General features: G+C 72.1%; 47 protein-coding genes (2 of these 47 cut by a window edge). 29 read left to right on the top strand and 18 right to left on the bottom strand.

The window, feature by feature from the left end; translation table 11 throughout:
- Both FY030_RS16615 and FY030_RS15425 read left to right on the top strand, forming a co-directional pair.
- Positions 1–1,291, top strand: the 3' portion of a protein-coding gene (locus tag FY030_RS16615) for an AMP-binding protein (protein ID WP_238348461.1). Its footprint begins 407 nt before the window's first position; 1,291 of the gene's 1,698 nt are visible here — the last part of the coding sequence; its start codon lies off the left edge, out of view; the stop codon is at positions 1,289–1,291.
- On the top strand, positions 1,288–1,695 hold the full coding sequence (locus tag FY030_RS15425) for an acyl-CoA thioesterase (protein WP_158062405.1): 408 nt from the start codon (positions 1,288–1,290) through the stop codon (positions 1,693–1,695). Before FY030_RS16615 ends, FY030_RS15425 begins: the two co-directional genes overlap by 4 nt.
- 27 nt (positions 1,696–1,722) lie before the next feature.
- Here FY030_RS15425 and FY030_RS15420 read toward each other — a convergent pair whose 3' ends face one another.
- Complete coding sequence (locus FY030_RS15420) at positions 1,723–2,562, bottom strand: DsbA family oxidoreductase (RefSeq protein ID WP_158062404.1); 840 nt, start codon at positions 2,560–2,562, stop codon at positions 1,723–1,725.
- Positions 2,563–2,582: 20 nt separating this feature from the next.
- Positions 2,583–3,350, bottom strand: coding sequence for an SDR family NAD(P)-dependent oxidoreductase (locus FY030_RS15415; RefSeq protein WP_158062403.1), 768 nt, complete (start codon positions 3,348–3,350; stop codon positions 2,583–2,585).
- Positions 3,351–3,435: 85 nt separating this feature from the next.
- On the opposite strand from FY030_RS15415, the gene FY030_RS15410 reads away from it, so the two are divergent.
- From FY030_RS15410 to FY030_RS15395, 4 genes are read left to right on the top strand one after another with little or no spacing between them, the layout of a single operon-like run.
- Positions 3,436–5,814 (top strand): bifunctional salicylyl-CoA 5-hydroxylase/oxidoreductase, encoded by a 2,379-nt coding sequence (locus FY030_RS15410; RefSeq protein WP_158062402.1) that lies wholly within the window; start codon positions 3,436–3,438, stop codon positions 5,812–5,814.
- Positions 5,811–8,036 (top strand): acetate--CoA ligase family protein, encoded by a 2,226-nt coding sequence (locus tag FY030_RS15405; protein ID WP_158062401.1) that lies wholly within the window; start codon positions 5,811–5,813, stop codon positions 8,034–8,036. The genes FY030_RS15410 and FY030_RS15405 overlap by 4 nt, the downstream gene beginning before the upstream one ends.
- A 4-nt stretch (positions 8,037–8,040) precedes the next feature.
- A complete protein-coding gene (locus tag FY030_RS15400) occupies positions 8,041–9,594 on the top strand; it encodes an AMP-binding protein (RefSeq protein ID WP_158062400.1) in 1,554 nt (517 codons plus the stop codon).
- Positions 9,591–11,126 (top strand): acyl-CoA mutase large subunit family protein, encoded by a 1,536-nt coding sequence (locus FY030_RS15395; protein WP_202879719.1) that lies wholly within the window; start codon positions 9,591–9,593, stop codon positions 11,124–11,126. Before FY030_RS15400 ends, FY030_RS15395 begins: the two co-directional genes overlap by 4 nt.
- Before the next feature lie 190 nt (positions 11,127–11,316).
- Here the strand turns inward: FY030_RS15395 and FY030_RS15390 are convergent, their stop codons facing one another.
- Together FY030_RS15390 and FY030_RS16470 are read right to left on the bottom strand one after the other, a co-directional pair.
- Entirely contained in the window at positions 11,317–12,513 is a 1,197-nt protein-coding gene (locus tag FY030_RS15390; protein WP_158062399.1) for a thiolase family protein, read from the bottom strand.
- 55 nt (positions 12,514–12,568) lie between these two features.
- On the bottom strand, positions 12,569–12,727 hold the full coding sequence (locus tag FY030_RS16470; protein WP_192498646.1) for a hypothetical protein: 159 nt from the start codon (positions 12,725–12,727) through the stop codon (positions 12,569–12,571).
- A gap of 126 nt (positions 12,728–12,853) precedes the next feature.
- On the opposite strand from FY030_RS16470, the gene FY030_RS15385 reads away from it, so the two are divergent.
- Positions 12,854–13,762, top strand: a complete 909-nt coding sequence (locus FY030_RS15385) for a LysR family transcriptional regulator (protein WP_192498645.1) — start codon at positions 12,854–12,856, stop codon at positions 13,760–13,762.
- Positions 13,763–13,798: 36 nt separating this feature from the next.
- Here FY030_RS15385 and FY030_RS15380 read toward each other — a convergent pair whose 3' ends face one another.
- From FY030_RS15380 to FY030_RS15370, 3 genes are all read right to left on the bottom strand, one after another.
- The gene (locus FY030_RS15380) at positions 13,799–14,854 is read right to left on the bottom strand and encodes a saccharopine dehydrogenase (protein WP_158062397.1); all 1,056 of its coding nucleotides are present in this window, start codon (positions 14,852–14,854) and stop codon (positions 13,799–13,801) included.
- Positions 14,855–14,939: 85 nt separating this feature from the next.
- Positions 14,940–15,395 carry a DUF3072 domain-containing protein gene (locus tag FY030_RS17230; protein ID WP_158062396.1) on the bottom strand — a complete coding sequence of 152 codons (456 nt, stop codon included), beginning with the start codon at positions 15,393–15,395 and terminating at the stop codon, positions 14,940–14,942.
- A gap of 91 nt (positions 15,396–15,486) precedes the next feature.
- A complete protein-coding gene (locus tag FY030_RS15370) occupies positions 15,487–16,644 on the bottom strand; it encodes a MalY/PatB family protein (RefSeq protein WP_158062395.1) in 1,158 nt (385 codons plus the stop codon).
- 78 nt (positions 16,645–16,722) lie between these two features.
- On the opposite strand from FY030_RS15370, the gene FY030_RS15365 reads away from it, so the two are divergent.
- Positions 16,723–17,295, top strand: coding sequence for a LiaF domain-containing protein (locus tag FY030_RS15365; RefSeq protein WP_158062394.1), 573 nt, complete (start codon positions 16,723–16,725; stop codon positions 17,293–17,295).
- Positions 17,296–17,404: 109 nt separating this feature from the next.
- Here FY030_RS15365 and FY030_RS15360 read toward each other — a convergent pair whose 3' ends face one another.
- Positions 17,405–18,409 carry an aldo/keto reductase family protein gene (locus FY030_RS15360; RefSeq protein WP_158062393.1) on the bottom strand — a complete coding sequence of 335 codons (1,005 nt, stop codon included), beginning with the start codon at positions 18,407–18,409 and terminating at the stop codon, positions 17,405–17,407.
- A 104-nt stretch (positions 18,410–18,513) separates the two neighbouring features.
- On the opposite strand from FY030_RS15360, the gene FY030_RS15355 reads away from it, so the two are divergent.
- From FY030_RS15355 to FY030_RS15320, 8 genes are all read left to right on the top strand, one after another.
- Positions 18,514–19,035, top strand: coding sequence for a LiaF domain-containing protein (locus FY030_RS15355; RefSeq protein WP_192498644.1), 522 nt, complete (start codon positions 18,514–18,516; stop codon positions 19,033–19,035).
- A 127-nt stretch (positions 19,036–19,162) separates the two neighbouring features.
- Complete coding sequence (locus FY030_RS15350; protein WP_158062391.1) at positions 19,163–21,382, top strand: catalase; 2,220 nt, start codon at positions 19,163–19,165, stop codon at positions 21,380–21,382.
- A gap of 97 nt (positions 21,383–21,479) precedes the next feature.
- The gene (locus tag FY030_RS15345; RefSeq protein WP_158062390.1) at positions 21,480–22,337 is read left to right on the top strand and encodes an SDR family oxidoreductase; all 858 of its coding nucleotides are present in this window, start codon (positions 21,480–21,482) and stop codon (positions 22,335–22,337) included.
- A gap of 66 nt (positions 22,338–22,403) precedes the next feature.
- A complete protein-coding gene (locus FY030_RS15340; protein WP_238348460.1) occupies positions 22,404–23,126 on the top strand; it encodes a DUF5701 family protein in 723 nt (240 codons plus the stop codon).
- Positions 23,123–23,923, top strand: a complete 801-nt coding sequence (locus FY030_RS15335; protein ID WP_158062389.1) for a PIG-L deacetylase family protein — start codon at positions 23,123–23,125, stop codon at positions 23,921–23,923. Before FY030_RS15340 ends, FY030_RS15335 begins: the two co-directional genes overlap by 4 nt.
- A gap of 423 nt (positions 23,924–24,346) precedes the next feature.
- Positions 24,347–26,440: an MDR family MFS transporter gene (locus FY030_RS15330; protein WP_158062388.1), complete on the top strand. Its 2,094-nt coding sequence runs from the start codon at positions 24,347–24,349 to the stop codon at positions 26,438–26,440.
- Between the two features lie 79 nt (positions 26,441–26,519).
- Complete coding sequence (locus FY030_RS15325; RefSeq protein WP_158062387.1) at positions 26,520–27,728, top strand: histidine kinase; 1,209 nt, start codon at positions 26,520–26,522, stop codon at positions 27,726–27,728.
- 33 nt (positions 27,729–27,761) lie between these two features.
- Positions 27,762–28,535: a LytR/AlgR family response regulator transcription factor gene (locus tag FY030_RS15320; RefSeq protein ID WP_158062386.1), complete on the top strand. Its 774-nt coding sequence runs from the start codon at positions 27,762–27,764 to the stop codon at positions 28,533–28,535.
- A gap of 36 nt (positions 28,536–28,571) precedes the next feature.
- Here the strand turns inward: FY030_RS15320 and FY030_RS15315 are convergent, their stop codons facing one another.
- From FY030_RS15315 to FY030_RS15300, 4 genes are read right to left on the bottom strand one after another with little or no spacing between them, the layout of a single operon-like run.
- Complete coding sequence (locus FY030_RS15315; protein ID WP_158062385.1) at positions 28,572–28,877, bottom strand: hypothetical protein; 306 nt, start codon at positions 28,875–28,877, stop codon at positions 28,572–28,574.
- Entirely contained in the window at positions 28,874–30,169 is a 1,296-nt protein-coding gene (locus tag FY030_RS15310) for a hypothetical protein (protein WP_158062384.1), read from the bottom strand. Before FY030_RS15310 ends, FY030_RS15315 begins: the two co-directional genes overlap by 4 nt.
- Positions 30,150–30,500: a hypothetical protein gene (locus tag FY030_RS15305; protein ID WP_158062383.1), complete on the bottom strand. Its 351-nt coding sequence runs from the start codon at positions 30,498–30,500 to the stop codon at positions 30,150–30,152. The genes FY030_RS15310 and FY030_RS15305 overlap by 20 nt, the downstream gene beginning before the upstream one ends.
- A complete protein-coding gene (locus tag FY030_RS15300) occupies positions 30,500–31,537 on the bottom strand; it encodes a hypothetical protein (protein WP_158062382.1) in 1,038 nt (345 codons plus the stop codon). The genes FY030_RS15305 and FY030_RS15300 overlap by 1 nt, the downstream gene beginning before the upstream one ends.
- A gap of 95 nt (positions 31,538–31,632) precedes the next feature.
- Here FY030_RS15300 and FY030_RS15295 point away from each other — a divergent pair, with 95 nt between their 5' ends.
- The 6 genes from FY030_RS15295 (at position 31,633) to FY030_RS15270 (ending at position 41,267) form a co-directional block, all read left to right on the top strand.
- Entirely contained in the window at positions 31,633–32,019 is a 387-nt protein-coding gene (locus FY030_RS15295; protein ID WP_158062381.1) for a hypothetical protein, read from the top strand.
- Position 32,020: 1 nt separating this feature from the next.
- Positions 32,021–33,526, top strand: a complete 1,506-nt coding sequence (locus FY030_RS15290; protein ID WP_158062380.1) for a sodium/solute symporter — start codon at positions 32,021–32,023, stop codon at positions 33,524–33,526.
- Between the two features lie 25 nt (positions 33,527–33,551).
- Positions 33,552–33,806 carry a hypothetical protein gene (locus FY030_RS15285; RefSeq protein ID WP_158062379.1) on the top strand — a complete coding sequence of 85 codons (255 nt, stop codon included), beginning with the start codon at positions 33,552–33,554 and terminating at the stop codon, positions 33,804–33,806.
- Positions 33,807–33,974: 168 nt separating this feature from the next.
- The gene (acs, locus tag FY030_RS15280) at positions 33,975–35,957 is read left to right on the top strand and encodes an acetate--CoA ligase (protein WP_158062378.1); all 1,983 of its coding nucleotides are present in this window, start codon (positions 33,975–33,977) and stop codon (positions 35,955–35,957) included.
- A gap of 115 nt (positions 35,958–36,072) precedes the next feature.
- Positions 36,073–39,972, top strand: coding sequence for a Pls/PosA family non-ribosomal peptide synthetase (locus FY030_RS15275; RefSeq protein ID WP_158062377.1), 3,900 nt, complete (start codon positions 36,073–36,075; stop codon positions 39,970–39,972).
- Complete coding sequence (locus FY030_RS15270) at positions 39,969–41,267, top strand: M1 family metallopeptidase (RefSeq protein WP_158062376.1); 1,299 nt, start codon at positions 39,969–39,971, stop codon at positions 41,265–41,267. Before FY030_RS15275 ends, FY030_RS15270 begins: the two co-directional genes overlap by 4 nt.
- Positions 41,268–41,363: 96 nt before the next feature.
- On the opposite strand, the gene FY030_RS15265 is transcribed toward FY030_RS15270, so the two are convergent.
- Together FY030_RS15265 and FY030_RS15260 are read right to left on the bottom strand one after the other, a co-directional pair.
- The gene (locus tag FY030_RS15265) at positions 41,364–41,789 is read right to left on the bottom strand and encodes a 4'-phosphopantetheinyl transferase family protein (RefSeq protein ID WP_192498643.1); all 426 of its coding nucleotides are present in this window, start codon (positions 41,787–41,789) and stop codon (positions 41,364–41,366) included.
- Positions 41,790–41,893: 104 nt separating this feature from the next.
- Positions 41,894–42,334 carry a pyridoxamine 5'-phosphate oxidase family protein gene (locus tag FY030_RS15260; protein WP_158062374.1) on the bottom strand — a complete coding sequence of 147 codons (441 nt, stop codon included), beginning with the start codon at positions 42,332–42,334 and terminating at the stop codon, positions 41,894–41,896.
- 169 nt (positions 42,335–42,503) lie between these two features.
- Here FY030_RS15260 and fdh point away from each other — a divergent pair, with 169 nt between their 5' ends.
- From fdh to FY030_RS15240, 4 genes are read left to right on the top strand one after another with little or no spacing between them, the layout of a single operon-like run.
- A complete protein-coding gene (fdh, locus tag FY030_RS15255) occupies positions 42,504–45,956 on the top strand; it encodes a formate dehydrogenase (protein ID WP_158062373.1) in 3,453 nt (1,150 codons plus the stop codon).
- On the top strand, positions 45,956–47,035 hold the full coding sequence (locus FY030_RS15250) for a 4Fe-4S dicluster domain-containing protein (RefSeq protein WP_158062372.1): 1,080 nt from the start codon (positions 45,956–45,958) through the stop codon (positions 47,033–47,035). Before fdh ends, FY030_RS15250 begins: the two co-directional genes overlap by 1 nt.
- Positions 47,032–48,174 carry an NrfD/PsrC family molybdoenzyme membrane anchor subunit gene (nrfD, locus tag FY030_RS15245; RefSeq protein ID WP_158062371.1) on the top strand — a complete coding sequence of 381 codons (1,143 nt, stop codon included), beginning with the start codon at positions 47,032–47,034 and terminating at the stop codon, positions 48,172–48,174. Before FY030_RS15250 ends, nrfD begins: the two co-directional genes overlap by 4 nt.
- A 54-nt stretch (positions 48,175–48,228) precedes the next feature.
- The gene (locus FY030_RS15240; protein ID WP_158062370.1) at positions 48,229–49,563 is read left to right on the top strand and encodes an L-lactate MFS transporter; all 1,335 of its coding nucleotides are present in this window, start codon (positions 48,229–48,231) and stop codon (positions 49,561–49,563) included.
- A gap of 51 nt (positions 49,564–49,614) precedes the next feature.
- Here the strand turns inward: FY030_RS15240 and selD are convergent, their stop codons facing one another.
- Positions 49,615–50,619, bottom strand: coding sequence for a selenide, water dikinase SelD (gene selD, locus FY030_RS15235; protein WP_158062369.1), 1,005 nt, complete (start codon positions 50,617–50,619; stop codon positions 49,615–49,617).
- 99 nt (positions 50,620–50,718) lie between these two features.
- Here selD and selA point away from each other — a divergent pair, with 99 nt between their 5' ends.
- Both selA and FY030_RS15225 read left to right on the top strand, forming a co-directional pair.
- Positions 50,719–52,182, top strand: a complete 1,464-nt coding sequence (gene selA / locus FY030_RS15230; protein WP_158062368.1) for an L-seryl-tRNA(Sec) selenium transferase — start codon at positions 50,719–50,721, stop codon at positions 52,180–52,182.
- The gene (locus FY030_RS15225; RefSeq protein WP_158062367.1) at positions 52,179–54,044 is read left to right on the top strand and encodes a SelB domain-containing protein; all 1,866 of its coding nucleotides are present in this window, start codon (positions 52,179–52,181) and stop codon (positions 54,042–54,044) included. The genes selA and FY030_RS15225 overlap by 4 nt, the downstream gene beginning before the upstream one ends.
- 51 nt (positions 54,045–54,095) lie before the next feature.
- Here the strand turns inward: FY030_RS15225 and FY030_RS15220 are convergent, their stop codons facing one another.
- From FY030_RS15220 to FY030_RS15210, 3 genes are all read right to left on the bottom strand, one after another.
- Positions 54,096–54,455 (bottom strand): DUF202 domain-containing protein, encoded by a 360-nt coding sequence (locus FY030_RS15220; protein ID WP_158062366.1) that lies wholly within the window; start codon positions 54,453–54,455, stop codon positions 54,096–54,098.
- Complete coding sequence (locus tag FY030_RS15215; protein WP_158062877.1) at positions 54,452–54,838, bottom strand: YidH family protein; 387 nt, start codon at positions 54,836–54,838, stop codon at positions 54,452–54,454. The genes FY030_RS15220 and FY030_RS15215 overlap by 4 nt, the downstream gene beginning before the upstream one ends.
- Positions 54,839–54,977: 139 nt before the next feature.
- Positions 54,978–56,228, bottom strand: a complete 1,251-nt coding sequence (locus FY030_RS15210; protein ID WP_238348459.1) for a multidrug effflux MFS transporter — start codon at positions 56,226–56,228, stop codon at positions 54,978–54,980.
- A gap of 112 nt (positions 56,229–56,340) precedes the next feature.
- Between FY030_RS15210 and FY030_RS15205 the strand changes: the two genes are divergently transcribed.
- Positions 56,341–57,671 carry the 5' portion of an alpha-amylase family glycosyl hydrolase gene (locus tag FY030_RS15205; protein WP_238348458.1) on the top strand. 409 nt of this gene lie beyond the right edge of the window, so 1,331 of the gene's 1,740 nt are visible here — the first part of the coding sequence; the start codon lies at positions 56,341–56,343; the stop codon falls past the right edge of the window.

Raw genomic sequence — 57,671 nt, 5'->3', positions numbered from 1 at the left:
GACCTACGGCGGGTCGGAGCGGCGAGGAGAGCGCGAGGATACGAGCGAGGGACGAGCGAGGCCCGCAGCGCCGAGGAGCGCGACCGAGGACACGGAGCGGCGAGGAGAGCGCGAGGATACGAGCGAGGGCCTGGAGGACATCCTGGCCATGGCGCAGGACAAGCCGGCCACCTTCGAGGATGTTGCGACCGCCGCCGACGACGTCTCGATGTTGGCCTTCACCTCCGGCACGACCGGCCGCCCCAAGGCCACGATGCACTTTCACCGCGACATCCTGGCCAACGCCGACACCTTCTCCCGCTACGTGCTCAAACCGCAGCCGGCCGACGTCTTCATCGGCACACCGCCCATCGCCTTCACCTTCGGTCTGGGCGGGCTGGTCATCTTCCCGCTGCGGGTCGGGGCCAGCACGATCATGGTCGAGAAGGCGACCCCGGAGCAGCTGGTCGACCTGATCCAGGAGCTGGGGGCCACCGTCTGCTTCACCGCGCCCACGGCATACAAGGCGATGTTGGCCAAGGGCAGGGCGCCGGCGCTGACCGGCCTGCGCCGCGCGGTCTCGGCGGGGGAGCACCTGCCGCGCGCGACGTGGGAGGAGTTCCACGAGGCCACGGGGCTCAAGCTCATCGACGGCATCGGCTCGACCGAGATGCTGCACATCTTCATCGGCTCCTCCGACGACGAGATCCGGCCCGGCTCGACCGGGCGGCCGGTGCCCGGTTACCAGGCCAAGATCGTCGACAAGGCCGGGCGGGATGCCCCCGACGGCGTGGCTGGACGGCTCGCGGTCAAGGGCCCGACCGGGTGCCGCTACCTCGCCGACGAGCGGCAGAGCGTCTACGTCCAGGACGGCTGGAACATCACCGGCGACACCTTCATCCGGGACGAGGACGGCTATTTCTGGTATCAGGCCCGCTCGGACGACATGATCATCAGCTCGGGCTACAACATCTCCGGCACCGAGGTGGAGGAGGCGCTGATCTCCCACCCGGAGGTGATGGAGTGCGCCGTGGTCGCCGCCCCCGACGAGGAGCGGGGGTATGTCGTCAAGGCCTACGTCGTGCCGCGCGGCGGCCTTGGGCAGCTGGGTGGGGAGGACGGCGAGGCGACGCTGCGTAAGGCCCTGCAGGACCACGTGAAGGGCATCATCGCGCCGTACAAGTACCCGCGCAAGATTGAGTTCCTCGATGCGCTGCCGCGGACCTCGACCGGGAAGGTGCAGCGGTTCGTGCTGCGCACGGAGGCGGCGGCAGCCACGGGCTCGCCGTCGCCGGGGGCGGTCCCCTCGTGACCCAGGTCGTCGTCACCCGCACCGTCGACTGGGTCGACACCGACGCGGCCGGCCACTACCACCACTCGGCGGTCATCCGGTGGGTGGAGGCCGCCGAGAACGCCCTGCACGAGGAGCTGGGTCTGCTGGACCTCTTCGGCACCGCACCCCGGGTCCGGTACGAGGTGGACTACCTGGACCGGCTGTGGTTCCGGGAGCAGGTGGGCACGACGCTGTGGGTCGAGAAGGTCGGGACCTCCTCGCTGGCCTACGCCTTCGAGGTCGTGGGCCCGCGCGGCGCGGCGGCCCGGGGCCGGATGATCTGCGTCAACGTCGGTGCCGTGGACTCGGCGGGGTCCGCAGGCGGCGCATGCCCCTGGCCGCCCGAGGTCCGCGAACGGCTGGAGAGCCACGCGGACGGGTAGCCGCGGGCGCCCATCAGGGCCCCGCCGTCAGCGGCAGCCGCAGGTCCCTGAGCCGCAGCCGCCCACCGCGGCCGGTTCCGGCTCGCGCGCGGACTCGGCGGGTGCGCCGCCGCCGCAGCCGCAGGCCCCTGAGCCGCAGCCGCCCTGCGCGGCCGGCTCCGGCGCCACCTGCTCGGCGGGTGCGCCACCGCCGCAGCCGCAGTTGCCGCCGCAGCCGCCGCCGGCGGTGTTGCCCTGGTCCGCCCAGGCGTAGCGCAGCGCGCCGACCATCGTCTCGACCGGCTGGACGCCAGTGACGCCGAACTTCTGGTCGAGCACGAACGTTGGCACGGCGGAGATCCCGATCCGGGTCGCCAGGTCGATGTCTGCGCGGACCTCAGCGCCGAAGGAGTCCTGCGCCAGCACGCCGCGGACATCCTCGGGGTCCAGCCCGGCGTCCGCGGCCAGCTCGACGAGGACGTCCTGGTCGCCGATCGAGCGGCCCTCGGTGAACCAGGCCTGCATGATGCGGCTGGTCACGGCCTCCTCTAGGCCCTGGAAGCGGGCGAGGTGGATGACCCGGTGGGCGTCGTAGGAGTTGCCGCCGACCGTCTGCTCCCACCGGTAGTCCAGCCCCACCTCCGCAGCGTCCGCGGCCAGCTGCTCCTGGGTGGCGACCATCTGGTCGCGGTCGACGCCGTACTTCTCCGCGAGGCGCTGGACATTGCTGCCCTCGAGCGTGGCCGGGGCGTCCGGGTCCAACTGGTAGCTGTGCCAGATCACCGAGACCTGGTCGGCGTGCTCGAACTCCGTCAGGGCAAGCGCGAGATGGCGCCGCCCCAGGTGGCAGAACGGGCAGAGCAGGTCGGACCACACATCGATACGCACCCCACCAGCGTACGTGGCGGTCAGAGCGGCATGAACCGCCCGCCGTTGACGTCGAGCACGACCCCGGTGATGTATGACGCCCCCGGTCCGGCCAGGAAGAGCACCGGGTCGACGATCTCGCGCAGCTCGGGGAAACGACCCAGCGGAATGGCGCCGAGCACCTCGTCGCGCTCGGCGGCGGGCATCTCGTCATACATCTGCTGCAGCCGGCCGGTGAGGAAGAGCCCTGGTGCAACGGCGTTGACCCGTTGCCCCCGGCCGCCCACCTCCCTGGCCAGCCGACGGGTCAGGCCCAGCACGGCGGCCTTGGACGCGGCATACGGGACGCCGGTCACCGGAGACGGCTGGCGGCCGCCGATCGAGGAGACGGTGACGACGGCGCCGTCGTCGGGCATCCGGGCCAGCGCCGCCTGCGCGCAGTAGAAGGTGCCCTTGACGTTGACGTCCACCACCAGGTCGACGTGCTCCTCCTCGATCTCATCCAGTCCCTTGGGGGTGCCCAGCGACCCGCCGGCCAGGGTGACCAGCACGTCCAGCCCGCCCAGGTCGGCGACGACGGCGTCCATCACCCGCACCACCGCCGAGCGGTCGCTGACGTCGAGCTCGTACCCCTCTGCGGGCACGCCATACCGCTTTGAGACCTCGCTCGCCACCTGCTCGGTGCCGCGCACGTCCAGGACGGCGACCGAGGCGCCCTGCTCGGCAAAGCCCTCGCACACGGCGCGCCCGATGCCCCCCGTACCGCCGGTGACGACCACGACCTTGCCGGCGAACGACCCGACCTCCATGGCAATTATCCTGTCTTGTTGACGACCGTTTCGAATCCAACATAGTCTGGCCAGGCTGGTACCGACAACGACGAAGGAGTCCCGGATGCGCATCGCGATCATCGGTGGGGGTCCGGGCGGGCTGTACTTCGCCGCGCTGACCAAGGCGCTGGACCCGTCCCACGAGATCACGGTGTGGGAGCGGAACGCTCCCGACGACACCTTCGGCTTCGGCGTCGTCTTTTCCGACGAGACCCTCGGCGGCATCGAGCACGCCGACCGCGCGGTCTACGAGGCGATGGAAGCGGAGTTCGCGCGCTGGGACGACATCGACGTCCACCTGGACGGGCAGGTCTGGACCTCCGGCGGTCACGGCTTCGCGGCGATGACCCGCAAGCGGCTGCTGGAGATCCTGCAGGCCCGCTGCCGGGAGCTGGGCATCACCCTGCACTTCCGCTCCCAGGCCCCCGACGTGGACGAGCTGGCTGCCGACTACGACCTGGTGCTGGCCGCCGACGGGCTCAACTCCGGCGTCCGGCACCGCTACCAGGACACCTTCCGGCCCACCCTGGACGCCCGCACCTGCAAGTACATGTGGCTCGGGACCACCAAGGTCTTCGACGCCTTCAAGTTCTACGTCTTGCGCACCCAGTGGGGGGTGATGCAGGTCCACGGCTACCCCTACGACGCGACCGGCTCCACCTTCATCCTGGAGATGCGCGAGGACGTATGGCGCGCGGCCGGGTTCGACCACGCCGAAGACCGGGCCTGGGTGCCGGGGGAGAGCGACGAGGAGTCGATCGCCCGGGTCCAGGAGCTGTGCGCCGACATCTTCGAGGGCCACGAGGTGATGGCCAACAACTCCCGCTGGATCACCTTCACCACGATCCGCAACGAGACCTGGCGGGCCGGGGAGCGCGGCAACATCGTCATCCTCGGCGACGCGGCGCATACCGCCCACTTCTCGATCGGCTCGGGCACCAAGCTGGCGATGGAGGACGCCCTGGCCCTGGCCGCCTGCCTGCACGAGCACGACGACCTCGACGCGGCACTCAGTGCCTACGAGGAGGAGCGCAAGCCGGTCGTGGAGTCGACCCAGCGCGCCGCCCAGGCCTCCCTGGAGTGGTTCGAGAACCTGGACCAGTACATGGACCAGGAGCCCGAGCAGTTCGCCTTCAACATCATGACCCGCAGCCGGCGGGTCACCCACGACAACCTCAAGGTCCGCGACCCGGAGTTCGTGCGGCAGATCGACGACTGGTTCGCCCGCACCACCCCGGGCGGACGGCCGGACACCCCGCCGATGTTCCAGCCCTTCCGGCTGGGCGGGCTGGAGCTGACCAACCGGATCGTGGTCTCCCCGATGGACATGTACGTCTCACCCGGCGACGGGATGCCGACCGACTTCCACCTGGTCCACCTGGGCGGCAAGGCGATGGGCGGCGCCGGGCTGGTGATGACCGAGATGGTGTGCACCTCCCCGGAAGGGCGGATCACCCCAGGCTGCACCGGCATCTGGACCGACGAGCAGGCCGCCGCATGGCGGCGCATCGTGGACGAGGTGCACCGGCTGAGCAGCGCCAAGATCGGTCTGCAGGTCGGGCACTCCGGTCGCAAGGGCTCGACCAAGCTCATGTGGGAGGGCATGGACCAGCCGCTGGAGGAGGGCAACTGGGAGGTGGTCGCGCCCTCGCCGCTGCCCTACCGCCCTGGCGGCAGCCAGGTGCCGCGCGAGCTGACCAGTGAGGACCTGGAGGCGATCAAAGAGGAGCACGTCGATGCTGCCCGACGCGGCGCGGAAGCCGGTTTCGACCTGCTAGAGCTGCACTGCGCCCACGGCTACCTCCTCTCCTCCTTCATCTCCCCGGTGACCAACCAGCGCACGGATGAGTACGGAGGCGGCGGTGGTGCTGGGCTGGCCGGGCGGCTGCGCTACCCGCTGGAGGTCTTCACCGCGATGCGCGAGGTCTGGCCCGCGGAGCGGCCGATGACCGTGCGGATCTCGGCGACCGACTGGGTCGAGGGCGGCATCGGCGTCGAGGACGCGGTGCAGATCGCCCAGGCGTTCAAGGACGCCGGCGCGGACGCCATCGACGTCTCCTCCGGCCAGGTCACCCCCGACGAGCAGCCCGCATTCGGCCGCTCCTACCAGACCCCGTTCGCCGACGCGATCCGCAACCGGGTCGGGATCCCGACGATCGCCGTGGGGATCATCTCCTCCTGGGACGATGTGAACTCGATCGTCCTCGCCGGCCGCGCCGACCTGTGCGCGGTCGGCCGCGCCCACCTCTACAACCCGAACTGGACCCTGCACGCCGCGGTCGAGCAGGACTATGACGGTCCGGGCGCGGTGTGGCCGCTGCCGTGGCGCGCGGGTCGCCGCAAGCCGCAGACCGGGCGCTCCGATGGTCCCAAGCCGCGCCTGCAGCTGGTCCGTGAGGGCGAGACCGGGAGCCGACACGCTCGGTGGAGGCCCGGGGTATGACGTCCGAGCAGGCGTCCGCCTCCCCCCTTCCCGCCCGACCGGACGCGCGCCCTGCAGCCCTGCGCCCCCTCTGGGTCGCCCGCGGCATCGCTGTGGTCGGTGCCAGCGACCGGGCCGGGGCCGTCGGTCGGCTGCCAGTCCAGTTCCTGCAGCGCTACGGCTACACCGGCGGCATCTACCCGGTCCGTCCGGACGGGGCACCGGTTGCCGGGCTCACCTCATATCCCTCGGTCGAGGAGGCGGCCCGGGCAGGCGAGGTGGACGTGGCGATGGTAATGGTGGCCGCCGACAAGGTGGTCGCGGCGGTGCAGGACTGTGCGGCCGCGGGCGTCGGCGTGGTCATCGTCTGCTCCAGCGGCTTCGCCGAGACCGGTCCGGCCGGCGCGGCCCTGCAGGACGAGCTGGTCCGGGTCGCCGGCGAGCTCGGCGTGCGGGTATTGGGCCCCAACTGCATCGGGACCGTCGGCACCGCGACCGGGCAGGTGAGCTCCTTCTCCCCGCTCTTCTCCGGTGCCTCGACCCAGTTGGTCCCAGGCGGGATCGGCTTCGTCAGCCAGAGCGGGGCTCTGGGCTATGGCGCGGTCTCGCTCGCCTTCGAGCGTGGGTTGGGGCTGGGGTGGGTCGTCAACACCGGCAACGAGGCCGACATCGGCGCCACGGAGGTGATGGCCGCGCTCGCCGAGGAGCAGCAACCTCGCTGCACCGGCCTGCTCGGGTATGCCGAGTCGCTGGGCGACCTCAGCTCGCTCGCCCGGGTGACGGCCTCCGGGGTGCCGGTGGCGATGCTCAAGGCCGGCCGCTCCGACGCCGGGGCGCGCGCCGCGGCGTCGCACACCGGGGCGCTGGCGACCGGTGACAAGGTCGTGGACGCGGCGCTGCGCCGGGCCGGGGTGGTGCGCGTGGACGATGTCGAGGAGCTGCTCGACGTCGGGGACGTGATGGTGCTGGTGCCGCTGGTGCAGGACCGACAGGTGGGTTCCGACGGTGTGCCGGGGCGTGCGCCGGGTGCGCCGCTGCGGCAGCCCGGTGGGGCCCGCCTGCGCCGGATCGCGGTGGTCACCACCTCGGGGGGCTCGGGGATCCTGGCGGCCGACGCGATCGAGGCCCGAGGGCTGGAGCTGGCCGCGCTCGCCGACGACACGCTCGCCGACCTGGACCAGATCGTGCCGGCGTACGGCTCCACGGCCAACCCGGTCGACGTCACCGCCTCGGTGATGAGCAACCCGGACCTGTTCGACCAGGCGTTGACCACGATCGCCCAGGACCCAGGCGTGGACGCGATCGTGGCCTGCTTCTGCGTGCTCACCGGCTCCGACGTCGACGCCGTCGTCCAAGCCCTGGCCCGGGTCCGGGAGCGCACCGGCGTGCCCGTCGTGGTGACCCGCACCGGTGCCGACCACCTCGCCCCCGACGCCGCGGCCACGATGCGTGCGGCCGGTCTGCCGGTCTACCCCACACCGGCCCGCGCCGTGCGGGCGGTGGCGGCCCTGGCGCAGTTCGTGCAGGCAGGGTCCCGCGCGGGGGGCAACGACCGGGACCAGCCCGCCGGGCACGCCCCACCCGACCTCTGGGCGCACACCGACGAGAGCTCGCTCAAGCAGGCGCTGGCTGGCGCGGGACTGCCGGTACCCGTCGGCCGCCTCGTCAGCGACCGCGACGACGCCCTGGCGGCCGTCGAGCAGGCTGGTGGCCAGGCGGTCTTCAAGGCCGTCGTCCCCGGCCTGCTGCACAAGTCGGAGGCCGGCGGCGTCGTGCTCGACGTCACGTCGGAGCGCGCGGCCGAGGTCTATGACCGGCTCGGGGCCCTGCGGGGGCCGGACGGGAGCGCCGGGCAGGTGCTCGTGGAGGAGATGGTGCCACCCGGTGTCGAGGTCCTGGTCGGCAGCGCCGACACCCCGCTCGGCCGGATCCTCACCGTGGGTGTCGGCGGGGTGCTCACCGAGGTCGTCGCCGACGTCGCGTTGCGGCTGCTGCCCATCGACCGGCAGGATGTCGAGGAGATGGTGGATGAGACCCGCCTGCGCCTGCTCTTGGCTGGCGCCCGGGGTCGACCGCCGGCCGACCGCGCGGCCCTGGTGGACACCATCGCCGCGCTCGCCGACCTGGCCGCGACGCTCCCGGCGGGCGCCGAGCTGGATCTCAACCCCATCACCGTGCTCGCCGAGGGCGACGGGGTGCGCATCCTCGACGCCGCCCTGGCCCTGGCCGACGAGGAGGACTGAAGACATGGACGTCGGCACGATGCTCACCCGCGCCGGTCGCCGGTTCGGCGACCGCGTGGCGGTCGAGGGGTCGACCGCTGCCGACCGCCGCAGCTTTGCCGAGCTGGCCGACCGGGTCACCCGCATCGCGAGCGGCCTGAGGGCGCTCGGCCTGGAGCCTGGTGATCGGGTGCTGGACCTGCAGAGCAACAGCACGGCATACCTGGAGACGGACCTGGCGATCCGCGCGGCCGGGCTGGTCCGGGTGGCGCTCAACTACCGCCTGCACCCCTCGGACTGGCAGCGGATCGCGACCGACTGCACCGCCCGCGGCCTGATCTACCACGAGCGGTTCGCCGACGACATCGCCCCGGTCCGTGAGCAGGTGCCGCACGTCGTGGTCGTCGGCGAGGGACCCGAGACCGACCTGGAGGCCTTAGCGACGGGGGCCACCGCCGGTCCGCTGTCGGTGCGCGACCCGGGGGACCTGTGCGGCCTGCACTACTCCTCCGGCACGACCGGCCATCCCAAGGGCGCCCAGCGCACGCACCGCAACTGGTTCGCGTCCGTGGTGAACATGACCCACGACGTGCTCGACGGCCCGCCCGGTCCGGACGACTGCTACGTGCACGCCGGGCCGGTCACCCATACCTCCGGCCTGTTCGTGCTGCCCTTCTTCGTCGCCGGTGCCCGGCAGATCGTGCTGCCGACCTGGGACCCGCAGACCTTCCTGGAGGCGGTCGGGGAGCGGGGCGCGACCCACACCGCGCTCGTGCCCACCATGGTCGCGCGGCTGCTCTCCCACGGCACGACCCGCGAGGACCTGGCCGGGCTGAAGATGCTCGGTTACGCGGGTGCCCCGATGCCGCCGGAGCAGATGCGCCGCGCGCACGAGCGGCTCACGCCGCACCTGGTGCAGTACTACGGGCTCGTCGAGGCGATCCCCCCGGTGACTGTGCTCGACGCCACCGACCACGCCCGCGGCCTGGCCGACCAGCCCGAGCTGCTCACCAGCGCCGGGCGCCCGGCCCTCGGGGTCGAGCTCGCGGTCGTGGACGAGGACGGCCGGCCCGTCCCCGACGGGGAGGTCGGTGAGGTGATCACCCGCGGCGACCACGTCATGGCCGGCTACTACAACGCCGAGCAGCGGACCGACCTGTCCAAGGCGGTCGTCGACGGGTGGCTGCACACCGGTGACCTCGGCCGCCTCTCCGGGGACGGTCATCTGTGGCTCATCGACCGTAAGGGCGACATGATCATCTCCGGCGGCTACAACATCTACCCGCGCGAGGTCGAGGAGGTCATCGCCGAGGTGCCCGAGGTCGGCGAGGTCGCGGTGGTGGGGGTCGCCGACGCCGACTGGGGGCAGCGAGTCGTCGCGCTCGTTACCGCGCGGGCCGGCGCGGAAGTCGATCCTGAGCGGGTGCGCGAGCACTGCGCCACGCGGATGGCGTCCTACAAGAAGCCCAAGGAGGTGCGGGTGGTGAGCGAGTTCCCCCTCAACTCCACCGGCAAGATCGCCAAGAAGGTGCTGCGCGCCGACCTGGAACAAGAGCAGGAGCAGGAGGGTATGCCGTGAGCTGGGAGGACCCGCAGCTGCGGGTCGACTACGCGCCGGAGGGTGCCGAGCGCCCGGGCCAGTACCCCTACTCCCGCGGGGTCAGCGCTGAGCCCAAGGTCTGGATCATGGGCCAGTACGCCGGCTTCGGGACCGCCAAGGAGTCCAACGTCCGCTTCCGCGCCCTGCTCGAGGCGGGGGTCACCGGTTTCTCGGTGGCGATGGACCTGCCCAGCCAGATGGGCATCGACTCCGATGACCCGCGCGCCGCGGGCGAGGTCGGCCGGGTCGGGGTGGCGATCGACTCACTGGCCGACATCGAGGTGCTGATGGACGGCATACCCCTGGAGGAGCTGTCCCAGGTCCGCACCACCGCGAACTCGATCGGCTACCTGTGGGCCGCGCTCTTCGTCGCGCTGGCCGAGAAGCGGGGCGTGCACCCGGACCAGTTCGGGATGTTCATCCAGAACGACGTGCTCAAGGAGTTCATCGCCCGCGGCACCCAGATCTTCCCGCCGGAGGCCTCGCTGCGGTTGTCCGTCGACACCATCGAGTACGTCAGCCGGGAGGCGCCGAGCTGGGTCCCGCTGGCGATGAGCGGCTACCACATCCGCGAGTCCGGGGCCTCGGCCACGCAGGAGATCGCCTTCACCTTCGCCAATGCGCGCGCCTACCTCGATGAGTGCGTGCGGCGCGGGGTCGACGTCGACCAGGTGGCCCCGACGCTGTTCACCTTCCTGGCGATCACCACCGATGTGCTGCCCGAGGTCGCCAAGTTCCGTGCCGCCCGCCGGGTGTGGGCTCGGCTGATGCGGGAGAGGTATGGCGCGCGGGACCCGCGCTCGGAGCAGCTGCGGATCTTCGCCTTCACCGCGGGCTCGACGCTCACCGCGCAGCAGCCGCTCAACAACGTCGTCCGTACCTCCGTGGAGGCCACCGTCGCGGCGCTGGCCGGCGTGCAGACCCTGCACGTCTCGGCCTACGACGAGGCGCTCGGGGTGCCGACCGAGCACGCCGCGACGCTCGCGCTGCGCACCCAGCAGGTGGTCGCCTTCGAGACCGGGCTCACCACCACCCTCGATCCGCTCGCCGGCGCGTATGCCGTGGAGACGCTCACCGACGAGCTCGAGGCCTCGATCTGGTCGCTGATGGAGGACATCGAGGAGCGCGGCGGGGCGCTGGAGGCGATCGGCTCGGGCCGGTTCGCGCGAGACCTGGCGGAGGCGGCCTACCGGCACTCCCAGCAGGTGGAGACGGGGGAGCGGACCGTGGTCGGGGTGAACAAGTTCCCCGCGCCGACCGAGCCGCTGGAGGTCTTCACCATCGACCCCGGCACCGAGCAGGCCCAGGCCGAGTCGGTGCGACGCCTGCGGCACACCCGCGACCAGACGGCCGTGGACTCGGCGCTGGCCCAGCTGGCGCAGGACGTCCGCGAGGGTCGCTCGGTGATGCCGGCCACGATCGAGGCGGTCAAGGCCTACGCCACCCTCGGCGAGGTCGTCGAGGTCCTCCGCGACGAGCTGGGTACCTGGCGCCCCTCCGCCGAGTTCTGACCGAACACGCCACAAGGCCTCACAGAGCACGCGAAAGGGCCCATCAGGGCAGCTGGTCGGGCGCGCGTGGACCGACCCGGGTCGCGACCACGATCTTCGTGCTCGACCCTGGCGCGTAGCCAACCGTGATCGGTGGACTTCGCGCGTTCTTTGGGGACTTTTCCCGTGTTCTGTCGGGGAGGGGGCAGGGTCAGGGGCGGGGGACCTCGATCATCAGCGCCGTGCCCTGGCCGACGCCGATGCAGGCTGCTGCGACGCCGATGCCGCCACCGCGCCGGCGCAGCTCTCTAGCCAGGTCGACGACCACGCGGGGGGCGCTCGCCCCCAGCGGGTGACCGATCGCGATCGCGCCGCCGTTGACGTTGACGTGGGACTCGAGGGCGTCACGGCCCAGCTCGGGCAGGTCGTGCAGCGTGGAGAGCACCATCGCGGCGAAAGCCTCGTTGATCTCCCACAGGTCGACGTCGCCGAAGCCCTTGCCGGTCCGCTCCAGCAGCTGCCGGATGGCCGGCACCGGGGCGACCGCGAACTGCTCCGGGGACACCGCAACCGTGCGGGAGGCCACGATCCGGGCGATCGGCTCCAGCCCCAGCTCCTGCGCCATCGCCGCCGTGCCGACCAGGGCCGCCATCGCGCCGTCGTTGACCGGGGAGGAGTTGCCGGCGGTCACCGTGCCGTCCCGGGTGAAGGCCGGCCGCAGCGCGCCCAAGGTCTCCATGGAGGCCGCCGGCCGCAGCGACTCGTCGCGCTCCACCCCCTCCAGCGGCTCCACGAAGCCCTTGTGCGCAGCGGCCTCGTAGGCGGCGTGCACCCGCTGGTGGGAGCGGACGGCATACTCATCCATCTCCTCGCGTCCGATGCCCCGCTCGGTGGCGACGGCCTGCGCGCTGGCCCCCAGCGAGGTGGTCCACTCCGCCGGGAAAGCGGGGTTGACCATCCGCCAGCCGACCGTCGTCTGGTGCAGCTCCACGGCACGGGGCAGCGCCTCGTCGGGCTTGGGCAGCACATAGGGAGCGCGGCTCATCCCCTCGACCCCGCCGGCCACCACCAGGTCCGCGTCCCCCACGGCGATCGAGCGGGCGGCCTGGACCAGGGCCTCCGAGCCCGAGGCGCACAGCCGGTTGGTCGTCGCTCCCGGCACGGTCACCGGCAGGCCGGCCAGCAGGGCCGCCATCCGGGCCACGTTGCGGTTCTCCTCGCCTGCGCCGTTGGTGTTGCCGTAGTAGACGTCTTCGACCCGCGCCGGGTCCAGCCCCGGGTGACGCTCCAGCAACGAGCGCAGGGGCACTGCGGCCAGGTCGTCGGTGCGCACGTGCGACAGGCCGCCGCGCAGCTTGCCGAACGGGGTGCGGACAGCGTCGAGCAGGAAGACCTCTTCACCGAGCATGAGTCCATCATGCCGGGTGCCGCCCACAGACGTGGACGGTGTCGCTCTGCCCGCCTCAGCGCAGGTGGTCCACCGGCCGCAGGTTGTTGGCACCGAAGTCGGTGAGCACCTTGAGCCCGCGCAGCACGGTCCCCTGCTCGCAGGTGTAGCCCGAGGCGTGCTGGCCGAGGACGGATAGACCCAGGACGGCGGTGACGGCCATCGCGAAGAACATGAGAAATCCCTTCAGATCGTGGATCGGCCCAGCCACAGTGTCACCGGGCCCGAGAACCCCAGCATCTGCGAAAAAACCGTGCAGCACAAGTGAATATGTTTAGGGTATATGTGTAAGGATTGCTACATGTTTAACCCTGAGCACCTGCGCACCCTGCGGACGGTCGTCGAGGAGGGGACGCTGGTGGCAGCGGCGGACCTCATGGGGCTGACGCCCTCAGCCGTCAGCCAGCAGCTGGCCCGGCTCCAGCAGGAGGCCGGGCAGGCGGTCCTGGTGCGGCGTGGGCGCAACCTGGCGCCCACCGACGCGGCCGCCGTGCTGGTGCGGATGGCCGAGGAGGTCCAGCGGCTCGATGAGTCAGCCCGGGCTGAGCTGGAACGCCTGACGAAGGACGTCTCCGGCCCCCTGGTGGTGGGGGCCTTCGCGACGGCGGTGCGGGCGCTGCTCCCCGCCGCGCTGACCGACCTGAGGCGGGCGCATCCGCACCTCGCGCCGACGATCCGGGAGGCAGAGCCCGAGCTGAGCCTGGACCTGGTCCGCGGGGGGCAGCTGGACCTCGCCGTCGTCCACGACTGGACCGACTACCGGCTGACCCTCCCGGCCGGACTGAGCACCCACGACATCGGCCAGGACGTCGTGGACCTCGTGGCCCCGGTCGGGATGAGCCTGCCCCGACGCCGGGACGGGCGGGTGGACCTGCACGAGCTGGACGGCCAGACCTGGATCGACGACACGCCAGGCGTCTACAGCGACTGGTTGCTGGGCACCCTGCGCGAGGCGGGGCTGAGCTATCGGATCGGGGCCACCGTGGACACCTACCCCGGCAAGCTGGCGTTGGCAGGAGCCGGGTTTGGTGTCACCCTCGTCCCCCGGCTGGGTCGAGATCTCGTCCCGGACTCGGTGGTGGTGCTCCCCCTGCACGATCCCCCCACCCGGCGGGTCTTCCTGGCCCACCGGCAGGCCGCCGAGCGCCGCCCCGCGGTGGAGGCCGCTGTGCGGGCGATCCGCCGGGCCTGGGCCGACCTGGAGACCTAGAGCCCCATCCCGGCCAGGTCGACACCCGGCCGCGGCTCAGCGCAGGTGCCGTCGGAACCACTCCAGGCTGGCCGCCCACGGGCCCTGCCGGTCGGCCAGGTCGGGCAGCAGCGGGGTGAGCTCGGCCGAGAACGACTCCGAGGACTCGCGCGGCAGCAGCGAGGGCAGGTTGTCGATGGCGATGACCTCCAGCGGGTTGCCGACCGACCCGAAGGCCCGGACCGGCTCCTCCCAGGTGGTGATCGCGGTGTTGAACGGCAGCAGGTTGGCCTCGGAGGTGACGTCACAGGTCACGTCGGCGACCGTCCGCAGCCGGCGCGGGACGTCGACATCGGCCGTCGCGAGGAAGGGCTCCCGCGGCCGGTCGCTGGCGACGCAGTTGACCATGATGTCGTGCGCCAGCAGCGCGTTCTTGTCGATGACCTCGGTGTCGGCCCGGTCCCAGCGGGTGAGGGCGCAGCCGGCCACCGCCAACGCCGCCATCGCGCCGGTGCCCGACCGGCCCTGGGACCCAATGACCAGCGCCCGTTCCGGCTCGGCCGTGGCACCTGCCGGGGCGCCCGAGGCCAGCGCGGGCCCCTGCTGCAGCATCGCGTCCAGCTCCTCGCGGGACATCGGCGAGACCCCGCCGGTCAGCAGACCGCGGTGCCGCAGCACGGCCAGTGCGGCGCCGACATACCCGGCCCAGAAGCCGAAGGCGACGACCCGCTTGCCGTCCACGGTGAGGTACTCCACGTCCAGCAGCTCCCCGCCCCCGCGGCGGAACCGGTCGAGCACCCGATCGGCGCCCTCCTGGCCCTTGTAGGCGTGGGCGAAGAAGACATGCGTGTGTGCGAGGTCGTCCGGGTCCTCCGGCAGCTCTTTGATGCCGACGACCACGGCCCCCTCTGGCGCGTCCACCCACGAGCCGCGCGGCGCCACCGCGCACCCGGCCTCGACATACTCCGCCAGCGAGATCACCCGGGTCGGGGACTCCTCGACGGTGACGGTGAAGCCGTCCTCGATCAGCCGGCGCGCGTCGGCCGGGACGATCGGCACGCGCTGCTCGGTCGGGCGGGCCTCGGCACGGATCCACAGGTGGGGGCGGGTCATGGACACAGGGTATGAGGTGTCCCGCCCCGCGGCGCGACCGTGCGCCAGATGCAAGGGCCGCGTCTGCCCTACCGCGGAGGACGCCTCAGGACTGGCGAGGCTCTATCCCTGTCCGGTCCTGCAGGCGGTCGATGTGCTCCGAGGCCTGTGCCTTCGTCAGGCCCTCGGCCGGGATCTGCTCGCCGGCGCTGCTGGCGAGCCGGTCGAGGTAGGACTTCTGGGCCTCGGTCGCCGGGTCGTCTCCGGTCACCCACTCCTCGGGGTCACGCTGGAGCTGGCCCGGGTCATCCTGTGGCGTGGAGGAACCGAGCACCTCGGAGGCCTGGGCGTTATTGGCGGCCGCCCTCGGCAGCGGCTCCGGGGCCGGATCGGCGCCCGGCTCCGGCCCCGGACCTGGCTGGGGCACTGACCCCGGCAGCGGCTCCTGCGGGGGGTCGGCGACGGGTTGCGACGGGGCCGGGGTGTCGGGGCCGGGGTTGCCGGTCGGGTCGCTCTCCGGCACGTCGAGCGGCGGCTGCGTAGGGTCGGTCGGGAATGTCATGTCGCCACGCTAGACCCGGGGTCCGACACGGGCGACCCGATCCGTGACGGGCGCCGTCGGGCGGTCGCGGTGTCCCCCCGGGTGCGGTACGTCACCCCGAGTGGAGGGCCGCCGCCATCCGCCGCACCGCCTCGGTCATCAGCTCCTGGCTGGTGCCGATGTTGAGCCGGGCGAACCCGGCACCGCCGATCCCGAAGGCCGGCCCGGGCGAGAGCGCCACCTTGCCCCGTTCGAGGAAGGTCGCCGCCGGGTTGTCGCCCAGGCCCAGGTCGCGGCAGTCCAACCAGGCCAGGTATGAGGCGTGCCCGGGGGTGTACCGCACGGCCGGCAGATGCTCGGCGAGCAGGTCGACCAGCTGGTGGGTGCGCTGCTCGACCTCAGCCCGGACAGTCCCCAACCACTCCCGGCTGTCGGTGTAGGCGGCGACCGCTGCGTACTGCCCCAGGATCGAGGAAGACCAGTCCAGATCCTCGCGCAGACCGGGCCAGCGGCCCGGGGTGGCCGTGATCCCGATCGCGGTCTTCAGGCCCGCGATGTTCCACGCCTTGGACGGGGAGTGCAGCGCGATCCCGACCCGCCGGGCCGCCTCCGAGACGGTGAGGAACGGGCGGAACGGCGTGGGGCTGCCGGGGTGCACCAGGGGGGCGTGGATCTCATCGGAGATCACCAGCGCGTCGTGCGCCGCGGCCAGGTCGGCGACCGCCGCCAGCTCCTCCTGCGTGTAGACATGCCCGAGCGGGTTGTGCGGGGTGCAGAGCAGCACCACGCGCGCACCCGAGGCAAGGGCGTGCTCCATACCCGCCAGGTCCAGGCGCCCACCGGAGGCGACGTCGAGCAGCGGCACCTCCAGCGGCTCCACCCCGACGGACTGCAGCCAGGGGTAGAAGGACAGGTAGACCGGCGGGTTGATGATCACCCGGTCACCCGGCGACGTCACCGCGCGGAGCACCTCGATCGCGGCCTGGCCCACGTCGGCGAACAGCCGCATCGTGCCCCCACCCTCGGCCGGGTCCCAGCCCCAGGTGTCCCGGGCGAATCCGGTGAAGGCGCTGATCACAGGGGCCGGGTCTCCGGCATATCCGAAGTCCGAACGCTCCACCGCCAGGTGCAGGGCGTCGGTGATCGCGGGCGCCGTGCGCACATCCATCTCGGCGGTCCAGGCGGGCAGCACGTCGGCCGGCACCCGGCTCCACTTGGCGGACCGGTGCTCGCGCAGCTGTTCCAGGGTCAGGTCGAAGGGGGAGGCCATGCCGCCCACCTTGCCCCATGCCCGCGAACGTGGGAAAGGCTGGTGTCCCGCTCACGCTGCACAGGCTAGGTTTGGGGTATGTCGCAGCGACCGGGTGAGCAGGGGCGTCCGTGGGAGGGCCCGAGCGAGGTGCCGTACACGTGGGGGGAGCCGGCGCCACCGCCGCTCCCCACTCCACAGGGCGCACAGCCCCCGGCGGAGGTGGTCCCCGGCCAGGTGGCGCCCCTGCCGCAGTACGGCTCGGCCAACCTGCCTGCCCGCCGCGAGAGCGAGGAGATCTGGTCGGTCTTCGGCGACGTCGTCCGCAAGGGACGCTGGAGCGCCAGCCGCCGCAGCTCCTTCTACCAGCTCTTCGGTGACGTCAAGCTCGACCTGCGCGAGGTCCTGCAACCCGGGGAGACCCTCGAGGTGACCAGCTGGTCGATGTTCGGGGACGTGCGGATCGCGGTGCCGCCGGGCACCGACGTCGAGGTCAACGGCGGCACCGTCTTCGGCGACGTCCGCGCCGAGACCACCCCCCAGGGCCAGGCGCCGCGCACCGGCGCCCGGCTGGTGGTGCACGTCAACTCGGTCTTCGGCGAGGTCCGGGTGCGCGAGATCGCCGCTGGCGCGCAGCCGCCCAGGGGGTGGCGCTGGCTGCGGGTGCGCTGAGCGCGGCCCGGCCGCGACATCGTGGTCGTCAGGAGGACCACGATGTCGCGGCGGAACCGCCCGGTGTGCTGCGGCAGTGGGCTGAGCCCGACGCCGTCAGGCCACGCGGTCAGGCCACGCGCTGCTGCGGCGCCCGCTCGGCCGTCTTGCCCGGGTCGCGCACGGCGGCGTCGCCGAGCACCTCGTCGATCTTGGCCATCAGGTCGGCGTCGAGCTTCACCCCGGCCGCCTTGACGTTGTCCTCGACCTGCTCGGGCCGGGAGGCGCCGATCAGCGCGGCGGCGACGTTCGGGTTCTGCAGGACCCAGGCGACTGCCAGCTGCGGCATGGTCAGCCCGGCCTCCTGCGCCAGCGGCTTCAGCTCCTGCACGGCCGTCAGCACGTCATCGGACATGAAGCCCTGCATGCCCTTGCCCATGGCCTCGTCGGCGGCGCGGCCCTCGGTGGGCTGCTGGCCGGGGAGGTACTTGCCGGACAGTACGCCCTGGGCCATCGGGCTCCAGACGATCTGGGAGATGCCCAGCTCCTCGCAGGTCGGGACGACCTCGGGCTCGATGACCCGCCACAGCATGGAGTACTGCGGCTGGGAGGAGATGAGCTGGAAGCCGAGCTGCTTGCTGAGCGCGTGCCCCTCGCGGATCTGGTCGGCGGTCCACTCGCTGACGCCGATGTAGAGCGCCTTGCCGGCCCGCACGATGTCGGCGAAGGCCTGCATCGTCTCCTCCAGCGGCGTCTCGGTGTCGTAGCGGTGGGCCTGGTAGAGGTCGACGTAGTCGGTCTGCAGCCGCCGCAGGCTGCCGTCGATGGACTCCATGATGTGCTTGCGGGAGAGCCCGGTGTCGTTCTTGCCGCCCGGCCCGGTCGGCCAGTAGACCTTGGTGAAGATCTCCAGGCTCTCTCGGCGCTCGCCCTTCAGCGCCTCGCCGAGCACGGACTCGGCCTTGGTGTTGGCGTAGACGTCCGCGGTGTCGAAGGTGCTGATCCCCGCGTCCAGCGCGGCCCGCACGCACCGGTGCGCCACCTCGTTCTCCACCTGGCTGCCGTGGGTGAGCCAGTTGCCGTAGGTGATTTCACTGATCTTCAGGCCGCTGCGGCCCAGGTATCGAAACTCCATACCGGTCACAGTAGGTGCCGAAACGGCCCGGAACCGCATCGGAAGAAGCGCGGGACGTGGGTTGCCCCCGGGGTATGGCTCGGAGTGTCGGTAGCGTGGGCGGTATGACGCAGCGCCCGCAGGACGACCAGCCGCCCCCGCTGCCCCGGCCGGACGGTGTGAGCGGTGGCATCCCCGAGGTCATCCCGTCCTACCAGCCCCCTGCGAGGGCGGGGGCCGGTGGCGCCGTCCGCGAGCCCCAGGACCGGATCGACACCTACTTCGGGCAGGTCGACCGGATCGGGCGCTTCCCGCTCGCCCGGGAGACCCGGGTCAACGCCGGGATGAGCACCGTGCGGCTGGACCTGCGCGAGGTGATCGCGCCCGGCGAGACGATCGAGATCCGGCTCGCCATGTGGATGAGCAACCTGCGCCTCGTCGTCCCGCCGGGCACCGAGGTCGCCCTGCAGGTCAACGCCAGCATGGGTGGTGCACGTCTGGAGGTGGACGCCAAGGCCCAGGGCGCCCCACCCACCGGCACCCGGGTGGTGATCTCCGGCTGGTCCACGATGAGCGACGTCCGAGTGCGCGCCTTCGCGCTCGGCACCAAGCCGCGCTCCGGGTGGCGCTGGACCCGCCCGAAGTAGGCCAGGTCGTCCTCCCCGGGCGGCAGGTGCCGGTCCCATGTCGTTCCGGGGTGACGTGGTCGGCGTGGCCGCCTAGCGTCGGAGATGCGGGCGTCCCCGCGTCCCGCCCGCGAAAGGGATCGATGCCATGGCCACCGACCGGACCACCCCCGCCACCGACCAGCCCGAGGCCCGTCCGCCGGCCGTCGAGGACGGCGGCCCCCACCTGCCGGATTACCCGCAGGGCCCTCCCGTTCCCCGGCCGCCCACCCCGAGCGTCGCGGGCGCCCACGCGGACAACCCGCTCTACACCGCCAGCACCGAGCCCGGGCGCGGCGGCGAGCTGCATCAGCTGCCGGGCGACGGCGTGCCCCGCATGACCACAGCGCACGGCCAGCCGATCTCGGACAACCAGAACTCGCTCACGGCCGGCGAGCGCGGCCCGGTGCTTCTGGAGGACCACGTCCTGCGCGAGAAGCTCTTCCACTTCGACCATGAGCGCATCCCCGAGCGGGTGGTGCACGCCCGCGGATATGGCGCCCACGGCACGTTCACCGCCGCCGAGGACCTCTCCGACCTCACCCGGGCCTCGCTCTTCGGCCGGGCCGGCAAGCAGACCCCCGTCTTCGTCCGGTTCTCTACCGTGGTCGGCAACAAGGGCTCCTTCGACCTGGCCCGGGACGTCCGCGGCTTCGCGACCAAGTTCTACACCGACGAGGGCAACTGGGACCTCGTCGCCAACAACATCCCCGTCTTCTTCATCCAGGACCCGATCAAGTTCCCCGACCTGGTCCACGCGGTCAAGGAGGAGCAGGACCGCGGCTGGCCGCAGGCGGCCTCCGCACACGACACCTTCTGGGACTTCGTCTCGCTGATGCCGGAGTCGACGCACATGCTGCTGTGGCAGATGTCGGACCGGGCGATCCCGCGCTCCTACCGGTTCATGCAGGGTTTCGGCGTGCACACCTTCCGCTTCGTCTCGGCCGAGGGCAGGAGCACCTTCGTCAAGTTCCACTGGGTGCCCCGGCAGGGGTTGCAGTCGGTGGTCTGGAACGAGGCGATGAAGATCAACGGCGCCGACCCGGACTTCCACCGCCGGGACCTGTGGACCGCCATCCAGAACGGCGACTACCCGGAGTGGGACCTCGGCGTGCAGCTCTTCGACGAGGAGTTCGCCGACTCCTTCGAGTTCGACGTGCTCGACCCGACCAAGATCATCCCGGAGGAGCAGGTGCCGCTACGGGTCATCGGCACCCTTCGCCTGGACCGGGTGGTGGACAACATGTTTGCCGAGACCGAGCAGGTGGCGTTCATGACACAGAACGTCGTGCCAGGGATCGACTTCACCAACGACCCGCTGCTGCAGGGCCGCAACTTCTCCTACCTCGACACCCAGCTCAAGCGGCTGGGCTCGACCAACTTCGCCCAGCTGCCGGTCAACGCTCCACGCTGCCCGGTCATGCACTTCCAGCGGGACGGGCACATGCAGATGGGTCGGCAGGCCGGCCGCGCCAACTACGAGCCCAACTCCTTCGCCGGCCCCGCGGCCGGACCACGCGCTGACCACGAGGCGGGCTTCCGCACGGTGGCCAGGGAGGAGTCCGGTCCCACCCGCCGCCTGCGGCCGGAGTCGTTCGCCGACCACTACTCCCAGGCCGGGCAGTTCTACCGCTCCCAGACCCGTCCCGAGCAGGAGCACATCTGGATGGCGTTCATCTTCGAGCTGTCCAAGTGTGAGATCCCCCAGATTCGGCAACGGATGGTGGCCAACCTTCGCAACGTCGACGAGGAGCTGGCGCAGAAGGTGGCCGACGGGCTGGGCATGGACCTGCCGGGCGCCACCGAACCGGCCGTGCCACCGCGGCCCGACCTGCCCCCTTCGCCGGCGCTGAGCTTCGCCGCCCGACCCCCGCAGGACTTCGGTGGCCGAAAGCTTGGCATCCTCGTCTCCGACGGCACCGACGCTGCCCTGCTGGAGCGGGTCAGGGCCGCGGTCGAGGCGGTCGGCGGCATGGTGGAGACGATCGGGCTGCACGTCGGCGGTGTCGTCCTCGCCGGCGAGCAGACCCGAACCCCCGTCGACCACAAGATCGACGCGGGCCCCTCGGTCCTGTTCGACGCCGTCGCGCTCCTCGCCGACGGCGCTGGCGCGGTCGAGCTGGCCGGCCACCCCAACGTCAAGGACTTCGTCGCCGACGCCTTTACCCACTACAAGCACATCGGGTATGTCGCCGGTTCCCGTCCGCTGCTGGACCGGGGCGGCATCACCGACCAGCTCGACGAGGCCTGCCATGACCTCGGCTCCGTCTCACCCGGCGACTTCGTCGCCGCGCTCGCGGGGCTGCGCAACTGGGACCGCGACGTCTGACCCCGAGGACGCCTCGTCTGCGGCGATCGGACGGGTCGTCTGCACAGCGGCGCGCCGCCGCCATGTCACATTCCATCCCTCACTATCTAGGAGAACCATGACCCAGGAGAACCTGACCGACATCCCCGCCCAGGAGCAGGAGTGGCCCGGGACCGAGGCGAAGCTGGACCCCACCCCCGACCACGGGACCTCGTGGACGGGCCGCGACCGCCTCACCGGCAAGCGCGTGCTCATCACCGGTGGCGACTCGGGCATCGGGCGGGCCGTCGCCCTCACCTTCGCCCACGAGGGCGCGAGCGTGGCGATCGCGCACCTGCCGCAGGAGAGTGAGGACGCGGAGGAGACCCGGCGCCTCGTCGAGGACGCAGGCGGCACCTGCCATCTCTTCCCGGGCGACCTGCGCTCCTACGACGCCAACCGCGACCTGGCCCGCCAGGTCGTCGAGGCGCTCGGCGGGCTCGACGTGCTCGTCCCGAACGCCGCCTACCAGATGACCCACGACGAGCTGGAGGAGTTCCCGCCCGAGCAGGTCGAGCGCACCTTCGCCACCAACGTCTTCTCGCCGTTCTGGCTGGTGCGGGAGCTGGCCGGGGCGCTCACCGAGGGTGGGTCGATCATCATCACCACTTCGGTGCAGGCCTACGCGCCCTCGGACCACCTGCTCGACTACGCCGCCTCCAAGGCCGCGCTGACGAACCTCACCGTCAACCTTGCTGCCGAGCTGGGCCCGCGCGGGATCCGGGTCAACGCCGTCGCGCCGGGACCGATCTGGACCCCCCTCATCCCGGCCACGATGTCCGCGGACAAGGTGGAGGGCTTCGGCTCCGACACCCCGCTGGGCCGTGCGGGTCATCCGGTCGAGGTCGCGGCCGCCTACGTCTTCCTCGCCTCGGACGAGGCCAGCTACGTCTCGGGCACTGTCCTGGGCGTGACGGGCGGCAAGCCGGTCTTCTAGGCGCAGCGGAATGTCCGGGTCCTCCAGAGCGTTCCCCTCGATCCCCGTGAGCGCCCTGGAGGATCCGTGAGCCCACAGCCCGCACCGACCCAGCCCGACCTGACCAGCCAGCCCGATGAGGCCGGTCTGCCCGACGTGACCAGTCAGCGCAACGAGCTTGGCCTGCCCGACGTCGGCGCGACCGGTCTACCCGATCTAACCGAGCAGCGCCGCACCCTGACCCACCTCGGGTTGGACCTGCCGCCCCTGCCCGAGGGGCTGGTCGGGGACCTGCTCGTCGTCCACCCCCGCCTCGTCCCTGCGGCCGAGCTGGCTGCCCTGCTGCGCCTGGGCGAGAAGCGGGGCTTCGTGGTCGAGGACCTGAGCGACCTGGCTGAGTTCGGCCCCGCGCCGGGCACCACGGTGCCGGACAGCGACCTGTATGCCGTGCACGACCCGGACCGCGGCGACCGGTTCGCCAACCGGAGCCCGGACGAGGTCGACCCCGAGCTGCGCGCCGCCGGACGTGAGCTGATGACCCTCACGGAGGGGATCTGCTGGGCGCTGCTGCAGCCGTCGATCATCGAGCGCAACCACTGCTTCATGACCACCGGTTCGCGCAAGCCGGGGCGCAGGGCCGGAACCCTGGACACCAGGGTCCCCGCGCTGTGGATCAGCAACGGCACCGGTCGCGACGGCAAGGAGTGCCGCGGCGCGCCCAAGGTCGGCTGGTGCTGGGCCGGCAATCGGCATACCTGGCTCGGCATCGCCTCGGTAGGGGACCGGTCGGCCCCTACTCTTGCCCCGTGAGCACAATCGTCTTTTTGCACGCCCATCCTGACGATGAGGCCTCCGGGACCGCGGGCACGATGCGGCTGGCGGCCGACGCCGGGCACCGGGTGGTCTGCGTCTACGCCACCAACGGCGAGTACGGCACGGTGCCCGGCGACCTCGTCGATGGGGAGACGGTGGTCCAACGCCGCCGCCGGGAGGCCGAGGCGTCGAACGCCCTGCTCGGCACCGCCCGCGTGGAGTGGCTGGGGTATGCCGACTCCGGCATGACCGGGTGGGCGCAGAACGGCGACCACGGGTCGTTTCACAACGCCGACCTCGACGAGGCTGCCGGCCGGCTGGCTGCCGTCCTCGACGAAGAGGACGCCGACGTCGTGGTCGGCTACGACTGGCACGGGGGCTACGGCCACCCCGACCACGTCAAGGTCCACCACGTCGTCCGCCGGGCGGTCCAGCTCGCCGCCCGGCGCCCGCGTCACCTGGAGACGACGATGAACCGCGACCACATGCGCCGGCTCTACATCCAGGCCCGGGACGCCGGGCTGGTCGGCCCGGACGAGGGTGCCGACTGGGACCCGGACCAGCCGGCCGACGACGGCAACCCCCTGGGCATGCCCGAGGCGGAGCTGCACTGGCACGTCGACGTGCGCCCGGTGCTGGCCACCAAGCGGGCAGCCCTCGCCGCGCACGCCTCGCAGGAGGACGTCGACTGGATGCTGGGCATGCCCGAGGAGCAGTACGCGATGGCCTTCGGCGACGAGTGGTACCTGGAGCCCGGACGGCCCGACGGGATGGTCAGCGCGCTCCCGTTCTAGCCTCCGACAGCGAGGTAGATCAGTGTCGCGATGACGACACCGTTCTACCTCGGACGCGCAGGGGGAGGGTCGTCCCCGGGTCGCAACCAGGGTGGAACCCGCTGCGACCGGGGTCGCAGCTGCCGAGCCCGACGTCACGTCCGACGGGTGATGTGCCGGGCGGTTCCCCCCGCCGAAGGTAGGAACATGACCTTCCACCAGCTGTTCCTCCACGTTCTCGTCTCCGCCGGCATCCTGCTCATGACGCTCCTGGCCACCGTGCCGCTCTGGCTGCGCCACGACGCCAGCTGAGCACCCACCGGCCGAGCACCCACCGGCCGAGCACCCACCGGCTGAGCACCCGCCGGCCCTCGACCTGCCCGCCGTATGATGTGCGCGCCTCGCGGCACGCCGCCGTCCGAGGCTGCAGGGGAGGAGCTGGATATGAGTGAGAGCGCGACCTACAGCCTGTCGCCGGCGCAGCGACGGGTGTTCGTCGGTCTCATGCTGGGCATGTTCGTGGCCTCGATCAGCCAGGGCATCGTTGGCCCGGCGATCCCGCGGATCGTCGCCGAGCTCGGCGGGATGGAGCACTACAGCTGGGTGGCGAGCGCGGCCTTCCTCGCCTCGGCGATCATCGTGCCGATCGTCGGCAAGCTCTCCGACATGTTCGGCCGCCGCGCGTTCTACCTCGCCGGCCTGGTCGTCTTCCTCCTCGGTTCGCTGATCTCCGGCCTGGCGCCGAACTTCTGGACCCTGGTCGCCGGCCGGGCCGTGCAGGGCCTGGGCATGGGCACCCTGATGCCGTTGTCCCAGACGATCATCGGTGACCTCATCCCGGCGCGGCAACGGGGCAAGTACCAAGGCCTGATGGGTGCAGTCTTCGGCGTCACCTCGGTCGCCGGACCGATCGCCGGTGGCCTGATCACCGACTTCTGGGGCTGGCGGTGGCTCTTCTTCTCCACGATCCCGCTCGGCCTGGCCGCCATCTTCGTCATCGCCCGCTTCCTGCAGCTCGACCACGTCCCCACCCGCGGCCGCGTGGACGTGCTCGGGATCCTCACGCTCACCCCGGCCCTGATGGCCATCCTGCTCGCGACCTCCTGGGGCGGCACGACCTACCCCTGGGGCTCCTGGGTGATCCTGGGCTTGTATGCGGCCGGGGCGGTCTTCCTCGGCCTCTTCGTCGCGGTGGAGCTGCGGGCCGAGAACCCGCTGCTGCCGCTGCGCCTCTTCCGCAACGACGTCTTCACTACCGCCAACGTGGCCGCGTTCGCGCTGGCGATGGTGATGTTCGGGATGATCATCTACGTGCCGGTGTTCGCCCAGGGCGTGCTCGGCGTCAGCGCGACCGAGTCCGGGCTGATCCTGGTGCCGATGATGCTGGGGCTGATCCTCGTCGGCATCGTCACCGGCTTCCTGGTCACCAAGACCGGTCGCTACAAGGAGTTCATGCTGCTCGGCACGGTCGTCGTCGCCGTCGGGTTGTGGCTGCTCACCCGCCTCGGCGTCGACTCCTCGGGGTGGGAGCTGGCCGCAGCTCTCGCGGTGCTCGGCGCCGGGCTCGGCCTGGGCATGCAGCAGTACACCCTGGTGGTGCAGAACGCCGTGGGGCGCTCGGACCTGGGAGTGGCGACCGCGACCCTGCAGTTCTTCCGCAACGTCGGCAACACGGTGGGGATCGCGCTGTTCGGTGCGGTGATGACGGCCGGTATGTCGGGGGCCATCGCCTCCCACCTGCCGGCGAACCTGGTGGACGAGGTGGGGGACCTCGACGAAATCGACGCCGGTGCGGCGATCGACCCGGCCGCGACGGCCGGGCTGCCGCCGGAGGCCGTGACCGCCATCCGCGCCGGGCTGGCCGACCAGCTGCACGACGTCTTCCTGCTCGGGCTCCCGCTGGTCCTGGTCGTCTTCCTCGCCACGTTGGCGATCCGCGCCATCCCGCTGCGGGACAGCGTGCAGACGGCCGACGAGGCCCAGCGCGGCTACCTCGACACGATGGCGCAGAGCGCCCCGTCCGAGAACTACACCCCCGGCCTGCGCCACCACGACGTCGGCGCCCGCACGCGGGAGCGGGTCCTCGGCATCCAGCTGGGCATGCTGGCCCGGGAGGCCGCGCGCGGCGACCGGCCCCTGCTGACCCGGGCGGTGGCCGAGCTCGGCGACGGCGACCTGAACCGCGGGCGCCGGCTGCTGGAGCGGGCTGCCCTGATGATGTCGACCGACGACGAGCAGGAGGCCGCCGCCGCGGAGAAGTATGCGGTGGAGCTGGGCCGGCGCGCCCTCACTGAGGGTGGTCTGCTCAGCGAGGCGCTGCGGCAGGACCTGGCCGTGCGGGCGGCCGAACGAGCCCGCGAGGAGGTGCTCACCACGATCGAGCCGTCGGTGCAGGAGCGGCACTCCGCGGTCGACCTCACGCAGGTGCGCCAGGCCGCCTCCGAGCTGTCCGCCGCGCTGCTCGTCGACATCGGGCCGGGGTCCGTAAAGCTGGACGAGCCCGGGCCGGAGCCCACCAAGGGGGCGGACCCCATTTAGGTGGTCCCCATCTAGGCGGTTCCCTGCGAGGCATGCTGTTGGACCCTCGTGCCGGAGGGGCCTCGGTACCCTCCATCCCATGCAGACCGCCTTCCACCTCCCGACCGGCATCGTGGTCACGGCGGTCTTTCTCCTCCTGCACGCCGCACTGTGGCTGCGCCGGCGCCAGGCGCGACGGGGCTTCCTGTCCGAGCACGAGCTCATCACCTACGAGACGTTGCGGACCGGCAGCCAGGCAGGGCGGTTCCTGCGGGCGGGGTTCACCCCGGACAACGCCGGCCGGGCAGCGCGCCACCTGCGGCTCATGCTCGGTGGCAGCGCCCTAGCGATCTGTGACACCCAGGACGTGCTGGTCTGGGCCGGCCAGGGCGAGCACCACCGCGACCAGGTCATGGGGCACGCCGCCCCGGTGCTCGGCACCGGGGACGTCTCGGTGCTGAGCCGCGCCGACCTGCCCTGCGAGCAGCCCGACTGCGAGGTCCGGGCCGGCGTGGTGGCCCCGCTCGTGGTGGAGGACCGGGTGATCGGGGTGCTGACCGCATACTCCTCCCGCCCGTCGGCCGGCCTGGCCCGGGCAACGGAGGCGCTGGCCACCTGGATGGGGGGTCAGCTGGAGCTCGGCGAGCTGGACCGCGAGCGCACGCGCGCCGTGGAGGCCGAGCTGCGCAGCCTGCGCGCACAGATCAGCCCGCACTTCATCTACAACAGCCTCGGCGCGATCGCCAGCTTCGTGCGCACCGACCCCGACCGGGCGCGCGAGCTGCTGCTGGAGTTCGCCGACTTCACCCGCTACAGCCTGCGGCGCGGTGGCACCTTCACCCCGCTGGCCGACGAGCTGCGCAACGTCGAGCGCTACCTCGTGCTGGAGCAGGCCCGGTTCGGGGAGCGGCTGCAGGTCCGGCTGCTGGTGGCACCGGAGGTGCTCCCGGTCGTCGTGCCCTACCTCGTCGTCCAGCCGCTGGTCGAGAACGCCGTGCGCCACGGCCTGGCCGACAAGGTAGGCGTGGGGCACGTGACCATCACCGCCACCGACCAGGGGGACGCCGCGGAGATCACCGTCGAGGACGACGGGGTCGGCTCCGACCCCGAGACGGTGCGGCGCGCCCTCGAGGGGGAAGAGGAGTCGCACAAGAGGACCGAGTCCCTCGGGATGGGCAACGTCGACGCCCGGCTGCGGCAGGTCTACGGCGACGACTACGGGCTGGTCGTCGAGACGGCGCCCGACCTGGGCACCAAGGTCAGCTTCCGGGTGCCCAAGTACGCCCCGGGCGTCCACCCTTCGGCCTGACGGGGGACCGGTGGGCGGCCCTACGATGACCCCATGCGTGCCCTGGTCGTCGACGACGAACCGCCGGCCCTGTCCGAGCTGACCTGGCTGCTGGAGCGGGACGGCCGTTTCGAGAGCGTGCTCGCGGTCGGATCGGGCACCGACGCGCTGCGCGTCCTGGAGTCTGGCGGCATCGACGTCGTCTTCTCCGACATCTCCATGCCCGGCCTGGACGGCATGGAGCTGGCTCGGGTGATCGCCCGCTTCGCCGACCGCCCCCAGGTCGTCTTCGTCACCGCCCACGACGAGCACGCGGTCGACGCCTTCGCCATCCAGGCCACCGACTACGTGATGAAGCCGGTCTCCTCGGCCCGGCTCGCCCAGGCGATCGACCGGGTCGTGGAGGGTATGCAGCGCGCTGCGGGGGGCGGGGGCGGCGCGCCCCCGCAGCCCGACCCCCAGCCCGTGGCGGCGGAGCAGGCTCCCGCCGACGAACGGATCGCCGTCGAGCTGGGCGGGGTCACCCGCTTCGTGCAGCGCTCGTCGATCCGCTACGTGCAGGCGCAGGGCGACTACGCCCGGCTGTTCACCGCCCACGGCTCGCACCTGGTGCGGATCCCGCTGTCCACGCTCGAGGACCGGTGGTCGGACGCCGGCTTCTTCCGCATCCACCGCTCCACCCTGGTCTCCCTGGCCCACGTCGCCAAGGTCCGCCAGAGCCAGGGCAAGCTCAGCCTGGTGCTGGCACCCGACGGACCCGAGCTGCCGGTCGCCCGCCGTCACGCACGTGAGGTCCGGGAGCGGGTGCTGGGCGCCGGCGGACGGTGAGGAAGCCCAGAGGAAGCGCAGAGGACGCGCTGGCGCTCAGGGCACGCTCTGGGCCGCCTCCTGCTCATCGGCGAGCTCCTCGAGTTCGGTGGCCTTGACGCGGCAGCGGCTCGCGTAACCCAGGATGTCGGTCCGCAGGTTGCGCACGTCGGTGCGGACGCCCCGGACGCCGTCGTAGAAGTCGGTCGCGGCCGGGCCCCACCAGACCCCGTCCGACCGGTGCGGGTAGTGGCGGAGCAAGGAGTCCAGGTCGTCGTCCAGGAGCCACGCCTTGGTGCTGATCGTGGTGGCGACCTCGCGCAGCATCTGGGCGCGGGCACGCTTCTGCTCCGGGGTGGTCACAGCAGGCTCGCCCCCACCAGGGTGGTGAAGAGCGGCTCGGAGGGGAAGGCCTGCAGGTCGACGACGCCGTCCTGCTCCTCCGGCTCCGCCAGTCGGAAGTGCCCGTGGCGCCCGGCATGCACCCCGGCGACGGCGTGGCCGGTGTCCGTGGTCAGCACCCAGGTGAACCACGGCTCGGCCCAGGCCGAGCGCAGGTGGTCGTCGGCGTCCGGGGGCGGCGGCACGCGGTCGTCCTCGGCCCGTTCGGTCACCAGGTCTCGGGGGAGCCGCGGGGGGCTGGTCGCCATCGGCCAGGCGGGGCCGACCTGCAGCCAGGCGGCGAGCTCCTCCGGCAGGTGCATGAGCGGGATCCACTGCAGCGTCCCGGTCGTCGCCGACTCCAGCGCGTCCCGGCCACGAGCCGGGCCGCCGGCCCAGCGCGAGGGCGGGTCGGTGGCCCAGACCAGGGCCGTGTCGCCGAGCCGGGCCGCCTCGAAGGTCCCGGGCACGCCCGCGGCGGCGGACTCCACCCGGATGCGTCGGTCGGCGCCCGCGAGGGCGGCGTGGGTGGTGCGGCCATCCTCGGTCAACCGCCCCGAGGCGTCCACGAGGCCGGCCTGCTGCAGCTCCTCGACGGCGGAGCGGTCCTTCACCCGGGGGCCGCGCAGGCCGCGGCCTGCTTCCGCGAAGGCCGCGAAGGCGGCCCGCGACAGCGGCAGCCCGTCAGGCGCCCACGGCTGGGCCTGCTGCAGCCGGCCCAGGTCCTCCAGCGTCTCCCCGCGCCCGGACCAGAAGTCGTCGGTGCGTGGCTCGTCAGCCGGTTCCGCGGCCGGCACTGGGGGTGCGCTGTGCTCCGGGACGGTGCCCTCGACCCGGAGCGTGTCCACCGCCTGCATCATCAGCGGCATGACGCGCAGGTAGCGATCGGCGTCCACCGTGGCCGTGACCGAGAGCGGGCGACCTCCCTCGAGCCGGACCCAGGTCATCGCAGCGACGAGGGCCGTGCCGGCCGGGTAGGTGACCAGCAGCCTGCGTCCCCCCTCGTCGTGCCACAGGTCCCAGGACACGATGCGATGCCCCGCCTCCAGCGCCAGGAAGGTGGCGGCGGTCCGGGTGGCCACGGCGCGAATGGTGCCGGTGGTGGGGGCGCCGAGTCCCACGACGATGTTCGGCCGCACACCCCAGTCCTCGCGCCAGTCGGCCGGGGCCAGCGCGAGCAGCACGGCGCCCTCGGCGTCCGGCTCCTGCGGGATCTGCACCCAGCCAGGCGGCGGCTCCAGGTGGACGGTGAGGTCAGCGGGCGCGGACGTCATACAGGTCCTTCCGGGAGGTGGCGTCCCGCAGCCACCGGGGCTGCAGGAACCCGGGCAGCCAGACCACGGCGAGCACGCCGGCGGCGAAGGGCAGCATCGACAGCGGCAGCAGCACCGTGGCCAGCCAGCCCGGGACGAGGGGGCTGAGCGTGGTGAGCAGGCCCGCCAGGCCCAGGTAGAGGGGGGCGAGGTGAAGCGTGGGGCTGGGCCAGGCGCGCAGCACCACCTGACGGGTGCGGCCGGACCACGCGACCAGCCCGAGGACGAGCAGCACCGCGCTCACGAGGAGCAGCGGCAGCGACGGCGTGAAGAGCGACTCCGGTGGCGTCATCAGCCGAACAACCCGTCCCAGATCTTCTTGGCACCGTCGGCGACCGCGCTGCCCGCCTGCTTCAGGCCCTGCCCGACGGCCTTGCCGGCCTTGGAGCCGACGAAGGCGCCGATGGCGCCACCGATGAGAGCGCCGCCCAGGGTGCCCACGACCGGGATCGGGACGAAGCTGCCGAGGACGGCCCCGTAGTGCGCGCCGACCAGGCCCCCGGCGACCGCCCCGCCGCCCTCGGTGGCCAGCGCGTAGGAGGTGGAACCGACGCGCTGGGCGGTGCTGTACTCCGGGTGGTAACGCTGGTCGTGCTCCCACTGCGAGGCGCCCACGTCCCAGAGCGTGAGCCCGACGCCCGCGACGCCCAGGACGCGCCCCCCGGTGCGCGCCCACGTGGGTGGTCGTCCCACGCTTGTCCCGGTGGTGAACTGACGCCCCGGGGCGTAGGTGGCCTCGTCGATGGTCTGGTGGATCCGCGGCAGGCGCGGGTCGGCGTCGCTGAGCGAGGGCACATAGAGCCCGCTGGCCCGCCGCACGTAGGGCCGTCCCTGGTGGACGGTGTCGGAGGTGGTGAACAGCCGGTCCAGCTCGGCCAGTGCCTGGCGACCGGTATGAGTGTCCGAGCTGGGCACGTACAGCATGAAGTTGCGGTAGCGCTCCATCAGCGCCTGCGCGGTGCCCAGCGGGATCGCCCCGAACTCGTCGCTGCGGGCGATCCGCTCGATGTTCTCGGTCACGGTCTGGTCACCGTGGGGCAGCAGGTTGCCGAAGTCCGGGAGCCAGTAGCCCAGCGACCGGAGCTCCTCGATCGGGCGCTCGTGGTCGACGTAGTGGACCGCGTGCTCGCGGGCGGCCCCGGCCAGCAGGGCCAGCGTCTCGGCCATCGTGCCGGTCCGGGACCGAGCCTCGGGTGCGCCTTCGACCCACTGGTCCACCCGCTCGATCTGGCCGGTGATGTCACCGCCGATGGCGTCGATCGTCGTGGCGACGCCCAGCGTCGCCCCAGACATGGCGATGACGCCGTCCGGGTCGATCCGCACCCCCATGCTGTCCTCCCCTGTCGCTGGGCGGCCATGAAGTATACCGGGGGTCCTTCGGACGGAGGCGTCAGACCTGCTCCCGGTGGCGTTACCTTGTGCCCATGACCGACCCTGCCCCACGGCATACCCAGCGCGTCCGGGTGACGTCCTCGCGGCGGGGCGCGACCACCGCGCGGCGGCACACCCGGCAGGCAGCCCTGGTGCAGCAGACGGGGGTCGGCGAGCTCTACCTCCAGGGCCTGCTCCGCGCTCAGCTGCGCCTGGCCCTCACGGTCCTGGGCGTGCTGGCCGCGGTCCTGCTCGGGCTGCCGCTCCTCTTCGCACTCATCCCGGCGACCCGCAGCCTGCAGGTCGCCGGGCTGCCGCTGCCCTGGGTGGTGCTCGGGGTGCTGGTCTACCCGGCCATGGTCATTCTCGCGGCCTGGTTCGACCGGCACGCCGGCCGGCTCGAGCGCCGGTTCACCGAGGTCATGGAGCGGGAGGGCTGAGGTGGGTCAGACGCTCGCCGGCGGGTCGGTCCTGGTCGTCTGCCTGATCACCCTGGGGCTGAGCATCTTCGCCCTGCGGCTCTCCCGCCGCACCTCCGACTTCTACGTCGCGGGCCGCGTGGTCTCCCCGGCCCGTAACGCGGCGGCCATCGGCGGCGAGTACCTCTCGGCCGCCAGCTTCCTCGGCGTCGCGGGGCTCATCTACGACACCGGGGTCGACGCGCTCTGGTACCCCGTCGGCTACACGGTCGGGTATGTCGTGCTGCTCGCCCTGGTGGCGGCACCGCTACGCCGCTCCGGTGCCTACACCCTGCCCGACTTCGCCGAGGCCAGGCTGGAGTCCCGCGTCGTGCGCCACCTGTGCTCGGTGCTGGCGGTCCTCATCGGCTGGCTCTACCTGATCCCCCAGTTCCAGGGCGCCGGCTTCACCCTCGGCCTGGTCAGCGGGGCCCCGCTGTGGCTGGGGTCCTCCGTGGTGCTCGTCGTAGTGGTCCTCTCCGTGGCGGCGGGCGGGATGCGCTCGATCACCCTGGTGCAGGCGGTGCAGTACTGGGTCAAACTCACCGCCCTGGCCGTGCCTGCCGGCATCATCCTGGCCGTCTGGTGGGTCACCCAGGGGCCGGCCCCGCAGGTCGACGCGGCGTGGACGCTGCCCCTCACCGGGTCGGCGCCCGAGACCCATTCGATGTACCGCACCTTTTCCCTGATCGTGGCCCTGGCCCTGGGCACGACGGGACTTCCGCACGTCGTCGTCCGCTACTACACTAACCCCGACGGTGCCGCGGCCCGTCGCACCACCGTGCGGCTCCTGGTCCTGCTCGGGATGTTCTACGTCGTCACAATCGTCTACGGCGTGCTGGGGCGGGCCTACCTGCCCGTCCTGGGTCCGGGGGTCCGTGCCGACACGGTCGTCCTCCGGCTGCCGGCCGAGGTGCTCCCCGGGCTCGGCTCCGAAATCCTGGTCGCGGCTCTGGCCGGAGGTGCCTTCGCGGCCTTCCTCTCCACCTCCTCCGGACTGGCCGTCGCGGTGACCGGCGTGCTGAACCAGGACGTGGTCCGACCCCTGTCCCGGCTGGTCAGGGCCGAGCATTCCGAGGTCACCGGCTTCCGCCTGGCCACCATCGGGGCCGTGCTCGTCCCGTGGGGTGTGTCCAGCGTCTTCCCCGAGGTGCCGCTCGCGGCCTTCGTCACCCTCGCCTTCGTCATCGCCGCCTCCACCTTCTTCCCCCTGCTGGCCCTAGGGGTCTGGTGGTCGAGGCTGTCCGTGCAGGGCGCGGCCGCCGGGCTCGTCACCGGAGCCGTGGCCGCGACCGGGGCGATGGCGATCACCTTCGGCCTCGGCCCCGAGGGCTGGGCCGGCGCCCTCTTCGAGCACCCCGCCGCGTGGACCGTCCCGCTGGCTGTCCTGGTGGCCGTCGGCGTCTCCCGGGCCACGCCGCACGGCATACCCCGCAGCGCCCGGCGCACCCTGGTGCGCCTGCACACCCCGGAGGGCGTGACCGGCTAACGGGGCCCGGCCCGCACCCATCGGTATGGCCGGCCCCGCCGCGGTCCAGTTCCTCTACGCCACCGGCATCATGCTCCTGATCAGCCTGGCGGTCTTCATCGCCATCTCGCTGCGCACCGAGGCCCCCGACCCCGAGGACATCCAGGACGTCGTCTTCGACAAGGGGAACTGGCGCAAGGAGTCCGAGGAGCTGAAGGGGAAGGCCTGGTACGCCAACTACCGCGTCCTGGCCCTGGGCCTGGCGATCCTGACGGTGGGCGTCGTCATCCCCTTCATCTGAGGCCTGGCTTTCGTCCTCGGCCCTCGACCGCCCATCGCAGGCCCGTGACCGTTCGGCGCAGACGTCGACCACTGACCGCCATAGACCCCGCGCCAGCCCGCCCCTGCGGTGCACCACGGCTGAGATCCACGGCATACTCGACACCGACCCCAGCCACGAGGAGGCACGATGTCCAACGAGGGACTGTCCAACCTGCTTCACGAGGAGCGCACCTTCGAGCCGAGCGAGGAGTTCCGCGCCCAGGCCAACGCCGGTCAGGAGCTGTTCGACCGGGCCGCGGAGGACCGCGAGGGATTCTGGGCCGAGCAGGCGCGCAGGTACGTCCAGTGGGAGACCGACTTCGAGCAGGTCCTGGACTGGTCCGAGGCGCCCTTCGCCAAGTGGTTCCTCGGCGGGCGGCTCAACGCCTGCGTCAACGCCGTCGACCGGCACGTCGAGGTCGGTCACGGTGACCGGGTCGCCATCCACTGGGTCGGGGAGCCGGAGGGGGAGACCCGCGACATTACCTACGCCGAGCTGCACCAGATGGTGCAGCGGGCGGCCAACGCGCTCGCGGACCTGGGGGTGGGCGAGGGCGACACGGTGGCGATCTACCTGCCGATGATCCCCGAGGCCGCGATCGCGATGCTGGCCTGTGCCCGGCTCGGCGCTCCGCACTCCGTGGTCTTCGGCGGCTTCTCCGCCGAGGCCCTGCACAGCCGGATCGACGACGCCGGCGCCAAGGTGGTCATCACCGCCGACGGCGGCTACCGCCGCGGTAAGCCCTCGGCCCTCAAGCCGGCGGTCGACGCCGCGCTGGCCCATGACGAGAACCCGGTCCAGAAGGTGCTCGTCGTGCAGCGCACCGGGCAGGACGTGGACTGGACCAACGGCCGTGACCTGTGGTGGCACGAGGCTCTCGAGGCCGCTGCGGAGACGCACGAGGCGCAGGCCTTCGACGCCGAGCACCCGCTGTTCATCCTCTACACCTCCGGGACCACCGGGAAGCCCAAGGGCATCTTCCACGCCACCGGCGGCTACCTGGTGCAGACCGCCTATACCAGCCATGTCGTCCACGACCTCCACCCCGACTCCGACGTCTACTGGTGCACCGCCGACATCGGCTGGGTGACCGGCCACTCCTACATCGTCTACGGGCCGATGACCCTCGGCGCGACCCAGGTGATGTACGAGGGCACCCCGGACACCCCCCACCAGGGCCGGTTCTGGGAGATCGTCCAAGACCTCAAGGTCACCGTTCTCTACACCGCGCCCACCGCGATCCGGACGTTCATGAAGTGGGGCACGGACATTCCGGCGAAGTTCGACCTGTCCAGCCTGCGCCTGCTCGGGTCCGTCGGCGAGCCGATCAACCCCGAGGCCTGGATGTGGTACCGCGAGCACATCGGCGCTGATCGCTGCCCGATCGTGGACACCTGGTGGCAGACCGAGACCGGGGCGATCATGATCAGCCCGCTGCCGGGCGTCACCGCAGCCCGTCCCGGCTCGGCGATGAAGGCCATCCCCGGCATCGTGGCCAAGGTGGTGGACGACATGGGCCAGGAGGTCGAGAAGGGCTCCGGCGGCTACCTGGTCATCACCGAGCCGTGGCCCTCGATGCTGCGCGGCATCTGGGGCGACCCGAAGCGCTACCAGGAGACCTACTGGAGCCGGTTCCCTGACGCCTACTTCGCCGGCGACGGAGCCAAGCTGGACGAGGACGGCAACATCTGGGTGGTCGGGCGGGTCGACGACGTGATGAACGTCTCTGGCCACCGCATGTCCACCTCCGAGATCGAGTCGGCGCTCGTCTCCCACCCCAAGGTGGCCGAGGCTGCGGTCGTCGGCGCCGCCGACGAGACCACCGGGCAGGCGATCTGCGCCTTCGTCATCCTGCGCGCGGACGCCGTCGCCGAGGCGGACAGTCAGGCCGCGGCGGGGGAGGGCGAGAAGCTGGTCCAGGAGCTGCGCAACCACGTCGCCAAGGAGATCGGCCCGATCGCCAAGCCCCGCCAGATCATGGTCGTCCCCGAGCTGCCCAAGACCCGCTCGGGCAAGATCATGCGTCGCCTGCTCAAGGACGTCGCGGAGCACCGCGAGGTCGGCGACGTGACCACCCTGGCTGACTCCTCGGTGATGAGCCTGATCAGCGACGGGATGCAGAAGGGCTGACTCAGGGCTGACTCAGGGCCGACCTCAGGGGCGCCACCGGGGGCGCCCACGCTCGGGACGTCGGTCCCTACCCGCCGGTTGTCACCGCGCCCGGCGAGTGGGGGACACTTCGCGGGTGGACATATCGCAGGACCTCCCGGGCGGCCCGCCCAGCGTCCCGGCCGCATTGCTGGCCGGTCAGCGGGCACCCAGCCCGCGGACCCTGGTCGACATTCTGCGCCGGACCGTCGAGGACGCTCCCGACGCGCTGGCCATCGACAGCGGGGTGCACACGCTGACCTACGCCGAGCTCGCGGAGGCCGCCGAGCAGGTCGCCGCCCGGCTGGCTGTGCGCGGCGTCGGTCGCGGGGCCAAGGTCGGGATCCGGGTCAGCTCGGGCACGACGGACCTCTACACCGCCATCCTCGGGGTTCTCGTCGCCGGCGCGGCCTACGTGCCGGTGGATGCAGACGACCCCGACGAGCGGGCCAGGGTGGTCTTCGACGAGGCCGATGTCGCAGCCGTCATCGGCAACGGCCTGGCGATCAGCCCTCGACCCGGCGGCGCTCCCGGCCGCCCTGGGCAGGCACCGACCCCGGATGACGATGCGTGGGTGATCTTCACCTCCGGCTCCACCGGCACGCCGAAGGGCGTGGCTGTCACCCACCGCAACGCCGCAGCCTTCGTCGACGCCGAGTCCCGGATGTTCCTGGCCGGGGACCTGCGCCCCCTGGGCCCCGGTGACCGGGTGATGGCCGGGTTGTCCGTGGCCTTCGACGCCAGCTGCGAGGAGATGTGGCTGGCCTGGGCGTCCGGCGCCGCCCTGGTGCCCGCGCCGCGCTCCCTGGTCCGGGCCGGCGTCGACGTCGGTCCCTGGCTGCGCGCCAACAACATCACCGTGGTGTCGACGGTGCCCACCCTGGTCGCCCTGTGGCCCACCACGGCTCTGGAGCAGGTCCGGCTGCTCATCCTGGGCGGCGAGGCCTGCCCACCAGAGCTCGCGGCCCGCCTCCAGGCGCCGGCCCGGCAGGTCTGGAACACCTACGGCCCGACCGAGGCCACCGTCGTCGCCTGCGCGGCCATCCTCGACGGCACCGCACCGGTCCGGATCGGGCTGCCGTTGGACGGCTGGGACCTCGCGGTCGTCGACGAGCAGGGGCAGCCGGTGCCCGAGGGGGCCACCGGCCAGCTGATCATCGGCGGGGTCGGCCTGGCCCGCTATCTCGACCCCGCCAAGGACGCGGAGCTGTATGCCCCGATGCCCAGCCTGGGCTGGCAGCGGGCCTACCGCTCCGGGGACATCGTGGTCAATGACCCGGCCGGGCTGCTCTTCGGCGGCCGGGCCGATGAGCAGATCAAGCTCGGAGGCCGCCGGATCGAGCTGGGGGAGATCGACGGCCAGCTGCTACGCCTCCCCGGCGTCGTCGGCGCCGCCGCTGCTGTGCGGCACACCACCTCGGGCAACCAGCTCCTCGTCGGCTACCTCGCCGTCGACGACAGCTTCGCGGCGGACACGGCGCAGGCCCTGCTGCGCGAGCGGATGCCGGACGCGCTCGTGCCCCGGCTGGCCGTGGTCGAGGACCTGCCGACCCGCACCTCGGGCAAGATCGACCGGGACGCGCTGCCCTGGCCGTTGCCGGGCGCCCGGGCCTCCGGCGCCGCACGGCTGACCCCGCTGCAGGAGTGGATCGCGCAGATCTGGGCCGATGTCCTCGGCGCGCAGGTCACCTCGCCCGGTGATGACTTCTTCGCCTTCGGCGGGGGCTCGCTGACCGCCGCTCAGATCGTCGGGCGACTGCGGGAGCGCTTCCCGGAGGTCGCGGTCGGAGACCTCTACGCGCACCCCACGGTCGGCGGGCTCGCGGCCCTGCTCGAGGAGTTGGGTGCCGGGCCGGCCCGGGTGGACCGCACGGTGCGCCCCATCCCGCCCAAGACCCAGGTCGGTCAGGTGCTGGCGCTGCTTCCGCTGCGCACCCTGGCGGCCGGCCGTTGGATCGCCTGGACCATGCTGGTCAGCGTCCTCGCCGGCGACCTGCTGGGACTGGCCTGGGCACCGGAGCTGCCCTGGCTGGTGGTGGCGCTGACCGCCGCCCTGTTCCTGGTGCCGCCGGTGCGGATGGGCCTGGCGGCCCTGCTCATCCGGGTAGTCTTGCGTGGGGTAGGACCCGGCAGCTATCCGCGGGGCGGCAAGGTCCACCTTCGTCTCTGGCTGGCAGACCGCATCCAGACCGAGCTCGCCGCCGTCTCGGCCGCGGGCGCGCCCTGGCTCCAACGCTATGCCCGGGCGTTGGGGGCCGACATCGCTCCCGGGGTCGACCTGCACGCACTGCCCCCCGTCACCGGCTTCCTGCGCATCGGCAGCCGCGCCGCGGTCGAGCCCGAGGTCGACCTCGGCGGCACCTGGATCGACGGCGACCGCGTCCACGTGGGTCAGGTCACGGTGCGGGCCGGGGCCCGGGTCGGCGCCCGCAGCATGCTCGGCCCCGGCGCAGACGTCGGGCGGGAGGCCGAGGTCGCACCCGGCTCCTTCGTGCTGGGCCAGGTCCCCGCGGGGGAGTACTGGTCGGGGGCACCGGCCACCCGTGTCTCCCGACGCGCCCGTGGCGCCTGGACCGACGTCCTGCCCCCGCCCGGCCGCGCGTGGTGGTGGGGGTATGCGGCAGCCTCCCTCCTCGTCGCCGTCCTGCCCGTCCTGGCCGTGGGGGCAGGGGCGTTGGTCGTCCTGCGCCTCGGTTGGGTCTGGCTGCCCCTCGCCGCCCTGGTCGGCTACGCGGTGCTGGCCCTGCTGGTCCTGCTGCTGGTGAGGGTGTGCGCCCGGGCGATCCGGCCCGGCCACCACCCGACCCGTTCCGGGCGCGGGCTGGCGGTCTGGACCACGATCCGCGTGCTCGACGAGGCCCGCACCTGGCTCTTCCCGCTCTACGCCGGGGCCCTGACGCCGGTATGGCTGCGCCTGCTCGGCGCCCGGGTCGGGCGGGGGGTCGAGGCCTCGACGGTGCTGCTCATCCCCTCGCTGGCCCAGGTCAACGACCACGCCTTCCTGGCCGACGACACGCTCATCGGTGGCTATGAGCTCAGCCACGGCTGGATGCGGGTCGAGCGGGTCAAGGTCGGCAAGCGGGCCTTCGTCGGCAACTCGGGCATGGTCTCCGCGGGCCGCAAGGTCCCGCGGGAGGCTCTGGTCGCCGTCCTGTCGGCAGCCCCGCGGCGCAAGAGCGTGAAAGCCGGCTCGTCCTACCTGGGCAGCCCACCCACCCGGCTGCGGCGGTCAACCGGCGAGACCGACACCAGCCGGACCTACGCCCCGCCGCGGCGGCTGCGGGTCGCCCGGGGCTTGATCGAGACGCTGCGGCTGGTCCCGCTCCTGCTGCACGTCCTGCTCCACCTCGGTGTGGCAGTGGCACTGCTGGCCCTGCTGCGCTGGCACGTGCTGGCGGCATTCGCGCTCGGCGGCGTGGTGATGCTCGCCGCCGGGGTGGTGGCCGCACTGGTGGCCTGGGCCGCCAAATGGATGATCGTGGGGCGGCACACCGCCCGCGAGCACCCGCTGTGGTCCTCCTTCGTCTGGCGCAACGAGCTCGCCGACGCCTTCACCGAGGTCCTCGCCGCGCCGTGGTTCGCCTCCGTCACCCAGGGCACGGTGGTGCTCAACGTCTGGCTGCGCATGCTCGGGGCCCGCATCGGGCGCGGCGTCTGGTGCGACACCTACTGGCTGCCGGAGACCGACCTGGTCGACCTGCGGGACGGCGCCACGGTCAACCACGGCTGCGTGGTGCAGACCCATCTGTTCCACGACCGGGTCCTGAGCATGGACACGGTCACCCTGGAGGCGGGCGCGACGCTCGGGCCCAATAGCGTGATCCTGCCCGCGGCCACCCTGGGCCGGCACTGCACGGTCGGGCCGCTCTCCCTCGTCATGCGTGGGGAGTACGTGCCTGCCCAGACGCGCTGGATCGGCAACCCGATCGGCCCGTGGGACGACACACCCGAGCCCACGACGAGCGACGACACGAGCGAGAAGGAGCTGGCGCGATGAAGGGTGCGGACCCCTACGTCCCGGGGCACGGGGACCTGTCCTACGAGGTGCTGCATACCGACCTGACCCTGACCTACGCCCTGCCCAGCAACCGTCTTGAGGGGGAGGCGGTGCTGACCTGTCGGGCCGTGGAACGGCTGACCCAGCTGCGTCTGGACCTGGCGCTGACGCCGAAGAAGGTCACCGTCCCGGGCCATCAGGTCACCACCTTCCGCTCCAGCGGCGGCCGGCTGCTGATCACCCTGCCTGAGCCGGTCGAGCCGGGCTCGCAGGTGACCGTCCGGGTCCGGTATGCAGGCAACCCCGGCCCACTTCGCCTTCGTGGGTTCGACCCCGCGGGCTGGGAGGAGCTCGAGGACGGTGTCATCGTGGCCTCCCAGCCGCACGGCGCGTCGTCCTGGATGCCCTGCAACAACCGTCCCTCCTCGCGCTCCACCTACGACCTGACCTTCACGACCGCCGCGGACTACCACGTCGAGTTCAGCGGTGAGCCCGTGTCCTCTCGACGGCACGGGGCGAGCCGGACCTGGGTCTTCCGCCAGCAGCACCCGATCCCCGCCTACCTCGCCACCGTCCAGGTCGGTCCCTACACGGTCTGCGAGCAGCAGGGTCCGGTGCCGATCCGGGTGGTCGCCCCGCCCGGGATCCGGGGTGCGGGGTTCACCGCATCCTTCGGCCGACAGCCGGAGATGATGGCCTGCTTCATCGAGGCGTTCGGGCCCTACCCCTACCCCGCCTACACCGCCGTCATCACCGAGGACGAGCTCGAGATCCCGCTGGAGTCGGCCTCACTGTCGACCTTCGGGCGCAACTTCGTCTCCGGTGACTGGGAGAACGTCCGGCTGGTCGCTCACGAGCTGGCCCACCAGTGGTTCGGCAACGCGGTGACCGCCGAGCAGTGGTCGGACATCTGGCTGCACGAGGGTTTCGCCTGCTATGCGGAATGGCTCTGGTCGGAGGCGTCCGGCGAGCGGACGGCGCGGGAGTGGGCGCGGTACCACCACGGACTGCTGGCCCAGGGTCCTGACCAGCCAGCACCCCTGACCGGGCCGACGGCGGCGCACATGTTCGAGGACTGGGTCTACAAGCGCGGGGCGCTGACCCTGCACGCGCTGCGGGTGGAGGCTGGGGAGGCCCCGTTCTTCGAGATTCTGCGCACCTGGGTGGCTGCGCACCAGCACGCGAGTGCGACCACGGCCCAGTTCCTCGCGCACTGCTCCGAGGTGGTCGGCCGTGACCTGGCCCCGGTCCTGCTCCCGTGGCTGGACTCCCCGACGCTGCCGGACCTGCCCTGAGGGCCGGCCCAGCTACGGACACCTGGTGCCGGGAGCACCCGTGTGCGCGAACGGGGTGACACACCCGTGCCGCGGGCAACCAAGGTGACACACCGTTCATGCACACGCGTGTGTCAGCGGCCCGGCGAGGACCGCGACCAGCCCGTCCGGGGCGGGGAGGTCGACGAGCCCGTGCTCCCGTCGCAGCAGCACGGTCGACATCGGCACCGCCAGCCCGGTCCCCCGGCGTTTGAGCACCGCCTCCTTGGCCGCCCAGCACCGGGCCCGCGCCACGGCCGAGGTTGCCGACTCACCGGCCGCCAGCACGAGGTCCCCCGGCCAGTCCCGGGCCACGTCCTGCACCACCTCCACGTCCACGCCGAGGTGCCCGCGCAGGGAGGCAGCGGTGACCACATACCCCCCGCCTCGGGAGAGCGAGACGTGGACGTCACGGCTGGAGCGGCCGGCACCGGCCCCGCGGGTATGCCGAGCCCACGGCCGGCCGTGCCGGTCCGACCCGCACTGAGGGCACAGGCGGCCCACCGTGACCTCCCCGGCGCCGAGCAGCTCGACCAGGTGCCTGCGCAGGGCATCGTCGGCCGAGGCCGGGGCCTCGTGCCAGACGACACTGTCGCCCAGACCCGCGGTCAGCCCCGCTCCTGGGGCAGGATGTGCCGCCAGGGCCGGGCCAGGTGGTACTCGCGACCGGTGATCTCGTCGACCGCGATCGCGACGACGTTGTACCTGTGGTTGTCGACCCAGGGACGCAGCCGCAGGTGGTCCGCCTGGCGTGCGGCATCGCCCTCGAGGATGCGGGCCTTGCCCCGCGCCACCACGCTCCAGGCGACCTCCTCGTCGTCCACGATGTGGTCGATCTCGAAGGCCACGTCCTCGTTCATCACCACGCCGAGCAGCTTGGAGCCCTCGGCGGTGCGGAAGAAGATCGAGCCCTCACGGACCGCGTAGTTGACCGGGGCGATGTGGACCTCGTCGGCGAGGTGGTAGGCCAGCCGGCCGAACTCCGCGTTCGCGAGCCTGGTCCAGCACGCTTGCTCATCCAGGACCTGGTTGAGGTGTGCATCTGTCATCGCTGCGCCTCTCGTCGCTGATGACCCCATCCTATGACAGGACGTCGTAGCCGTCCTGGGCGAAAAGGCGGGAAAAGTGGAAGTCGGTGGTCTGCTTCGGGTGGCGGAAACCGTGGGTGGCGCTACGGTGGACGAGGTGGCGCTGGAGCGACTGGAAAGGGTGCGGACGATGGCAAAGAAGGACTCGACCTTCCTGGGTTGGCCAGTCCTGCGGCAGTTGGCCTCGGGGGACCTGCTCGGGCGGGGGACCTCGGTCACCTCGCGGCGGACCCGCGAGATACAGCCGCGGACCACCACGGCCGACCGGGTGGCGCAGAGCGTCTGCCCCTACTGCGCGGTCGGCTGCGGCCAGAAGATCTTCGTCAAGGACGAGAAGATCGTGCAGATCGAGGGCGACCCGGACTCTCCGGTCAGCCGCGGACGACTCTGCCCCAAGGGGGCGGCCAGCGAGCAGCTGGTGAACTCGCCGACCCGGCAGACCACCATGCTCTACCGGGCCCCGGGTGCCACCGAGTGGCAGACCCTTGACCTGGACACCGCCATCGAGATGGTCGCCGACCGTTACCTGGAGGCCCGGAGGAACGGCTGGCAGGACGTGGACGAGAAGGGCCGCCGGGTGCGGCGCACCATGGGGATCGCCTCGCTCGGGGGAGCCACCCTCGACAACGAGGAGAACTACCTCATGAAGAAGCTGTTCACAGCTTCGGGGGCGATCCAGATCGAGAACCAGGCCCGGATATGACACAGCTCCACGGTTCCCAGTCTGGGAGCCTCGTTCGGCCGCGGCGGCGCCACCCAGTCCTTGCAGGACATGGCCAACGCCGACTGCGTGATCATCCAGGGGTCCAACATGGCCGAGTGCCATCCGGTGGGCTTCCAGTGGGTCTCCGAGGCCAAGGCCCGTGGCGCGCGGGTCATCCACATCGACCCCCGGTTCACCCGCACCTCGGCGATCGCTGACACCCACGTCCCGATCCGGGCCGGCACCGACGTCGTCCTGCTCGGCGCCCTGATCAACCACGTCCTGACCAACGACCTCTACTTCCACGACTACGTCGTGTCCTACACCAACGCCGCGACGCTCATCAACGAGGACTACGTCGACACCGAGGACCTCGACGGGGTGTTCTCTGGCTACGACCCCGCGACGGGGGCCTACGACCCGTCCTCGTGGGCGTACGAGGCCCGGGAGGACGACGGTCCTGGCTCTGACGGCGACATCGACGGCCCGTCCGCCGAGGAGTCGGGGTCCACGGACCGGGCCCGGGCCGGTGGACACGAGCTGGGTGCCGGCGGTCCGGCGCTCGAGCACGCCAAGGTGGTCCGGGACGAGAGCCTGCAGCACCCGCGCTCGGTCTTCCAGATCCTCAAGAGGCACTACCGCCGCTACACCCCCGAGATGGTCCAGGAGGTGTGCGGCATACCGGTCGAGCAGTTCCATGCGGTGGCCAGGGCGCTGACCGAGAACTCCAACCGGGAGCGGACCACTTGTTTCGCCTACGCGCTGGGCTGGACCCAGCACAGCCTGGGCGCGCAGTTCATCCGGACCGCGGCGATCCTGCAGCTGCTCATGGGCAACATGGGCCGCCCCGGCGGCGGGGTGATGGCCCTGCGTGGCCACGCCAGCATCCAGGGCTCGACCGACATCCCCACCCTGTTCAACCTGCTGCCGGGCTACCTGCCGATGCCGGTGGCGGGCGCGCACGACTCCCTGCAGGAGTACCTCGCCGCGATCGCCTCGCCGCTGCAGAAGGGTTTCTGGACCAACGCTGATGCCTACACCGCCAGCCTGCTCAAGGCCTGGTTCGGGCAGGCTGCGACGCCGGAGAACGACTTCTGCTACGACTACCTGCCCCGGCTGACCGGTGCCCACGGCACCTACCAGACCACGATGGGGATGCTCGAGGACAAGGTCGAGGGCTACTTCGTCGTGGGGCAGAACCCAGCCGTCGGCTCCGCGCACGCGCGGATGCAGCGGATGGCGCTGAGCCACCTGAAGTGGATGGTCGTGCGCGACCTGCAGCTGATCGAGACCGCCACCTTCTGGCTGGACTCCCCAGAGGTGGCCAACGGCGAGCTGCGTCCTGAGGACATCCAGACCGAGGTCTTCTTCTTCCCGGCGGCCAGCTATGCGGAGAAGTCGGGCACCTTCACCCAGACCCAGCGGATGCTCCAGTGGCGCCACCAGGCCGTGCAGGCACCGGGCGACGCGCAGAGCGAGCTGGACTTCTTCCACGAGCTCGGCGTGCGCATCCGGGCCAAGCTGGCCGACTCGACCGACGAACGGGACCGGCCGCTGCTGGACATGACGTGGGACTACCCCAAGGACGAGCACGGGGAGGTCGACGCCGAGGCGGTTTTGCGCGAGGTCAACGGCTACCACCTCACCGGTGAGCGGGCCGGGGAGCTGCTCGACAGCTTCGTGCAGATGAAGGCCGACGGCTCGACCTCCGGTGGCTGCTGGATCTACTCCGGCGTCTTCGCCGGCGGGGTGAACCGGTCGGCCAACCGGGTGCCGGCCCAGGGCCCGGACGATGCGGCGCACGAGTGGGGATGGGCCTGGCCGATGAACCGCCGGATCCTCTACAACCGGGCCTCCGCCGATCCCCAGGGCCGGCCGTGGAGCGAGCGCAAGAAATACGTCTGGTGGGACGAGGAGGAAGGCAAGTGGACGGGCAAGGACGTCCCCGACTTCCCCGTGGACCGCGCACCGGGCTTCAGGCCTGACCCCGACGTCGGCGGCCCCGCGGCGCTCGCCGGCGATGACCCCTTCATCATGCAGGCCGATGGCAAGGGCTGGCTGTTCGCGCCGCGCGGCATGGCCGACGGGCCGCTGCCCACCCACTACGAGGCCCAGGAGTCACCGGTCCGCAACCCGCTCTACACCCAGCAGAGGAACCCTTCCCGCCTGGTCTTCCCGCGCAAGGACAACCTGTGGAGCCCCTCGGGTGGCGAGCCCGGCGACGACGTCTACCCCTACGTCTTCACCACCTACCGGCTCACCGAGCACCACACGGCGGGCGGTATGAGCCGCTGGCTGCCCTACCTGTCCGAGCTGCAGCCGGAGATGTTCTGCGAGATCTCGCGCGAGCTGGCAGCAGAGCGAGGGCTGACCAACGGCGACTGGGCCACGATCATCAGTCCGCGCTCCGCGATCGAGGCCAAGGTCCTGGTGACCGACCGGGTCACCCCGGTCACAGTCGGCGGCCGCACCGTGCATCAGATCGGCCTGCCCTATCACTGGGGCGTGGGCCGGGACGCGGTCGTCGAGGGCGATGCGGCCAACGACCTGCTCGGTGTCGTGCTCGACCCCAATGTGCACATCCAGGAGTCCAAGGTGGGCTCCTGCGACATCCAGCCGGGCCGCCGCCCGCGCGGGGAAGCGCTGCTGCGGCTCGTCGCCGAGTACCAGTCCCGGTCCGGCAGCACCGCCGAGACCGGCAACCAGCGGGTCGACGACGTCTCCCCGGAGATGGCGCGGCTGCGCGCCGCGACCATCGACTCGCCCCAGGACGCTCGACCCGTCGACGGCGAGCCGCTGGGTGATGAGGACACCGGTGGTCAGGGCACCACCGGTCCGGCGGGCGATGGTGCAGCCGATGGCCACGAAGGAGAGAACTGATGGGTTACCTCGCGCGGCAGCTCGCCGGACGCACCGATGTGGCGGCCGACGCCGGGTGGGAGGACGCGCCCAGCCGCAAGGGCTTCTTCACCGACACCTCGATCTGCATCGGCTGCAAGGCCTGCGAGGTGGCCTGCAAGGAGTGGAACGCCCTGCCGATGGACGACCTCGGTCTGAGCGCCAACTCCTACGACAACACCGGCGACCTTGGCGCCAGCACCTGGCGGCACGTCGCCTTCGTCGAGCAGACCCGGGACCGGATCGCCGAGGCCCGGGAGTCGGGGCGGCGCCTCGTCGACCTGGGGATGCCGGGCATCGGTGCGCCGCAGGGCGCCCCGCCTGCGCCCACCGCGGCCCCTCCGGCCGGGTACGGCACCCCCCCAGCGCCCTTCGACGACCACGGCCCAGACCTGCGGGACATGCTGCAGAGCAGCACCACGGTCGATGGGCACAAGATCGTCGGCCCGATGCCGGAGTTCCGCTGGCTGATGTCCTCCGACGTGTGCAAGCACTGCACCCATGCCGGGTGCCTCGACGTGTGCCCCACGGGTGCCCTCTTCCGCAGCGAGCACGGCACCGTCGTGGTCCAGCCTGATGTCTGCAACGGCTGCGGCTACTGCGTCGGCGCCTGCCCGTTCGGGGTGATCGAGCGGCGCGACGAGTCGGCCGTGTCGGTCCGGGCTGACGGGCACGTGCCCAATGTGGGCGTCGCGCAGAAGTGCACGCTGTGCTACGACCGGCTGGTCGAGGACCAGATGCCCGCGTGCGCGCAGACCTGCCCCACCACCTCGATCAAGTTCGGCGAGCGTGACGAACTGGTGGCGCAGGCCAGGGAGCGGGTCACGCACCTGCACGAGCAGGGCTTCACCGAGGCCCGGCTCTACGGCGCCAACGACGACGACGGCGTCGGCGGGACCGGGTCGGTCTTCCTGCTCCTGGACGAGCCCGAGGTCTACGGCCTGCCACCGGACCCGGTGGTCCCGACCGCCGAGCTGCCCTCGATGTTCCGCAAGGCCGGCCTGGCCGGGCTGGGCCTGCTGGGCGCCGGCGCCCTGGCCTTCCTCGGGAGGCGCGGATGACCACCTCCGACTTCGACAGCTACCGCCCGCCGGAGGACGGGCCACGCCGTCGACGGCGGCCCTCCGTCCGCGGCGCGGCCGCCGGCGCGGCCCGCGACCTGGCCAGGAGCGGACGCACCTGGCTCAACCGGGACGGGGGCGGCGCCCGCGAGGCACCGGCCGTGCCGGACGCCCAGTTCTCCGCCTACTACGGGCAGGCCATCATCAAGGCGGTGCCGTGGAAGCACGAGATCCCCGCCTACCTCTTCCTTGGCGGGGTGGCCGCCGGCTCGGGGATCATCGCCTCCGGCGCGGCCGCCACCGGCCGCCCGGCGCTGCGCCGCAACAGCCGCTACACCGCGATGACGGCCGTCGCGCTCAGCGGCGCCGCGCTCGTGGCCGACCTGGGTCGACCTGAGCGCTTCCTCAACATGCTGCGCACCGTCAAGCTCACCTCCCCGATGTCCGTCGGCACCTGGATCCTGTCCGGGTATGCCGCGTTCGCCGGCGTGACCACGGCGGCCGAGGTGGTCCGCGCCGTGCCGACGAAACCCGGCAGCGTGGTGGACCTGGCCAAGCAGGCGATGCGGATCGCCGACGCCCCCGCCGCGGTCGGGCAGGCGCTGTTCGGGCCGCCGCTGGCCGCCTACACCGCTGTGCTGCTCTCCGACACGGTGACCCCGGTGTGGTTCGAGAGCCGCAACCAGCTGCCGTTCGTCTTCGTCGGGTCGGCCGCGATGGCCTCTGGCGGGGTGCAGATGATCCTCAGCCCCACTGCCGAGACCGGCCCGGCCCGCCGGTTCGCGCTGCTCGGCGTCGCCACCGACCTCGTGGCCATGCACCGGCTCGAGCACCACCTGGCGGAGCTGGAGCTGAACGAGCCGGTGGAGACCGGGGAGGCCGGGCGCAAGCTGAAGCTGGCGAAGGCCTTGACCGTCGCCGGCGGCCTCGGCACCCTGCTCTCCGGGCGCAGCCGCGCGCTCGCCGTCGCCTCCGGGACGGCGCTGGCTGCGGCGTCGGCGCTGACCCGCTTCGGGGTGGTGGACGCCGGGATGGTCTCGGCCAAGGACCCCAAATACACCGTGGGTCCGCAGAAGCGGCGCCTGGAGCAGCGCCGCAGCAGTGGCACCGTCCACGACAGCATCGTCACCGTCCGCTGAGGACCTCGCGGCGCACCTTCGCCCCGACACCACAGTCCACCGCAGGGAGATTCGATGAGCGCAGAGAGCACCCCCGCAGCCGGCAACCGCCTGCTCATCCTGGCCGGGGCCGTCCTGGTCCAGCTGGCCATCGGCGCCGTCTACGCGTGGAGCACCTTCAGCAGGGCAATCCTGGCTGAGCCGTCGGCCTTCTCGCTGTCCACGGTGCAGGCCACCTTGCCGTTCACGGTCGCCATCGGGATGATCTTCGTCGGCACCTTCCTCGGGGGCCGTCTGCAGGACCAGCGCGGTCCGCGCCCGGTCGCGCTCATCGGGGTCACCATCTACTCCCTGGGCATCATCCTGGCCAGCCTCGCCCGGGGCGACAGCGACCTGTGGCTGCTGATCCTCGGCTACGGCGTGCTCGGCGGCTTCGGCCTCGGCCTGGCCTACATCGTGCCGATCGCTATGCTGCAGAAGTGGTTCCCGGACAAGCGCGGCCTGATCACCGGCATCGCGGTCGGCGGCTTCGGCTTCGGTGCGGTGATCACCTCCCCCCTGGCCCAGACGATGATCGAAGGCAACGAGGCCTACCAGCTGCACCCGACCAAGGTCTTCCTGTGGCTGGGCATCGCCTACCTCATCGCCGGCCTGCTCGGCGCCTCCGTCTTCCGCAACCCCCCGGCGGGGTATGTCGTCCCCGGCCAGAGCGCCGACACCGCCCCCGCGCAGAAGGACACCTCCGGTGAGGAGGCCGAGCAGGAGGCGGCCCCCGTCCAGGTGGCCCCCTACGACTTCACCCAGCAGGAAGCGCTGCGCACCCCGCAGTGGTACCTGCTCGTGCTCATCCTGACCATCTCGGTCACAGCCGGCATCTCGTTCGTCTCACTGGCCGCCGCCACCGCCACCGACGTCGCCGGCTTCACCGCGGCCGGAGCAGCCACCTTGGTGGGCATCATGGGTCTGTTCAACGGAGCCGGCCGCATCATCTGGGCCGCGTTGTCGGACCGGATCGGCCGCAGGATCGCCTTCGTGGGCATCCTGGGCCTGCAGGGTCTGGCCTTGCTGGCCATCCCGCACGCCAGCAACGTGGTGCTCTTCTACGTTCTTGCCGCGCTGATCTACCTCTGTTACGGCGGAGCCTTCGGCACCCTGCCCTCGACTGCCAGCGACTTCTTCGGGGTGCGACACTCTGGCGCCATCTACGGCCTGATGCTGATCGGGTGGTCGATCGGCGGCGTGATCGGGCCCCTGCTGATCTCCTGGCTGGTCGGTGACGACCGGGCCTACACGCTGGGCTTCACCGTCGTCGGTCTCGTCGCGGTGGCCGGCGCAGTCGTGCCCTTCCTCGCCCGGCCCCCGAAGCCGCCGGCCGGCAGCGACCACGCGCACGCCGTCGAGGCCACCTGAGGCGACCTGGGGCGACCTGGGGCGACGTGCGGCGACGTGGGGCCGCGAGGGTCAGACCACCTCGACCAGGATCCCGTCGCCCAACGACCCGGCGGGCAGGGTCTGGCCGACCACCGGCGCCCCCGGGACCTCGCCCACGACGAGCAGTCCGCCGGAGGTCTGGGCGTCGGCCAGCAGGATCAGCTCATCCTCGCTGACCCCGTCGGCCGCCAGGTGGGTCCGGACCCAGTCCAGGTTGCGGCGGGAGCCGCCGGGGACGTGCCCGGCGGCCAGCGCCTGCCGGGTGCCGTCGACGTAAGGCACGGCGGAGGCGTCGATCCGTGCCGCGACACCCGAGGCACGGCACATCTTGTAAAGGTGGCCCAGCAGCCCGAAGCCGGTGACGTCGGTCGCCGCCCTGACCCCCGCCGCCAGCGCCGCCTGGGAGGCATCGCGGTTCAGGGCGACCATGCTCGCGATCGCCTCCTGGCTGACCTCGCCTGTGCTCTTGTGCCGGTTGTTGAGCACCCCGACGCCCAGCGGCTTGGTCAGACTGATCGGCAGTCCTGCCTCGGCGGCGTCGTTGCGCATCAACCGGTCCGGGTCGGCGGTGCCGGTGACGGCCATGCCGTAGATCGGTTCTGGGGCGTCGATGCTGTGTCCGCCCAGCACGGGGCAACCCGCCTCGGTGGCGACGTCCAGGCCACCGCGCAGCACCTCGCGGAGCAGCTCGGTGGGTAGCGCCTCGCGCGGCCAGGCGACCAGGTTGATCGCCATCAGGGGAGTGCCCCCCATCGCGTAGACGTCGGACAGGGCGTTGGCCGCCGCGATCCGGCCCCAGTCGTAGGGGTCGTCGACGACGGGGGTGAAGAAGTCCGAGGTGGACACGATCGCTACCCCACCCTCGATCTGCACCGCCGCGGCGTCGTCACCGTCGTCCAGGCCGACCAGCACCTGCGCCCCCGGCGGGTGCGCGAGCCCCTGCAGACCAGCAACGATCTGCTCCAGCTCACCGGCCGGGATCTTGCAGGCGCAGCCACCGCCACGCGCGAACTGGGTCAGGCGGATGGGTTCCATGGCCTGACCCTAACCGGCACGGTCGGCAGAGGGAGGGGCGTGCTGTCTAGGGTGGGGGTGCACAGGACCGGGTGACCTGCACACGACGGGAGCGCGAAGGTGAGTCAGACCGATGCGCGGCGGGCGATACCGCGGACCGACAGCCTGCTCGCGAGCCCACCCTTTGCCGCCGTCGTCGACCGGCTGGGCAGGGCGTCGGTGCGGGCCGCGGTCGTGGCCGCGCAGGACCGGGCCCGGCGGGGGGAGATCGCGCCCGATGAGGTGGCAGCCGCCGCCCTGGCGGCGCTGCCCACCCGGACCAGCTCGATGACGCCCGTGCTCAACGCCACCGGTGTAGTGGTACATACCAACATCGGTCGGGCCCCGCTGTCCCCGGCGGCGACGGAGGCCGTCCTGGACGCGGCCGGTTACGTCGACGTCGAGCTCGACCTCGCCACCGGCCAGCGGTCCCGCCGAGGTGCCGGTGCGCTGCAGGCCTTGCTCCAGGCGGTCCCGTCCGCGGGCGGGGCGCTGGTCGTCAACAACGGCGCCGCCGCGCTCGTCCTGGCCACGACCGCCCTGGCCGCGGGCCGGGAGGTGGTCGTCTCCCGGGGCGAGATGGTGGAGATCGGCGACGGGTTCCGGCTGCCCGACCTCATCGCCTCCACCGGGGCGCGACTGCGCGAGGTGGGCACCACGAACCGGACTCACCTGGGTGACTACATCGACGCGCTCGGTCCCGACACCGGCTGCGTGCTCAAGGTGCACCCGAGCAACTTCCGGGTCGAGGGTTTCGTCTCCGCGGTCGGACTGCCGCAGCTGCGGGACCTGCGGCGCCCGGACGGCAGCCCGGTCCCCGTGGTCGCGGACATCGGCTCCGGCCTGCTCGCGCCCGACCCGCTGCTGCCGGACGAGCCGGACGCGACCACCGCCCTGGGGGAAGGAGCGACCCTGGTGACCGCCAGCGGGGACAAGCTGCTCGGTGGCCCCCAGGCCGGGATCGTGCTGGGGGAGGCCGAGACCGTGGAGCGGCTGCGCCGCCACCCCCTCGCGCGCGCGGTGCGCGTCGACAAGCTGACCCTGGCTGCCCTTGAGGCGACGGTCCGGACCGGCGCTGTCCCGGTCCAGGAGGCCCTGCACCGCACGGCCGAGGAGCTGCGGCCCCGGGCCGCCCGGCTGGCCGCCGAACTGGGCCGAGAGGTCGTCCCGGTCGCCGGCCGGGTCGGCGGGGGCGGGGCCCCCGGTGTCCCCCTTCCCGGGTATGCCGTCGAGGTGCCGGTCGGCGTCGTCGCCCGGCTCCGTCGTCCCGGACGCCGCATGGAGGGGGAGGACCTGCCGGTCGTGCTGGCCCGCGTGGAGGACGGGCGTGGCCTGGTGGACCTGCGCTGCATACCCCCGGACCAGGACCAGGACCTCCTGCGCGCGGTGCAGGCGGCGATGGGGGCAGGGGATGGTGCCGACCTGGACCGGCAGGCCGTCACCGACCACCTGGCCGCGGACCCTGCCGCCCCTGACGCCGCCCCTGACGCCGCCCCTGACGCCGTCCCTGACGCCCTCGGCGACCCCGTCCCCCCGCCCCGATGAAGCGCGTGCTGGCCACCGCGGGCCATGTCGACCACGGCAAGTCCACGCTGGTCCGGGCGTTGACCGGCCGGGAGCCCGACCGGCTCGCGGAGGAGCGGGCGCGGGGGCTGACCATCGAGCTGGGGTTCGCGTGGACCCGGCTGCCCAGTGGCGCCGACATCGCCTTCGTCGACGTGCCGGGGCACAGACGGTTCATCGGCACGACGCTCGCCGGGCTCGGGCCAGCGAGCGCCGTGGTCTTCGTGGTGGCTGCCGATCAGGGCTGGCAGGCGCAGAGCTCGGAGCATCTGGCCGCGTTGCGCGCGCTGGGCATCCAGGAGGGGGTGCTGGTGCTGACCCGCAGCGACCTGGCCGAGGGGCACCGCGTCGAGCAGGTGCGCGCAGAGGCCCTGGCCCGTCTGGCGGCCGCGGGTCTGCAGGTGCCGAGCGTCGTCGTGTCCGCCCGGTCCGGTGCGGGCATGGACGAGCTGCGGCAGGCCCTCGACGTGCTCGTCGCCCGGATGCCCCACCCCGACCCGGACGCGCCCGTGCGGCTCTGGTGCGACCGGTCCTTCACCATCCAGGGCTCGGGCACGGTGGTGACCGGCACCCTGGGTGCCGGGACCCTGCGGGTCGGGGACCACCTCGGGCTGGTGTCTGCGGCCGGTGTCCGTGAGGCAGTCGTCCGAGGCCTGCAGAGCGAGGACGTCGCGCACGAGAGCGTGGGCCCGGTCTCTCGGGTGGCGGTCAACCTGCGTCGGGTGCAGGCCGGCGAGGCGGGCCGGGAGGCGGTGCTGGTCACTCCCGGTGCCTTCGTCCTGGCGCGCGTCGTCGACGTGCGGCTGGAACCGGTCACGAACGGTGAGGAGCCCACGGCCGTCAGTGGTGACGACCCGTCAGAGACGCCCCCGGCCCGGGTGACGCTGCACGTCGGGTCGGCCGACCAGCCGGCCCGGGCCAGGCCGCTGGGAGACCGGCACGCGCGGTTGAGCATCGACCAGGTCCTGCCCTGGCGGGTGGGCGACCGGGCCCTCCTGCGCGACCCCGGCACCCGTCGCCTGTGGTCGGTGCAGGTCGTCGACGTCGACCCCCTGCCCCTGCGTCGACGGGGCGCGGCGCGCCGACGGGCCGAGGCGCTCGAGGGCGCGGCGTCGGCTTCCCTCGCCGACGTGCGTCTGCGCTCGCGCCAGGCCGAGCACCCTGACGTGCTGGAGCAGCTCGGGCTGGGTGAGCCTTCCGACGCCGTCCTCGTCGGCGGGTGGTGGGTTGATCCCGTAGCGCTGCAGGCCTGGAGCCAAGGGGTGAGGGAGGGTGTGCGCGAGCATCATGCGGCCCACCCGCTGAGCCCGGGGCTGACGGTGGCCGAGGTGGCCCACCTCCTGGAGCTGCCGGACCATCTGCGGGCCGCCGCCGCCGGAGGTGCCCTGCCCGCAGGTCTGCCGGCTCCTGCAGCCGAACTCGTGCGTCATGTCGTAGCCGCCGCGGGGTTGCGGACTACCGGCGGCCGGGTGCACGCCCCCGACCACGGTGGTCTGGGCCGCGCCGAGACCGCGGTCGCCGCCCTCGAGGCGCGCCTGCGATCTGCGCCCTTCGCCGCACCGGAGCGAGAGGAGCTCTCGCGGCTGGGGCTGGGGCCGACCGAGCTGGCCGCGGCGGCCCGGCAGGGGCGGCTGCTGCGCCTTCCGGACGACATCGTGCTGCTGCCCGACGGCCCGGCGCGCGCGATGCGCGAGCTCGCCGCGCTGGAGCAGCCGTTCACCCTGAGCCAGGCACGGCAGGCCCTGGGGACGACCCGCCGGGTGGCCGTGCCCCTGCTGGAGCACCTGGACGGGCGGGGGTGGACCCGCCGGGTTGACGGCCAGCGGCGCCAGGTGGTGCGCTGAGCCCGGACCCCGCGCGCCTCGGACCCTCGGTGCCGACGGACGGCGGGCCGGTCAGGGAGCGTGCAGCACGAAGCCGATGGCGGCGCCGCCCAGGCCCATGAGGACGGCGACGAGAGCCACGAGGGCAGCGGGCTGCACCACGTCGGTCTGGGCCCGGATCCCGGCCACGGCGCGGTTGGTGCGCCGGTGGTGCGTCATCGTGATGAGCAGAGCGCACACCAGCGTGAGCAGCGGCAGGAGCAGCAGCCCCAGCCCGTAGTGTGGCACCCAGCGCAGGAAGACCGCACTGACCGTCACCAGCGCCAGGCCGGTCCGGCTCCAGGACAGGGTGGTGCGCTCCGGCTGCAGCCCCGGGTCCACCGCGGCCGCTGTGGCGGGCGCTGACCTGCGGCGCGGCCGCCTGCGGCTCATGGGGCGGTGGTGAGGATGAAGACCACCAGGACGAACGCGCTGACCGCTGCACCGAGGCCGAGCACCGGGGCGATCAACGGCATGGGCAGTGGCTTTGAGTGCCGCATGGCCCGCTCCACGCCGAGCCACCGCATGAAGGCGCCGCCGCTGACGAACATGCCCAGCACGATGAGCAGCAGCGCGATGCCTTTGCGCACGGCCGGCTCGAAGATGCCAACCGCGAACGCCTCGACCGCGATCCCCCCGGCGAGCAGGGCCAGGGCGGTGCGGATCCAGGCCAGGAAGGTGCGCTCGTTGGCCAACGAGAAGCGGGGGTCCGGCTCCTCGCCGCCGGGCAGCAGGCGCCGCGCCCACCAGTCCCGCTCGTCCACCCGGTCCGCCATGGCTCTCGGCAACCTCCCGTGCTTGTCAGCCCCGTCCATCCGCGCCGCGGATGCGTCATCTGGTGCCGAACCTACCGCCCGCGATCCGCGCGCGGGGCACCAGACCCTGCCCCGGCCGCGACCGGGCACGGCTGTGGCCCTACTGCCCCGCGGCGTCCGCCTCCTGCACGACCACCGGGTCCCGCCGGTGCCACCACCACAGCAACGCGCCCACGGTGGCGAAGGCGGCGCTGGTGGCCGCGGTGCTGACCAGCGAGGTCGTGATCAGGGGGCCGACCACGCCCGCGATGAGGGCGTTGGACAGGAGCACCGAGAAGGCAGCCATCGACGCCGCCGAGCCACGGTGGCGGGGGAAGAGCTCGAGCAGGGTGAGCTGCACGACCGGGAAGGCCAGCCCGATCACCACCCCGAACAGGGCCGGGCCGACGACGGCCCACGGCAGGCTTGGCGAGATCCAGACCAGCGCGATGTTGAGCAGCCCGATGACCACGGCGGCCACCATGGACACGTCGACGAGACGCTCGCCGGTGACGCGGGATGCCAGCCGGCCGCCGGTGAACGAGCCGAGGGCCATCCCCCCGATGAGCGGCACGAAGAGCTTCCAGAAGTCCTGCTCGCCCTGCCCCAGCAGGTCCACCACGACGATCGGGGCGGTCAGCACATAGAGGATGTAGGCGCCGAAGGTCATCGCTCCGGCCACGGCCAGCCGTTCGAAGCGCCACGACCGGGCCACCGTCCACAGGCCACCGACGACCGAGCCGAGGCGTAGCGGGGTACGGTCCTGCGGCGGCAGGGTCTCGGGCAGCGCCAGGACCACGAGCAGGATGCCCAGCACGGCATACCCGGCCACGAACCAGAAGATCAGCGGCCACTGGCCCAGCAGCAGCAGCCAGCCGCCAATGACCGGCGCGATCGCGGGGGCCACGGCGAAGATGAGCATCACCTGGCTCATCAGCCGACGCGCAGTCGGGCCGCTGAACAGGTCCGGGATCACGGCCCGGCTGACGACCGTGGCAGCGCCGGCGAAGACGCCCTGGGCTGCGCGTCCGACCAGCAGCCAGCCGAAGCTGGGGGCGAGCGCGCAGGCGATCGAGGCGACGACATACCCCGCCAGCCCACCGATCATCACCGTCCGCCGCCCGAGGGCGTCCGACAGCGGCCCGTGCACCACGCTCATCACCGCGAACGCCACCAGGTAGGCGCTGGTCACCTGCTGGAGCGCGGCCGTGCCGATGTCGAACTGCTCACCGAGCTGCTGGAAGCCGGGAAAGATCGTGTCGATGGTGAACGGACCGAGCATGGCCAGCGCGGCCAGGGTGGTGACGAGCAGCAGGCCGGCGCGGGCCGGTGGGCCCGAAGCGTCGGCGGTCGGTCGAGGGTGCGCGGTCACCCGGTCACGCTACCTGCGCAACTGTCACCGGCCGGACCCGCCAGCCCCCGGTCTAGCATGGCGACCAGGGGCGCGGCGGTCGCACCCCCTTGGTGGTGAGTGGAGGAACGGCATGGCTGCTGTCGGCATGGGTGCGATCCCGATCGAGGATGGTTATGCGTTCCGGGTCTGGGCACCGCACGCCACGGCGGTGCGCGTGGTCGGGGACTTCAATGGGTGGGACCACGAGGCCCACACCCTGTCGGCCGAGGGCGACGGCCACTGGTATGCCGAGGTGCCGGGCGCCCAGATGTGGCAGGAGTACCAGTACCTCCTGGGCAACGGGGAGGACACCTTCCTGCGGATCGACCCGCGGGCGCTGGCCGTGACCCACTCCGTGGGCAACGGCCTGCTCTATGACCACTCTGCCTTCGACTGGGACGGGGACGACTTCACCCCGCCGCACCAGCACGAGATGGTCGTCTACGAGACCCACATCGGCTCGTTCGTCGACACCCCCGGTTCCGGACCGGCCGACCTGCACGACCTGGTGGGCAAGCTGGACTACCTGGTCGGGCTAGGGGTTAACGCCATCGAGCTGATGCCGCTCATGGAGTTCGCGGGGGACTACTCCTGGGGCTACAACCCGGCCCACGTCTTCGCCGTCGCGCACACCTACGGCGGCCCGGAGGCGCTGAAGAATTTCGTCAAGGAGGCGCACAAGCGCGGGCTGGCGGTCATCATCGACGTGGTCTACAACCACTTCGGCCCCAGTGACCTGTCCCTGTGGCAGTTTGACGGGTGGAGCGAGAACGACAAGGGCGGGATCTACTTCTACAACGACCACCGCTCCGCGACCCCGTGGGGCCAGACGCGCCCGGACTACGGCCGCCGGGAGGTCCGGGACTTCATCCTCGACAACGCCCGGATGTGGCTGCGGGACTACCACGCGGACGGGCTGCGGCTGGACATGACGCCCTACATGCGCCGGGTCAACGGCACGGACGGGGAGGACATCCCCGAGGGCTGGCAGATGATGCGGCTCATCGGGGACATGGTCCGCGCCGAGTTCCCCCGCCACGTCGTCATCGCCGAAGACCTGCACAACGTGCCCGAGGTCACCTCCGTCGAGCCCGAGGGTGCCGCGATGCACGCGCAGTGGGACAACCAGTTCGTCCATCCGGTGCGCGAGGCGCTGATCGTGGCCGACGACGCCCACCGCTCGGTGGCTGCGGTGGCCCAGGCCATCATCCACGAGTACCACCAGCCCTTCGACCGGGTGATCTACACCGAGTCCCACGACGAGGTCGCCAACGGGCAGGCGCGGATCACCTCCGAGGTCGACGGGGACGACCCGGGCGGGTGGACCGCCCAGAAACGGGCCACGCTGGGGGCCGCGCTCGTGTTGACCTCGCCGGGGATCCCGATGCTCTTCCAGGGGCAGGAGTTCCTCGAGGACGAGTG

Source organism: Ornithinimicrobium pratense, assembly GCF_008843165.1.
Lineage (GTDB): Bacteria > Actinomycetota > Actinomycetes > Actinomycetales > Dermatophilaceae > Ornithinicoccus > Ornithinicoccus pratensis.
The sequence above is the reverse complement of the archived record's forward strand: the minus strand, read 5'-3'. Positions and strand labels throughout refer to the sequence as shown.

Excerpts from the sequence above, each read along its gene's own strand:
- FY030_RS15415 (WP_158062403.1), bottom strand. The coding sequence starts at position 3,350 with ATGGAGGTCGGGTCGTTCGCCGGCAAGGTCGTGGTCGTCACCGGCGGT.
- FY030_RS15410 (WP_158062402.1), top strand. The coding sequence starts at position 3,436 with ATGCGCATCGCGATCATCGGTGGGGGTCCGGGCGGGCTGTACTTCGCC.
- FY030_RS15405 (WP_158062401.1), top strand. The coding sequence starts at position 5,811 with ATGACGTCCGAGCAGGCGTCCGCCTCCCCCCTTCCCGCCCGACCGGAC.
- FY030_RS15400 (WP_158062400.1), top strand. The coding sequence starts at position 8,041 with ATGGACGTCGGCACGATGCTCACCCGCGCCGGTCGCCGGTTCGGCGAC.
- FY030_RS15390 (WP_158062399.1), bottom strand. The coding sequence starts at position 12,513 with ATGCTCGGTGAAGAGGTCTTCCTGCTCGACGCTGTCCGCACCCCGTTC.
- FY030_RS16470 (WP_192498646.1), bottom strand. The coding sequence starts at position 12,727 with ATGTTCTTCGCGATGGCCGTCACCGCCGTCCTGGGTCTATCCGTCCTC.
- FY030_RS15385 (WP_192498645.1), top strand. The coding sequence starts at position 12,854 with ATGTTTAACCCTGAGCACCTGCGCACCCTGCGGACGGTCGTCGAGGAG.
- FY030_RS15380 (WP_158062397.1), bottom strand. The coding sequence starts at position 14,854 with ATGACCCGCCCCCACCTGTGGATCCGTGCCGAGGCCCGCCCGACCGAG.
- FY030_RS17230 (WP_158062396.1), bottom strand. The coding sequence starts at position 15,395 with ATGACATTCCCGACCGACCCTACGCAGCCGCCGCTCGACGTGCCGGAG.
- FY030_RS15370 (WP_158062395.1), bottom strand. The coding sequence starts at position 16,644 with ATGGCCTCCCCCTTCGACCTGACCCTGGAACAGCTGCGCGAGCACCGG.
- FY030_RS15365 (WP_158062394.1), top strand. The coding sequence starts at position 16,723 with ATGTCGCAGCGACCGGGTGAGCAGGGGCGTCCGTGGGAGGGCCCGAGC.
- FY030_RS15360 (WP_158062393.1), bottom strand. The coding sequence starts at position 18,409 with ATGGAGTTTCGATACCTGGGCCGCAGCGGCCTGAAGATCAGTGAAATC.
- FY030_RS15355 (WP_192498644.1), top strand. The coding sequence starts at position 18,514 with ATGACGCAGCGCCCGCAGGACGACCAGCCGCCCCCGCTGCCCCGGCCG.
- FY030_RS15350 (WP_158062391.1), top strand. The coding sequence starts at position 19,163 with ATGGCCACCGACCGGACCACCCCCGCCACCGACCAGCCCGAGGCCCGT.
- FY030_RS15345 (WP_158062390.1), top strand. The coding sequence starts at position 21,480 with ATGACCCAGGAGAACCTGACCGACATCCCCGCCCAGGAGCAGGAGTGG.
- FY030_RS15330 (WP_158062388.1), top strand. The coding sequence starts at position 24,347 with ATGAGTGAGAGCGCGACCTACAGCCTGTCGCCGGCGCAGCGACGGGTG.
- FY030_RS15325 (WP_158062387.1), top strand. The coding sequence starts at position 26,520 with ATGCAGACCGCCTTCCACCTCCCGACCGGCATCGTGGTCACGGCGGTC.
- FY030_RS15320 (WP_158062386.1), top strand. The coding sequence starts at position 27,762 with ATGCGTGCCCTGGTCGTCGACGACGAACCGCCGGCCCTGTCCGAGCTG.
- FY030_RS15310 (WP_158062384.1), bottom strand. The coding sequence starts at position 30,169 with ATGACGTCCGCGCCCGCTGACCTCACCGTCCACCTGGAGCCGCCGCCT.
- FY030_RS15305 (WP_158062383.1), bottom strand. The coding sequence starts at position 30,500 with ATGACGCCACCGGAGTCGCTCTTCACGCCGTCGCTGCCGCTGCTCCTC.
- FY030_RS15300 (WP_158062382.1), bottom strand. The coding sequence starts at position 31,537 with ATGGGGGTGCGGATCGACCCGGACGGCGTCATCGCCATGTCTGGGGCG.
- FY030_RS15295 (WP_158062381.1), top strand. The coding sequence starts at position 31,633 with ATGACCGACCCTGCCCCACGGCATACCCAGCGCGTCCGGGTGACGTCC.
- FY030_RS15285 (WP_158062379.1), top strand. The coding sequence starts at position 33,552 with ATGGCCGGCCCCGCCGCGGTCCAGTTCCTCTACGCCACCGGCATCATG.
- acs (WP_158062378.1), top strand. The coding sequence starts at position 33,975 with ATGTCCAACGAGGGACTGTCCAACCTGCTTCACGAGGAGCGCACCTTC.
- FY030_RS15270 (WP_158062376.1), top strand. The coding sequence starts at position 39,969 with ATGAAGGGTGCGGACCCCTACGTCCCGGGGCACGGGGACCTGTCCTAC.
- FY030_RS15260 (WP_158062374.1), bottom strand. The coding sequence starts at position 42,334 with ATGACAGATGCACACCTCAACCAGGTCCTGGATGAGCAAGCGTGCTGG.
- FY030_RS15250 (WP_158062372.1), top strand. The coding sequence starts at position 45,956 with ATGGGTTACCTCGCGCGGCAGCTCGCCGGACGCACCGATGTGGCGGCC.
- nrfD (WP_158062371.1), top strand. The coding sequence starts at position 47,032 with ATGACCACCTCCGACTTCGACAGCTACCGCCCGCCGGAGGACGGGCCA.
- FY030_RS15240 (WP_158062370.1), top strand. The coding sequence starts at position 48,229 with ATGAGCGCAGAGAGCACCCCCGCAGCCGGCAACCGCCTGCTCATCCTG.
- selD (WP_158062369.1), bottom strand. The coding sequence starts at position 50,619 with ATGGAACCCATCCGCCTGACCCAGTTCGCGCGTGGCGGTGGCTGCGCC.
- FY030_RS15225 (WP_158062367.1), top strand. The coding sequence starts at position 52,179 with ATGAAGCGCGTGCTGGCCACCGCGGGCCATGTCGACCACGGCAAGTCC.
- FY030_RS15220 (WP_158062366.1), bottom strand. The coding sequence starts at position 54,455 with ATGAGCCGCAGGCGGCCGCGCCGCAGGTCAGCGCCCGCCACAGCGGCC.
- FY030_RS15215 (WP_158062877.1), bottom strand. The coding sequence starts at position 54,838 with ATGGCGGACCGGGTGGACGAGCGGGACTGGTGGGCGCGGCGCCTGCTG.